This is a genomic window from Plantactinospora sp. B24E8, from assembly GCF_039871735.1.
Lineage (GTDB): Bacteria > Actinomycetota > Actinomycetes > Mycobacteriales > Micromonosporaceae > Plantactinospora.
The window spans coordinates 1-57,671 of record NZ_JBDPMH010000034.1; the positions used below are offsets into that span (position 1 = coordinate 1).

The 57,671-nt window shown below is 71.0% G+C and carries 47 protein-coding genes, 7 tRNA genes and 1 pseudogene (1 of these 55 running past the window's edge); 31 read left to right on the top strand and 24 right to left on the bottom strand.

Features of this window, described 5'->3' with window-relative positions; translation table 11 throughout:
- Positions 1-807: 807 nt before the first annotated feature.
- Positions 808-1,473, bottom strand: a complete 666-nt coding sequence (locus ABGB21_RS30340; protein WP_347680655.1) for a hypothetical protein — start codon at positions 1,471-1,473, stop codon at positions 808-810.
- Positions 1,474-1,926: 453 nt separating this feature from the next.
- Between ABGB21_RS30340 and ABGB21_RS30345 the strand changes: the two genes are divergently transcribed.
- The gene (locus tag ABGB21_RS30345; RefSeq protein WP_347652404.1) at positions 1,927-2,187 is read left to right on the top strand and encodes a hypothetical protein; all 261 of its coding nucleotides are present in this window, start codon (positions 1,927-1,929) and stop codon (positions 2,185-2,187) included.
- Positions 2,188-2,239: 52 nt separating this feature from the next.
- Positions 2,240-3,526, top strand: a complete 1,287-nt coding sequence (locus ABGB21_RS30350; protein ID WP_347680657.1) for a DUF222 domain-containing protein — start codon at positions 2,240-2,242, stop codon at positions 3,524-3,526.
- A 23-nt stretch (positions 3,527-3,549) separates the two neighbouring features.
- Here ABGB21_RS30350 and uvrC read toward each other — a convergent pair whose 3' ends face one another.
- From uvrC to rsgA, 4 genes and pseudogenes are all read right to left on the bottom strand, one after another.
- Entirely contained in the window at positions 3,550-5,475 is a 1,926-nt protein-coding gene (gene uvrC / locus ABGB21_RS30355; protein ID WP_347680659.1) for an excinuclease ABC subunit UvrC, read from the bottom strand.
- Between the two features lie 94 nt (positions 5,476-5,569).
- Complete coding sequence (locus ABGB21_RS30360; RefSeq protein WP_347652407.1) at positions 5,570-6,055, bottom strand: Rieske (2Fe-2S) protein; 486 nt, start codon at positions 6,053-6,055, stop codon at positions 5,570-5,572.
- Positions 6,056-6,306: 251 nt separating this feature from the next.
- Positions 6,307-9,237 (bottom strand): annotated as a pseudogene (gene uvrA, locus ABGB21_RS30365) (excinuclease ABC subunit UvrA); the annotation flags it as partial.
- Positions 9,238-9,344: 107 nt separating this feature from the next.
- Entirely contained in the window at positions 9,345-10,421 is a 1,077-nt protein-coding gene (gene rsgA / locus ABGB21_RS30370) for a ribosome small subunit-dependent GTPase A (protein WP_347652408.1), read from the bottom strand.
- A gap of 328 nt (positions 10,422-10,749) precedes the next feature.
- Here rsgA and ABGB21_RS30375 point away from each other — a divergent pair, with 328 nt between their 5' ends.
- The 13 genes from ABGB21_RS30375 to ABGB21_RS30435 all read left to right on the top strand — a co-directional run bounded on the left by ABGB21_RS30375 (position 10,750) and on the right by ABGB21_RS30435 (position 15,901).
- Positions 10,750-11,406, top strand: coding sequence for an MBL fold metallo-hydrolase (locus ABGB21_RS30375; RefSeq protein ID WP_347652409.1), 657 nt, complete (start codon positions 10,750-10,752; stop codon positions 11,404-11,406).
- A gap of 119 nt (positions 11,407-11,525) precedes the next feature.
- Positions 11,526-11,777 carry a hypothetical protein gene (locus tag ABGB21_RS30380; protein ID WP_347652410.1) on the top strand — a complete coding sequence of 84 codons (252 nt, stop codon included), beginning with the start codon at positions 11,526-11,528 and terminating at the stop codon, positions 11,775-11,777.
- Between the two features lie 120 nt (positions 11,778-11,897).
- On the top strand, positions 11,898-12,446 hold the full coding sequence (locus ABGB21_RS30385; protein WP_347680661.1) for a hypothetical protein: 549 nt from the start codon (positions 11,898-11,900) through the stop codon (positions 12,444-12,446).
- 23 nt (positions 12,447-12,469) lie between these two features.
- A complete protein-coding gene (locus ABGB21_RS30390) occupies positions 12,470-13,276 on the top strand; it encodes an alpha/beta hydrolase (RefSeq protein WP_347652412.1) in 807 nt (268 codons plus the stop codon).
- A gap of 554 nt (positions 13,277-13,830) precedes the next feature.
- Positions 13,831-13,903, top strand: a tRNA-Pro gene (locus ABGB21_RS30395).
- Positions 13,904-13,908: 5 nt separating this feature from the next.
- Positions 13,909-13,981: transfer RNA gene (locus tag ABGB21_RS30400), tRNA-Glu, on the top strand.
- Positions 13,982-13,992: 11 nt separating this feature from the next.
- Positions 13,993-14,065, top strand: a tRNA-Gly gene (locus tag ABGB21_RS30405).
- A gap of 39 nt (positions 14,066-14,104) precedes the next feature.
- Positions 14,105-14,545 carry an HNH endonuclease gene (locus ABGB21_RS30410; RefSeq protein ID WP_347680663.1) on the top strand — a complete coding sequence of 147 codons (441 nt, stop codon included), beginning with the start codon at positions 14,105-14,107 and terminating at the stop codon, positions 14,543-14,545.
- A 36-nt stretch (positions 14,546-14,581) separates the two neighbouring features.
- A tRNA-Gln gene (locus tag ABGB21_RS30415) sits at positions 14,582-14,653 on the top strand.
- Between the two features lie 4 nt (positions 14,654-14,657).
- A tRNA-Leu gene (locus ABGB21_RS30420) sits at positions 14,658-14,730 on the top strand.
- A gap of 78 nt (positions 14,731-14,808) precedes the next feature.
- Positions 14,809-14,881, top strand: a tRNA-Leu gene (locus ABGB21_RS30425).
- 58 nt (positions 14,882-14,939) lie between these two features.
- Positions 14,940-15,012 (top strand) — tRNA-Arg (locus ABGB21_RS30430).
- A 142-nt stretch (positions 15,013-15,154) separates the two neighbouring features.
- On the top strand, positions 15,155-15,901 hold the full coding sequence (locus ABGB21_RS30435) for a hypothetical protein (RefSeq protein ID WP_347652414.1): 747 nt from the start codon (positions 15,155-15,157) through the stop codon (positions 15,899-15,901).
- A gap of 548 nt (positions 15,902-16,449) precedes the next feature.
- Here the strand turns inward: ABGB21_RS30435 and ABGB21_RS30440 are convergent.
- Both ABGB21_RS30440 and ABGB21_RS30445 read right to left on the bottom strand, forming a co-directional pair.
- Positions 16,450-16,725, bottom strand: a complete 276-nt coding sequence (locus ABGB21_RS30440; RefSeq protein WP_347652415.1) for a hypothetical protein — start codon at positions 16,723-16,725, stop codon at positions 16,450-16,452.
- Positions 16,726-16,808: 83 nt separating this feature from the next.
- Positions 16,809-17,420 (bottom strand): VTT domain-containing protein, encoded by a 612-nt coding sequence (locus ABGB21_RS30445; protein ID WP_347652416.1) that lies wholly within the window; start codon positions 17,418-17,420, stop codon positions 16,809-16,811.
- 228 nt (positions 17,421-17,648) lie between these two features.
- Between ABGB21_RS30445 and ABGB21_RS30450 the strand changes: the two genes are divergently transcribed.
- On the top strand, positions 17,649-17,852 hold the full coding sequence (locus tag ABGB21_RS30450; RefSeq protein ID WP_331218561.1) for a cold-shock protein: 204 nt from the start codon (positions 17,649-17,651) through the stop codon (positions 17,850-17,852).
- Between the two features lie 29 nt (positions 17,853-17,881).
- On the opposite strand, the gene ABGB21_RS30455 is transcribed toward ABGB21_RS30450, so the two are convergent.
- Positions 17,882-19,180 (bottom strand): MFS transporter, encoded by a 1,299-nt coding sequence (locus ABGB21_RS30455; protein WP_347680665.1) that lies wholly within the window; start codon positions 19,178-19,180, stop codon positions 17,882-17,884.
- A complete protein-coding gene (locus tag ABGB21_RS30460; protein ID WP_347680667.1) occupies positions 19,177-19,749 on the bottom strand; it encodes a metalloregulator ArsR/SmtB family transcription factor in 573 nt (190 codons plus the stop codon). The genes ABGB21_RS30455 and ABGB21_RS30460 overlap by 4 nt, the downstream gene beginning before the upstream one ends.
- A 166-nt stretch (positions 19,750-19,915) precedes the next feature.
- Between ABGB21_RS30460 and ABGB21_RS30465 the strand changes: the two genes are divergently transcribed.
- Positions 19,916-20,956, top strand: coding sequence for an NAD(P)-dependent oxidoreductase (locus ABGB21_RS30465; protein ID WP_347652419.1), 1,041 nt, complete (start codon positions 19,916-19,918; stop codon positions 20,954-20,956).
- A 133-nt stretch (positions 20,957-21,089) separates the two neighbouring features.
- Here ABGB21_RS30465 and ABGB21_RS30470 read toward each other — a convergent pair whose 3' ends face one another.
- From ABGB21_RS30470 to ABGB21_RS30480, 3 genes are all read right to left on the bottom strand, one after another.
- Complete coding sequence (locus ABGB21_RS30470) at positions 21,090-21,980, bottom strand: N-acetylmuramoyl-L-alanine amidase (protein WP_347680669.1); 891 nt, start codon at positions 21,978-21,980, stop codon at positions 21,090-21,092.
- Positions 21,981-22,131: 151 nt separating this feature from the next.
- A complete protein-coding gene (locus tag ABGB21_RS30475) occupies positions 22,132-22,989 on the bottom strand; it encodes a transglycosylase SLT domain-containing protein (protein ID WP_347680671.1) in 858 nt (285 codons plus the stop codon).
- 63 nt (positions 22,990-23,052) lie between these two features.
- Positions 23,053-24,483 (bottom strand): DedA family protein, encoded by a 1,431-nt coding sequence (locus tag ABGB21_RS30480; RefSeq protein WP_347652422.1) that lies wholly within the window; start codon positions 24,481-24,483, stop codon positions 23,053-23,055.
- 135 nt (positions 24,484-24,618) lie between these two features.
- On the opposite strand from ABGB21_RS30480, the gene typA reads away from it, so the two are divergent.
- Positions 24,619-26,487: a translational GTPase TypA gene (gene typA / locus ABGB21_RS30485; RefSeq protein ID WP_347652423.1), complete on the top strand. Its 1,869-nt coding sequence runs from the start codon at positions 24,619-24,621 to the stop codon at positions 26,485-26,487.
- Between the two features lie 16 nt (positions 26,488-26,503).
- Entirely contained in the window at positions 26,504-27,343 is an 840-nt protein-coding gene (locus tag ABGB21_RS30490; RefSeq protein ID WP_347652424.1) for a serine hydrolase, read from the top strand.
- 55 nt (positions 27,344-27,398) lie between these two features.
- On the opposite strand, the gene ABGB21_RS30495 is transcribed toward ABGB21_RS30490, so the two are convergent.
- Positions 27,399-27,971 (bottom strand): helix-turn-helix domain-containing protein, encoded by a 573-nt coding sequence (locus tag ABGB21_RS30495; protein ID WP_347652425.1) that lies wholly within the window; start codon positions 27,969-27,971, stop codon positions 27,399-27,401.
- A gap of 242 nt (positions 27,972-28,213) precedes the next feature.
- Here ABGB21_RS30495 and ABGB21_RS30500 point away from each other — a divergent pair, with 242 nt between their 5' ends.
- From ABGB21_RS30500 to ABGB21_RS30510, 3 genes are all read left to right on the top strand, one after another.
- The gene (locus tag ABGB21_RS30500) at positions 28,214-30,394 is read left to right on the top strand and encodes an MMPL family transporter (RefSeq protein ID WP_347680673.1); all 2,181 of its coding nucleotides are present in this window, start codon (positions 28,214-28,216) and stop codon (positions 30,392-30,394) included.
- A gap of 75 nt (positions 30,395-30,469) precedes the next feature.
- Positions 30,470-31,561 (top strand): dipeptide epimerase, encoded by a 1,092-nt coding sequence (locus ABGB21_RS30505; protein ID WP_347680675.1) that lies wholly within the window; start codon positions 30,470-30,472, stop codon positions 31,559-31,561.
- 102 nt (positions 31,562-31,663) lie between these two features.
- Positions 31,664-32,584 (top strand): C40 family peptidase, encoded by a 921-nt coding sequence (locus tag ABGB21_RS30510; RefSeq protein WP_347680676.1) that lies wholly within the window; start codon positions 31,664-31,666, stop codon positions 32,582-32,584.
- 73 nt (positions 32,585-32,657) lie between these two features.
- Here the strand turns inward: ABGB21_RS30510 and ABGB21_RS30515 are convergent, their stop codons facing one another.
- A complete protein-coding gene (locus ABGB21_RS30515; RefSeq protein WP_347652429.1) occupies positions 32,658-33,662 on the bottom strand; it encodes a TerC family protein in 1,005 nt (334 codons plus the stop codon).
- A 586-nt stretch (positions 33,663-34,248) separates the two neighbouring features.
- Between ABGB21_RS30515 and ABGB21_RS30520 the strand changes: the two genes are divergently transcribed.
- From ABGB21_RS30520 to ABGB21_RS30535, 4 genes are all read left to right on the top strand, one after another.
- Positions 34,249-36,048, top strand: coding sequence for a stealth family protein (locus tag ABGB21_RS30520; protein WP_347680677.1), 1,800 nt, complete (start codon positions 34,249-34,251; stop codon positions 36,046-36,048).
- Positions 36,045-37,049 (top strand): hypothetical protein, encoded by a 1,005-nt coding sequence (locus ABGB21_RS30525; RefSeq protein ID WP_347680678.1) that lies wholly within the window; start codon positions 36,045-36,047, stop codon positions 37,047-37,049. The genes ABGB21_RS30520 and ABGB21_RS30525 overlap by 4 nt, the downstream gene beginning before the upstream one ends.
- Positions 37,046-39,883 (top strand): stealth conserved region 3 domain-containing protein, encoded by a 2,838-nt coding sequence (locus ABGB21_RS30530; protein WP_347680679.1) that lies wholly within the window; start codon positions 37,046-37,048, stop codon positions 39,881-39,883. Before ABGB21_RS30525 ends, ABGB21_RS30530 begins: the two co-directional genes overlap by 4 nt.
- Positions 39,884-39,950: 67 nt before the next feature.
- Positions 39,951-40,250 carry an antibiotic biosynthesis monooxygenase family protein gene (locus ABGB21_RS30535; protein ID WP_347652433.1) on the top strand — a complete coding sequence of 100 codons (300 nt, stop codon included), beginning with the start codon at positions 39,951-39,953 and terminating at the stop codon, positions 40,248-40,250.
- Here ABGB21_RS30535 and ABGB21_RS30540 read toward each other — a convergent pair whose 3' ends face one another.
- The 5 genes from ABGB21_RS30540 to ABGB21_RS30560 form a co-directional block, all read right to left on the bottom strand.
- Positions 40,251-41,114, bottom strand: a complete 864-nt coding sequence (locus ABGB21_RS30540; RefSeq protein WP_347680680.1) for an STM4011 family radical SAM protein — start codon at positions 41,112-41,114, stop codon at positions 40,251-40,253.
- A complete protein-coding gene (locus ABGB21_RS30545) occupies positions 41,111-42,352 on the bottom strand; it encodes an STM4012 family radical SAM protein (protein WP_347680681.1) in 1,242 nt (413 codons plus the stop codon). Before ABGB21_RS30545 ends, ABGB21_RS30540 begins: the two co-directional genes overlap by 4 nt.
- Before the next feature lie 87 nt (positions 42,353-42,439).
- On the bottom strand, positions 42,440-43,282 hold the full coding sequence (locus ABGB21_RS30550) for an STM4013/SEN3800 family hydrolase (protein ID WP_347652435.1): 843 nt from the start codon (positions 43,280-43,282) through the stop codon (positions 42,440-42,442).
- A 43-nt stretch (positions 43,283-43,325) separates the two neighbouring features.
- A complete protein-coding gene (locus ABGB21_RS30555; protein WP_347680682.1) occupies positions 43,326-44,462 on the bottom strand; it encodes an STM4014 family protein in 1,137 nt (378 codons plus the stop codon).
- 117 nt (positions 44,463-44,579) lie between these two features.
- Entirely contained in the window at positions 44,580-45,506 is a 927-nt protein-coding gene (locus tag ABGB21_RS30560) for an STM4015 family protein (RefSeq protein ID WP_347652437.1), read from the bottom strand.
- 190 nt (positions 45,507-45,696) lie between these two features.
- Between ABGB21_RS30560 and ABGB21_RS30565 the strand changes: the two genes are divergently transcribed.
- Positions 45,697-46,476: an SDR family oxidoreductase gene (locus ABGB21_RS30565; RefSeq protein WP_347680683.1), complete on the top strand. Its 780-nt coding sequence runs from the start codon at positions 45,697-45,699 to the stop codon at positions 46,474-46,476.
- A 22-nt stretch (positions 46,477-46,498) separates the two neighbouring features.
- Here the strand turns inward: ABGB21_RS30565 and uvrB are convergent, their stop codons facing one another.
- The 3 genes from uvrB to rpsA all read right to left on the bottom strand — a co-directional run bounded on the left by uvrB (position 46,499) and on the right by rpsA (position 51,683).
- Entirely contained in the window at positions 46,499-48,610 is a 2,112-nt protein-coding gene (uvrB, locus tag ABGB21_RS30570; RefSeq protein ID WP_347652439.1) for an excinuclease ABC subunit UvrB, read from the bottom strand.
- 280 nt (positions 48,611-48,890) lie between these two features.
- Positions 48,891-50,072, bottom strand: coding sequence for a dephospho-CoA kinase (coaE, locus tag ABGB21_RS30575; protein ID WP_347680684.1), 1,182 nt, complete (start codon positions 50,070-50,072; stop codon positions 48,891-48,893).
- Between the two features lie 117 nt (positions 50,073-50,189).
- On the bottom strand, positions 50,190-51,683 hold the full coding sequence (gene rpsA / locus ABGB21_RS30580) for a 30S ribosomal protein S1 (RefSeq protein ID WP_347652441.1): 1,494 nt from the start codon (positions 51,681-51,683) through the stop codon (positions 50,190-50,192).
- A 374-nt stretch (positions 51,684-52,057) separates the two neighbouring features.
- Between rpsA and ABGB21_RS30585 the strand changes: the two genes are divergently transcribed.
- The 4 genes from ABGB21_RS30585 to ABGB21_RS30600 all read left to right on the top strand — a co-directional run bounded on the left by ABGB21_RS30585 (position 52,058) and on the right by ABGB21_RS30600 (position 54,304).
- Positions 52,058-52,966: a class I SAM-dependent methyltransferase gene (locus ABGB21_RS30585; RefSeq protein ID WP_347652442.1), complete on the top strand. Its 909-nt coding sequence runs from the start codon at positions 52,058-52,060 to the stop codon at positions 52,964-52,966.
- A 29-nt stretch (positions 52,967-52,995) separates the two neighbouring features.
- Positions 52,996-53,598, top strand: a complete 603-nt coding sequence (locus ABGB21_RS30590) for a Uma2 family endonuclease (protein ID WP_347680686.1) — start codon at positions 52,996-52,998, stop codon at positions 53,596-53,598.
- Between the two features lie 75 nt (positions 53,599-53,673).
- Positions 53,674-53,886, top strand: a complete 213-nt coding sequence (locus tag ABGB21_RS30595; RefSeq protein WP_347658590.1) for a DUF2945 domain-containing protein — start codon at positions 53,674-53,676, stop codon at positions 53,884-53,886.
- A complete protein-coding gene (locus ABGB21_RS30600; RefSeq protein WP_347680688.1) occupies positions 53,879-54,304 on the top strand; it encodes a DUF3140 domain-containing protein in 426 nt (141 codons plus the stop codon). Before ABGB21_RS30595 ends, ABGB21_RS30600 begins: the two co-directional genes overlap by 8 nt.
- Before the next feature lie 98 nt (positions 54,305-54,402).
- Here ABGB21_RS30600 and polA read toward each other — a convergent pair whose 3' ends face one another.
- Positions 54,403-57,090: a DNA polymerase I gene (gene polA, locus ABGB21_RS30605; protein WP_347658588.1), complete on the bottom strand. Its 2,688-nt coding sequence runs from the start codon at positions 57,088-57,090 to the stop codon at positions 54,403-54,405.
- Positions 57,091-57,291: 201 nt separating this feature from the next.
- Positions 57,292-57,671, bottom strand: the 3' portion of a protein-coding gene (locus ABGB21_RS30610) for an ABC transporter ATP-binding protein (RefSeq protein ID WP_347658587.1). 331 nt of this gene lie beyond the right edge of the window; 380 of the gene's 711 nt are visible here — the last part of the coding sequence; its start codon lies beyond the right edge, outside the window; its stop codon occupies positions 57,292-57,294.

The window sequence follows — 57,671 nt, forward strand, 5'->3', positions numbered from 1 at the left end:
CCGCCGGACCAGCGACAGCGCCACCAACAAACGCCAGACCAGTCAGACCCAGCGCCGTCCTACGAACCAGAGAAGTCTCAGCGATGGCCGGAATCCACCGACCGAACAGCATCCTGTTCATGATCGTCGTTCCTTCCAATCGGGGATGAACACCCACACACGCAAGGGGGGCGCATGCAAGTGCCAGAGAAAAGAAAGAGAACGGCCCACACCAGAAGAAGCTCTCCCGGGGACCAGAAGCTCGATCGCCACGTACCAAAGAGGGGCTGGTACTCAAGCGAACGCCATATGTAACGACCGGCAACCCCGGATCATTCCCAGACCCGAGCCCATCAGCCCAGCTCACCAGCCGTGCTACTCAGTCGTACGCGTAATGTAACGACCCCCAGCCCGCCAGCATTCCACCGGACCGGGTCGATCATGAACCGCAACCGGACACCGGAACCGCAAACCGACAGGCTGACGCCGCCGCATCGACGGCACCCGCGCGAACCGGACCTGACCGCCCGCAAACCGCACTCAACCCCGTCCCGGGCCCACGCCCCGAGCGAGTACAGCCCGAGGCAGCCGTGCCGTTGATGATCTGAGCACCACGAACCTCACCACGCCCGGATAAGGGCCATGGCGCTCAGATCATCAACGATCCCGACGACCCTGCCGAACCGACAACACCCCAACGCCGCTCCACCCAACAGCGAGCCGTCCCGCGGACGAAACATGCCGACGCCCAAGACGCCGCTGGCCGGGTCCCCACCACGGGGACCCGGCCAACGGTCGGTCCTACGTCTTCAGCTGTTGTTCCAGGCGTCAGCTGTTGTTCCAGGCGTTGGCGACCAGGTCAGCAGCCTGGTTCTCCCACTTCGCGTACGCGTCCGGGTACGCCGACACCTGCACTTTCTGCGCGGCCACGGTCAGCGGCAGATCATGCCAACCATCCACCTGCTTCAACCCGTCCAGGAACGCGGTCGTCGAGTACTGCGGATCAGTGATCTGATCCGGCGAACCCCAACCCGAACTCGGACGCTGCTGGAACAGACCCAACGAGTCATGGTCGTTGCTGGCACCCAGATGACCCAGGTTCTCCAACTTCGACTCCTGAAGGCTGGTGCCCACCGCGATCACCGCGGCCCGCTCGTCCAGACCAGCCTTCTTCGTCGCCTTCACAATCGCCTTCACGTTGTCCGCCTGCTCAGGCGAGATCGGAATCGACGCCTGCTCACCCTGCACACCATGCGGAACCAACTTGTCCCGCGACGGCTTACCGTCATCCTTCTTGTGGTCACCCTTGTCCACAGTCACCGACTGCGCCACCAGGTTCACCCCGTGATGCTCAGGGGCGGCCTGCGCGGCAACCGCCGGACCAGCGACAGCGCCACCAACAAACGCCAGACCAGTCAGACCCAGCGCCGTCCTACGAACCAGAGAAGTCTCAGCGATGGCCGGAATCCACCGACCGAACAGCATCCTGTTCATGATCGTCGTTCCTTCCAATCGGGGATGAACACCCACACACGCAAGGGGGGCGCATGCAAGTGCCAGAGAAAAGAAAGAGAACGGCCCACACCAGAAGAAGCTCTCCCGGGGACCAGAAGCTCGATCGCCACGTACCAAAGAGGGGCTGGTACTCAAGCGAACGCCATATGTAACGACCGGCAACCCCGGATCATTCCCAGACCCGAGCCCATCAGCCCAGCTCACCAGCCGTGCTACTCAGTCGTACGCGTAATGTAACGACCCCCAGCCCGCCAGCATTCCACCGGACCGGGTCGATCATGAACCGGAACCGGACACCGGCAAACAAGAATTGACAAGCGTACGGTCAGCACATCCGACCTTCCTGCCCAAGTCCGCGATCCAGACATCCGGCGACGGTCGACAGAGCCACTACCATCACGGCGTTCGTGCGACCGACATCATGGAGGGGACATGGGCGACCCGCGACACGGTCGCGACAAGCGTCGACTTGACCGGACAAAGATGATCAACTTGGTCACCCGGATCACGGCAGGCAACGGAACCGAGGAGGAGATCCACTCTTGGCTGGACCTGCTGGACAGCCAGATACCGCTGCCGAGTGGTTACACCGCAAGCCTGATCTTCTATCCAAACCGACACGGACTCGACCCCGAACCCGATCCGTCGGAGGTCGTCGACCGGATGTTCGGGTACCGGCCCATCGCGTTGTGAGGGCGGGTCGCGGTCGGAAATTCTGTCGGTGGGTCGCTTTAGCCTCGAACATGTGATCGAACGAGTGATGGTCCCTGAGAACCTGGCGGAGTTGCCGCCCGGTCCGGAGCTGGGTCTACTCCTCGCCACCATCGACCGCGCGAAGCTTAACGGTCACGACGCCGTGACGATGCTGCAGGCCCGTGCCCGCCAGGTGGCGTACGACCAGGCCCAACTCCTTGCCGACCTGGTCGAGGTCGCGCACTGTCCACCCGGTGACGCCGACGCGCCGGCGGCCCGGGTCGAACAGGTGGACGAGTTCGCCGCCGACGAGATCCGGATGGCGCTGCGCCTGACCCGACGCGCGGCGGAGCACACACTCCACCTCGCCGCCGACCTGCTCCGGCGACTTCCCCAGGTGCATGCCGCGTTGGCGGCCGGAGACATCGACCTGCCCCGGGCGCGCGTGTTGAGTGAGGGAACCCTCGCGTTGCACGAGGAAACCGCCCGACGGCTGGTCAGCCAGGTCCTCGAGACGGCCGCCGGCCTGACCCCCCACCAGCTGGCCGCCCGGCTGCGCGCCCTGGTCATCGCCAGCGATCCGGAGGCCGCGCGACGCCGGCAGGCCCGCTCGATCCGGCACCGACGGTTGGTGTCGGAGACGGATTCCGAGGGCACCGCCACCCTGGCCGGCTACCAACTGCCGGTCGAGCGTGCGGCGATCGCCGCGGCCAGGGTGGATGCGCTGGCCCGGGCGGCCAAACGGGCCGGTGACGGTCGGAGCCTGGACCAACTCCGCGCGGACACGTTCCTGGACCTGCTGGAGGGTGTCGGGGCCGCCGCGGCAGGCGTGGCGACGGATGCCCGGCCGCACAGCACAGGCGGCGTCGACCTTCGGGTTCCGCTGACCACCCTGATGGGGCTGACCGACCTGCCGGGTGAGCTGTCCGGCTGGGGCCCGGTGGTGGCCGAGACGGCCCGGCAGATCGCCTCGCGCAGCCGCAAATCCGCGTGGCGGATCAGCGTCTACGACCGCAACGGCCGGCTGATCCACAATGGTCCGGTCCGTCGTCGACCCAAGATCCGGGATGCCGCGTTCGTCAGGTCCCGCGACCAGACCTGCCGGGCCCCCGGTTGTCGGGTCCCGGCCAGCCACGCCGACCTCGACCACGTCCGGCGGTACGTCGACGGTGGCCCCACCACACCCGACAACCTTGCGGTGCTGTGCCGTCACGACCACCGCTTGAAGGACGAGGGCGGCTGGCGGCTACGACAGCTGCAGCCCGGGGTTTTTGTGTGGCACAGCCGCCTCGGCCACCAGTACGTGGTGCCGCCGGAGCCCTCGGCGCCCCCGGGCTGACCGTCGAAGCGTCCGGCGCGGGATCACTCCCCGCTCGGATGCAGCGCTGCCACGATCGCCTCGGCGGTACGTCGACCAATGCCGGACACCTCGGTGATCTCCTCGACCGTCGCCGCCGACAGTCGCTTCATCGAACCGAAGTGCCGCAGCAGCGCCTTGCGACGTACCTCGCCGAGACCAGCGACCTGGTCCAGTCCTGAGGTGGTCATCCGCTTGGAACGCTGCTGCCGGTGGTAGGTGATGGCGAACCGGTGTGCCTCGTCCCGTACCCGCTGCAGCAGGTAGAGCCCTTCGGAGGTGCGGGGCAGGATCACCGGGAACTCGTCGCCGGGCAGCCACACCTCCTCCAGCCGCTTGGCGAGGCCGCAGAGCGCGATGTCGTCGATGCCGAGTTTCGCCAGGACCGCTGCCGCCGCCGCGACCTGGGGTTGGCCACCGTCGACCACCACCAACTGCGGCGGGTAGGCGAACTTCCGGGGCCGGCCGGTGGCCGGGTCGATGCCGGGGCGGTCCGGGTCGGAGGCCATCTCGTCGCCGATCTCCCCGGTTTCGCCCCGGGCCTGGAGATAGCGACTGAACCGTCGACGCAGTACCTCGGAGAGCGCCGACAGGTCGTCGGTGGCGCCCCGGACCGCGAACCGCCGGTATTCGCTCTTGCGGGCCAGGCCGTCCTCGAAGACGACCATGCTCGCCACCACGTCCGTGCCCTGGATCTGGGAAACGTCGTAGCATTCGATGCGCAGCGGCGCCGTCCGCAGGCCCAGCGCCTCGGTGAGTTCGTCCAGTGCCTCGCTGCGGGTGGTCAGGTCGCTGGCCCGACGGAGCTTGTGCTGGGTCAACGCCCCGGCGGCGTTGCGCGCCACCGTCTCCAGCAGCGCCTTCTTGTCACCACGTTGTGGCACCCGCAGGGTCACCCGGCTGCCCCGACGCGTGGACAGCCAGTCGGCCAACGCGTCGACGTCGCCCGGCAACGCCGGCACCAGCAGTTCCCGGGGGACGTCGCTCTCGCCTTCCTCACCGCCGTACACCTGGGTGCAGAAGTGGTGGACCAGGTCGCCGGTGGTCAGGTCCTCGACCTTCTCCACGACCCAGCCACGCTGGCCGCGTACCCGACCGTCGCGGACGTGGAAGACCTGGACGGCGGCCTCGAGGGGATCCTCGGCGAACGCGACCACGTCCGCGTCGGTGCCGTCGCCGAGGACCACGGTCTGCTTCTCCATGGCCCGACGCAGCGCCACGAGGTCGTCGCGAAGTCGGGCCGCCCGCTCGAATTCGAGGTGTTCGCTGGCCTCGCCCATCTCCCGCTCGAGTCGGCGGACCAGTCGGTCGGTGCGGCCCGCCATGAAGTCGCAGAACTCGTTGACGATGCCCCGGTGTTCCTCGGCGGAGGCCCGCCCGACACAGGGTGCCGAACACTTGCCGATGTCGCCGAGCAGGCAGGGTCGGCCGATCTGGGCCTGCCGTTTGAAGACCCCGGAGGAGCAGGTCCGGGCCGGAAAGACCCGCAGCAGCAGGTCCAGGGTCTCCCGGATCGCCCAGGCGTGCGAGTACGGCCCGAAGTAGCGGACCCCCTTGCGCTTGGCGCCCCGCATCACCTGCAGCCTCGGGAACTCCTCGTCGAGGGTGACCGCCAGGTACGGGTACGACTTGTCGTCGCGGTAGCGCACGTTGAAGCGCGGGTCGTACTGCTTGATCCAGGTGTACTCCTGCTGGAGCGCCTCGACCTCGGTGCCCACGATGATCCAGTCGACCGAGGCGGCCGTGGTGACCATCTGCCGGGTGCGGTCGTGCAGTGACCACGGGTCGGCGAAGTACGAGTTGAGCCGGCTCCGCAGGCTCTTCGCCTTGCCGACGTAGATCACCCGGCCGGTCGGGTCGCGGAAGCGGTAGACGCCGGGGGCGTCCGGGATTGTGCCCGGTGCGGGGCGGTAGGTAGCGGGGTCAGGCACGTCGACAAGCCTAATCTGTGATCAACGGGAGCGACCGGCGGCGACGCGGCGATGCGAGCTGGCCGCGTCGCCGCGTCGGTACGCCGACCGGGCCTCAGGCCAGGACGATGTTGTCCCCGTCGACCGTGATGTTCTTCTCGGGCAGCTTCTTGGTCGCCGGGCCGCCCTTGACGGAGCCGTCGGCGATGGAGAACTTGCTGTTGTGGCAGCTGCAGTTGATCGTGCCGCCCTCCACACTGGTGACCGGGCAGCGCTGGTGGGTGCAGATGGAACTGAAGGCCTTGAACTCGCCCTCCGTCGGCTGGGTCACCACGGTCTCCTGATCCGTGAGGATCTTGCCGCCGCCGACCGGGATGTCGGCCGTCTTGGCCAGCGCCGCGCCGCCGCCGGCCGGGGCACTCTCCGAGGCACCGCCGCTGGGCGTACCCGGGTTGTCGCCGCCGGTCGTCCCGTCCAGGGCATCGTCGTCGCCCGTGCCGCACGCGGCCAGCACCACGGAGGCGCCCACCGCGCCCACGCCGGCCAGCAGTGCCCGTCGGGTCTGCGTGCCCGGCCCGGTTACGGTCTGCTCGTCACTCATGCCTAGCCTTCCTTGATCGACGCCGCGCTCCTGGTCGTCCGCGGCCATGCCCGAAGACACGGATATGTCCGGCAACCGGTTCAACCGTCCCATCATCAAGACGATGCGACGCGCCGCCCCCGGGCCGGGCTCTTTCCCTGTCCCGAGCCGCCGGCCCGGGTGGCCGGCTTCGCGGCGGCCGCGTCACCGGCGGCCTTCGCCGTCCCGTTCGCCTTCGCCGCCCCGTTCGCCTTCGCCGCCCCACCGCCGGCCGCCTTCGTGGCGCCTCCGCCGTTGGCCTTCACGCCGTTGGCCTTCGCCGCCCGGGCGGTGGCCGTGGCGGCTCCCGCCGCCGGTCCGGTCAGGCCCAGCACCGGCCGCAGGAACGCCCCGGTGTGGCTCTCCGCCACCTCGGCCAGTTCCTCGGGGGTGCCGGCCGCGAGCACGGTACCGCCCCGGTGGCCACCCTCCGGACCCATGTCGATCAACCAGTCGGCAGTCTTGATCACGTCGAGGTTGTGCTCGATGACGATCACCGTGTTGCCCTTGTCGACCAGGCTCTCCAGCACCCCGAGCAGTTTGCGGATGTCCTCGAAGTGCAGTCCGGTGGTCGGCTCGTCGAGCACGTACACGGTGCGTCCGGTGGACCGCTTCTGCAACTCGGAGGCGAGCTTCACCCGCTGCGCCTCGCCACCGGAGAGGGTCGGCGCCGACTGGCCGAGCCGTACGTAGCCGAGGCCGACGTCGACGAGGGTCTTCAGGTGCCGGTGGATGGCGGGGATCGCCGAGAAGAACTCGGCCGCCTCCTCGATCGGCATCTCCAGGATGTCCGAGACGGTCCGGCCCTTGTAGTGGACCTCCAGGGTCTCCCGGTTGTACCGGGCGCCCTTGCAGACCTCGCACGGCACGTAGACGTCAGGCAGGAAGTTCATCTCGATCTTGATCGTGCCGTCACCACTGCACGCCTCACAGCGGCCGCCCTTGACGTTGAACGAGAACCGCCCGGGACCGTACCCCCGGACCTTCGCCTCGGTGGTCTCGGCGAAGAGCTTGCGGATGTGGTCCCAGACCCCGGTGTACGTCGCCGGGTTGGACCGTGGGGTACGCCCGATCGGTGACTGGTCGACCCCGACCACCTTGTCGACGTGCTCCAGACCGGTGATCCGGGTGTGCCGGCCCGGCACCAGCCGGGCGCCGTTGATCTGGTTGGCCAGTACTGCGTACAGGATGTCGTTGACCAGGGTCGACTTGCCGGAGCCACTGACCCCGGTGACCGCGATGAACTGCCCGAGCGGGAACGGCACGGTCAGGTTGCGCAGGTTGTGCTCGCGGGCCCCGTGCACCACCAGTTCCCGGCCCGGGGTCTGCGGCCGGCGGCTCTTCGGCGTGGGAATCGACCGGCGTCCGGACAGGTACGCCCCGGTCACCGACTCCTCGTTCGCCAGCAGGTCCGGCACCGAGCCGCTGTGCACGATCTTGCCGCCGTGCTCGCCGGCGCCGGGCCCGATGTCGACGATCCAGTCCGCGGTCCGGATGGTGTCCTCGTCGTGCTCGACCACGATCAGGGTGTTGCCGAGGCCCCTGAGCCGGACCAGGGTCTCGATCAGCCGGTGGTTGTCCCGCTGGTGCAGGCCGATCGACGGCTCGTCGAGTACGTAGAGCACGCCGACCAGGCCGGAGCCGATCTGGGTGGCGAGCCGGATCCGCTGCGCCTCCCCTCCGGAGAGGGTGCCGGCCGGCCGGTCCAGCGACAGGTAGTCGAGTCCGACGTCGACCAGGAACCGCAGCCGGGCGTTGATCTCCTTGAGCACCCGCTCGGCGATCATCTTCTGCCGGTCGGTCAGGGTCAGTCCGCCGAGCAGTTCGGCGCACTCGCCGACCGACAGGGCGCAGATCTCGGCGATGTTGCGCCCGCCGAGGGTGACCGCCAGCACCTCCGGCTTGAGCCGGGAGCCACGGCAGACCGGGCAGGGCACGTCCCGCATGTAGCCCTCGTACTTGTCCCGGGACCACTCCGACTCGGTGTCGTTGTGCCGCCGCTCGATCCACTGCACCACACCCTCGAAACCGGTGTAGTAGGAGCGTTCCCGGCCGTACTTGTTGCGGTAGCGGACGTGTACCTGGTCGTTGGAGCCGTGCAGGATGGTCTTCTGGACCCGGGACGGCAATGCCCGCCACGGGGTGTCGAGGTTGAAGTGCTCGGCGTCGCCGAGCGCCTCCAGCAGGCGCAGGAAGTACTCCTGGGTCTGCCCGCCGGCCCACGGCTGGATCGCGCCCTCCCGCAGGCTGCGTTCCGGGTCCGGGACGACCAGTTCGGCGTCGACCTCCTTCTTGGTGCCCAGACCGGTGCACTCCGGGCAGGCACCGTACGGGGCGTTGAAGGAGAAGACCCGGGGTTCGAGGTCCTCGATCGCCAGCGGGTGGTCGTTGGGGCAGGCCAGGTGTTCGGAGTAGCGCCGTTCCCGGTTCGGGTCGTCCTCCGGCAGGTCGACGAAGTCGAGCAGGACCAGCCCGCCGGACAGCCCCAGGGCGGACTCGACCGAGTCGGTGAGCCGCTGCTTCGCGCTCGCCTTCACGGTGAGCCGGTCCACCACCACCTCGATGGTGTGCTTCTCCTGCTTCTTCAGCTTCGGTGGCTCGGTCAGCGGGTGGACGACACCGTCGACCCGGGCCCGGGCGTACCCCTTGGCCTGCAGTTCGGCGAAGAGGTCGACGTACTCGCCCTTGCGGCCCCGGATGACCGGAGCGAGCACCATGAACCGGGTGCCCTCCTCCATCGCCAGCACCCGGTCGACGATCTGCTGCGGGCTCTGCCGGCTGATCCGCTCGCCGCAGATCGGGCAGTGCGGCTCACCGACCCGGGCGTAGAGCAGCCGGAGGTAGTCGTAGACCTCGGTGATCGTGCCGACGGTCGAGCGCGGGTTGCGGGAGGTCGACTTCTGGTCGATCGAGACGGCCGGGCTGAGCCCCTCGATGAAGTCGACGTCCGGCTTGTCCATCTGGCCGAGGAACTGCCGCGCGTACGACGACAGCGACTCGACGTACCGCCGCTGCCCCTCCGCGAAGATCGTGTCGAAGGCGAGGCTGGACTTGCCCGAGCCGGAGAGCCCGGTGAATACGATCATGGCGTCGCGCGGCAGGTCGAGGTTGACGTCGCGCAGGTTGTGCTCCCGCGCACCACGGATGATCAGTCGGTCGGCCACTGTCCGCGCACTCCATACCTTTTGTCCGGCTTCTCGGCGCAGAAAAGCGCCTCGGCAACTCTAGCCCCGGGGTATGACAGTTTTCCGTACCCGACCATTCCCGCAGCTCAGCGGCCTGCTGTCCCCCACCGTGCGCCCCGCTGCTCCTTGCGGATCCGCCGCCACCGGTTGCGCTCCTCGGCGGCCAACCGGGCGTCCCGGCGACGTGACTCGTACGCTACCTCGCGCTGCAGTTTCTGCCAGTTCGCCCACCGGCGCGGCGCCAACTCGCCGGAGTCGAGGGCGGCCCGGACGGCACACCCCGGTTCGTCCCGGTGTCCGCAGTCGGCGAACCGGCACGCCGCGACCAACTCCGCCACGTCGGCGAACGCCTGGTCGAGGCCGGCCGCCGCGTCGAGCAGGCCGACCGCCCGCACCCCCGGCGTGTCCACCACGGCACCACCGCCCGGGATCAGGATCAACTCCCGGTGGGTGGTGGTGTGCCGGCCCTTGCCGTCCACCCCGCGTACCCCCTGGGTGGTCATCACCCTCGCCCCGGCGACCGCGTTGACCAGCGTCGACTTGCCCGCGCCGGAGGGGCCGAGCAGGGCGAGCGTACGGCCGACCGCCAGCCACCGCCGCAGCCGGTCCAGTCCGGTACCCCGGTGGGCGCTGACCGGCAGCACCTCCACCCCCGGCGCCACCTCACGCAGTTGCGCGGCGACCGCCCCCGGGTCGGCGACCAGGTCGCACTTGGTGAGCACCAGCAACGGCTGGGCACCCGACTCCCAGGCCAGCGCGAGCAACCGCTCGATCCGGGCCACGTCCGGCTCCGGATGCAGCGGTTCGATCACCACCGCCACGTCGACGTTGGCGGCCAGGACCTGACCGCTCGAGTCCTTGTCCGCGGTCCGGCGCACCACCGCGGTCCGCCGGGGCAGCACCGCCTCGACGGTGACCCGCCGGTCCGGCCAGTCCCGCAGTACCACCCAGTCGCCCGCGCACGGCAGGTGGACCGCGTCCCGGGCGGCCGAGACCAGCACGGCGCCGCCGAGGCTGGCCCGGACCGTGCCGTCGGCCGCCAGCACCGTGCAGACCCCCCGGTCCGCCCGGAGCACCCGGCCGGGTCGGTGGTCGTCGCCGCGTCCCGGGTACGCGGCGGCCAGCGACGCGTCCCAGCCCAGGAACGCGAGATCAACAGTCATGTCAGTCCTTGCCGTCGAAAGTGCCGGACACGTCGCGAAGGCACCGGACACGTCGCGAAGGCATCGGAACGTGTCGTCGGAAGCCCGGTCCCCAGGGTGCCCGCGTCGGCACCGACGGTAGGCGGTGGCACGACCGCCCGAAACCCAATTCCGCTCCGCCCGCCCGCTATGGTCGTAGACCGTGACCGTCGAACCGCTCGGGTCGCCGCCGGTGGTGGATCGGACGCCGGACCGACCGCGTCCGGTCGTCGACCGCGACGCCTCACCCGATCTCCGGGCCGCCCCCGCCGCCCGACCGGACCCGTGCACCTGACTCGGAGGTACGCCCATGACCGCCTACACCGGGAACGTCTCCCCCGGCGGCCCGCCCGACGTACGGGAACTGGCCGGCCTGACCATCAGCAAGCTCTCGGTAGGCCCGATGGACAACAACGCCTACCTGCTGCGCTGCGCCTCGACCGGGGACCAGGTGCTGATCGACGCCGCCAACGAGGCGCCCCGGCTGCTTGAGCTGATCGGGGACGCCAATCTGTCCGCGGTGGTCACCACGCACCGGCACATGGACCACTGGGTCGCGCTGGAGGAGGTGGTGGCCACCACCGGCGCCCGGTCGCTGGTGCACGGCGACGACGTCGAGGGCCTGCCGATCCCGTCCGAGTCGCTCGCCGACGGCGACCGGATCCGGGTCGGTGACCGGGAACTCGAGGTGATCCACATCGTCGGGCACACGCCCGGTTCTGTGGTGCTGCTCTACGCCGACGACACCGACGGCACCCACCTGTTCACCGGCGACTCCCTCTTTCCGGGTGGGGTGGGGAACACCGACCGGGACCCGGTCCGGTTCCGTTCGCTGATCGACGACGTCGAGAAGAAGATCTTCGGTCGGCTGCCTGACCAGACCTGGTTCTACCCCGGCCACGGCAAAGACTCGACGCTGGGCGCGGAACGGCCGTCGATCCCGGAGTGGCGGTCGCGCGGCTGGTAGCCCCCTGCCATCCCGGCCGACTGAATGCCCTGCTCAGGGCCGTTGTCCTGGCCGGTTGTTCACCTTGTCGTCACCTGCCTGGCGGGGTCGGCGTCAACCGGGGGAGCGACGATCGGGCCATGACATTCCTGCAGCGCCGCAGGTGCGCGACATGTGACCGACCGATCACCGAACTCGCCCGCCTCGTCGCCTACCCCGCCACCGCCGTGTTGGAGCGGTTCACCGTCACGACGCCGGCCGGGGTGCCGGCGGAGGCGGTCGACGTGACCTGGTTGACGTACCCGTGTATGCACGAACTCGCCGAGGTGGATGCCTGGGACATCGCCGTCGGTGCCGGCTGGGCCGCTGTCCCGCACGCCCGGGCGGCCTGAGCGCGCGGTGCCGCGCGACGGCACGGCACCCCGTGCGGGATCGACCGGCCACCGGTGCGGGTCGCCGGAGGTGATCCGTCAGCGCCCGGCCACGGCGGCCGGAGAGCGGAGGCGTACCCGATGACGGACCTGCCATCGGTATGGCTGCTCGACGTGGACGGGGTTGTCAACGCCGCCCGGCCCGGTTGGGGTGGGCCGCCGCGCCGTGACACCGTCTCGTCCGCCAGCGACTCGTGCCACTACCCGATGCGGTGGGCGCCACCGCTGGTCGATCGGATCCGCACCCTGCACCGGTCGGGTCTGGTCGAGGTCCGCTGGTGCTCCACCTGGTGTCCGGACGCGGACGCGTTGGAACGGCTGTGGCTGCTGCCGCCGCTGGAGCGGGCGTTCGTGGATCCGGTGAAGGGCATGGCCGCGTCGATGGCGAAGCTCGCGGCCGCCCGCCGGGTCCTCGCCGGGGTGCGTCGGCTGGTCTGGACCGACGACGCCGAGGTGCCGGAGCCTGGTGATCCGCGGTACGACGAACTGTCGGCCGACGGTCGGGCCCTGCTGGTGCGGCCGTCCCCGCGTCGCGGTCTGCAGCCGGCGGACCTGGACGCGATCGAGGCGTTCGCCCGGGTGGGGGTGAGGGCGGTACCGGGCACCACCGAACCGACTGGCACTCACTAGCTAATGGGTGTAGCTTTAAGGCTATGACTGATGTTCGGTACCTTGCGCGTCCCGCCGGACGGATCGCCTACGACCTCCTCGACGGCGACGGCCCCCTCGTGGTCTGCGTGCCGGGGATGGGCGAGCTGCGGCAGTCCTACCGGCTGCTCGTCCCGCTGCTGGCCGCCGCCGGCCACCGGGTCGCCACCATGGACATCCGCGGGCACGGGGACAGCGACACGACCTTCCCGGCGTACGACGACGTGGCGCTGGCCGGCGACATCCTCGCGCTGATCGAGGAACTGGGCGAGCCGGCGTTCGTGGTCGGCAACTCGATGGGTGCCGGTGCCGGCGTGATCGCCGCGGCCGACAACCCCGCCCGGGTACGCGGCCTGGCTCTGCTCGGGCCGTTCGTCCGGGAGCCCGCTGGCGGCGCGGCGCAGAAGCTGCTGCTCCGGGCGCTCTTCCTCCGCCCCTGGGGGCCGACGTTCTTCAACAGTTACTACCCCCGCTGGCTGCCGGGCACCAAGCCTGAGGGGTACCAGGAGCACCGGGCCCGGGTCCGGGACAACCTGCGCCGCCCGGGACACTGGCGGACGTTCGTCCGGACCACCCGTACCTCGCACGAGCCGGCCCGGCGGCGGCTGGGCGACGTACGGACGGCGAGCGTCGTGGTGATGGGAGCGGACGACGTGGACTGGAGCGATCCGGCCGCCGAGGCCGCGTGGATCGGTGGCCAACTGGGGGCTGAGGTCGTCATGGTCCCCGGCGTCGGCCACTTCCCGCAGGCGCAGGCCCCGGAGGTGGTCGCCGCCGCCGTGTCGCGACTGGTGCACCGGGTCACCGCCTGAACGGACCGGACCGGCCGGGCAGTCGCACCCCGACCGGCCGGGTCCGGCCATGTTGACGGTTCTGTCGGTACGTCCGGAACCGTTGCCGGAAAAGACGTTGCCCGTGCCCGGGCCGCCACCTACCGTGGTCATCACAAGCGATCAACCAGATCGAACAGAACCAAACCGGCGACACCGATCCGACAGGGAGCATCCGATGTTGTGGCAGGCCTCAACCCGACCGCTACGGCAGGCGCCGTGCGGTCCGGCGGGTGCCGCCCGACCCGGCCACCTGCTCACCGATGAGCGCGTCAGCCTGGGCGGCTGGCGGACGTAGCGCGGAGCGCACCGCGTTGACGCCGCCCTCCCCCACCGGGACCGGGCGGCGTTTCTTGTCGGGTCGTGGCGCCATCCGGTAGCGCGGCAACCCTCGGATTCGGATGTCGCCGCTCCGGCTCCTGACACCCCTGCGCATTTTCCCCGACCTCGGCCGGCGGAACTGGTACACCTGACAAGTCCACAATGGATGTCAATAGCCCGGCCGGGGCGGCCGCGCCGTACCGAACGGGCGTTTTCCGGGGCGAGGGAGACGGCTGACCCGCCTGTTTTGGGAACAGGAGAAACCGAGTTCGATTCTCGGGCCCCGGACGCACGGACCGTTGGAGTAGTGGTCATCTCGCCAGGCCCTCGACCTGGAGAAGGCCGGTTCGATCCCGGCACGGTCCACGTACGGCATCGCGGCTGTAGCTCAGTCGGCAGAGCGCGACATCGCCATTGTCGAGGCCCCCGGTTCGAACCCGGGCAGCCGCTCAGGAATCACCCGTCACGACAACGCAGAGGAGGAATCCGGTGGACGTCCTGGTCATCAACGCCGACCTCGGCCCGCTCCACCGGGTCAGTCTCCGGCACGCGGTACGGATGCTGGTCCGCCGGGTCGCCGAGATCCACGAGGCCGAACCGGACCAGCTGATCGGGGTCTACCCGGTGCCGAAGGTGCTCCGCCTGGTCCGGTACATCGTCACCCGCTGGCGGTTCGGCGCCGGGCCGGCCTGGTCACGGGCCGGGGTCCTGGTCTGCGACGGCCGTCGGTGCGCCTACTGCGGCGGCCACGCCAGCACCGTCGACCACGTCCTGCCCCGTTCCCGCGGTGGCCGGAACACCTGGAGCAACACCGTCGCCGCGTGCGGCGGCTGCAATCAGCGCAAGGCGGACCGCACCCCCGGCGAGGCGGGTCTGGTGCTGCGGTTCGAGCCGTCGACCCCGAGCTGGGCCACGCTCACCCGGCGCTGATCGCGGCCGGCGGGCCTCGTACCCGCCGGCCGCCCTTCCCGGATCGTCCAACCGGCAGGACGCCTGACTCTGGTTCAGGAAACCGAGGTTCGAATCCTTGTCCGGGAGCAATGCCCTCGTAGCCCAACGGTAGAGGCAACGGCGTGAGGCGCCGTACGGTGCGCGTTCGAATCGCGCCGAGGGTACGTCGGGGTGGGTGCAGGTGCACAGCGTCGCCTTGCAAGCTACGCGTGCGCGGTTCGATACCGCGTCACTCCACTCGGGCCCGGGTAGCCCAACGGAAGAGGCCGCCGGCTCAGAACCGGTGTGTTGCAGGTTCGACTCCTGTCCCGGGTACGCATCAACACCGGCACGGAGACAGCATCACCGTGAGCGGGCCGAGTCGCCCGCGCACGCCCCTGTAGCTCAGTGGAGAGAGCGCCTGGCTACGAACCAGGAGGTCGGACGTTCGAGTCGTTCCAGGGGTACGCGGCGCACCGGGGCGGGACGCGGTGGCACCGCCGTACCGGAGAGGCCAGGTCCTCGGTGCGCTGCCGGCCGTCCCGGCCAGACAGGGGTCGCCGGCGGCGACGACGGCGGATATCGTCTGCCCGACGAATCGGAAGGATCATGGTGCCCGAGCAGACCGCACTCCACAAGATCAACGCACTCGTGCAGGGTTTCAAACCGCAGGCGAAGCGGGAACTCACCGACGCGCACCGACGTACCCAGAAGGCGCCGCCGCTGTCCGGCATCTCCCGGACGTACCAGCCGTTCGCCGACGACATCCGGGAACAGCTGCCGCCGGAGTCGACCCGGGTCCAGTACACCGTCCGGGAGGTCCTCGACGAGGTCGCGACCACCATGGGGCGGCTGTTCGACCTGCAGTTCCTGCAGGACGTCGGCAACTCGCAGGCAACCGCGGACGTGGTCGTCGACGGGCAACTCCTCGTCCGGGACGCCCCGGTCACCTACCTGCTGTTCCTGGAGAAGCAGCTGGTCGACCTGCGGACCTTCGTGGACGGTCTGGCCGTGCTGGACGCCGCGGAGAAGTGGGAGTTCGACCCGGACCGCGGGTGCTACGCGTCGGCACCGAGTCAGACCCAGAAGATGCGCAAGGTGCACCGCAACCACGTCAAGGCCGAGGCGACCGAGAAACACCCGGCGCAGGTCGAGGTCTACACCGAGGACGTACCGGTGGGCACCTGGACCACCGTCAAGCTCTCCGGCGCTCTGCCGGCGGAGCGGGTCAAGCAGCTGCGCGGCCGGGTCGACTCGCTGCTCGAGGCGGTGAAGGTGGCCCGGGAGGAGGCCAACAGCACCACGGTCGAGGACCGCAAGGTCGGCGACCAGATTTTCGGCTACCTCTTCGGGTAGTCTCCCAGGCGCCCCTCGGAGCGGGGGTGGACGCGCGAGCGCGCGTCAGGTTGAGACTGAGAATTCAGACTCAACGAGGTGACGGTTCCAGCGGAGGTTCGAGTCCTCCTCTCGGCACGGCACGAGCCGAGATAGCCCAACTGGCAGAGGCAGATCGTCACCGGTCAGGCTGAGGCTATCGCTCCAGACTCAGCACCCCCACCCATCGCCAGATCCACCGGCCACGACAACCTCGACGAGATGCTGGTTCGAGTCCAGTCTGCCGCTCCAACCTGCGGCGGTCGCTTAATGGCAAAGCACGTCGACCGGAACCTGATCGTCGGCCTTAAACGTCGCTGGCGTGCGAACGGGTGGAAATCGAGGGGCCCCGGGGCAGGGCATACCCCGGGGCTCCACCATCTCCACGGCGACCGGTGTCGCCCGATCCGGTAGTCCCACGGGGCCCCGGCTCCGCCCCCGGCCCGACGCGGCGCGAACCGGCGCGACACGGACCGGGCGGGATGCGGACCGGGCGGGATGCGGCGCGGACCACGCCGGAACGGAGTGCGTCAGGAGTCCCGCGCCGGCCCGGCCGGCTGTGCGGACCGGCGGGCCACCCACAGTGCGCGTACGCCGAGCAGGCCCACCGTCGTACCGATCGCGAGCGAGGCACCGATCAGCAGCGCGTGCACCCACAGGAAACCGGTCGGGCTGCCCTGACCGATCTCCCCGGTCGACCAGGCCCGGCTGTCGTTCCAGATGGCGACCGCGAACCGGGGCCAGATCACCCAGGTCCAGATCCCGACCAGGATCAGGAACCACGCCCAGCGCCTCGACAACACCATGGCTGGTGAGTATGCCAGCCGGCCTGGTCAGCGCCGCCGGCCCGGGACCGGTGGCAGACCGCCCGGCTGCCGGGCGTCCCCGCTCAGCTGCCGGTCGCGGCGGCACCGAGTCGGCGACGGACGCCGAGCAGGACCAGCCCTCCGAAGAGCAGCCCGATGCCGAGCGTGCCGAGCATGGCGAAGGTCTCGCCGGGCAACAACCCGCCCAGTGACCGTGCCAGGGTGCCGAGGACCACGTACAGGCCGGCCCAGAGCACCGCGCCGACGGTCGCGAACCCGAGGAACCGGCGGTACGACATCCGCAGCCCCCCGGCGGCGAGCGGCAGCAACGCGTTCAGCACCGGAAGGAACGGCGCCACCATCACCATCCGGCCGCCCCCGGTGCCCAGCAGCCGCTCGGCGGCCGACCAGCGCGCCTCCCCGATCCACGCCCCCGCACGACTGCGCCGCAGCCGCCCCCCGAACCGGCGTCCGGCGAGGAAGGTGAGCGACCAGCCACCGAGGCAGCCGACGATCACCACGAGGAATGCACCGGCGCTGGCCGGCCGTCCGACCCCCACCGCGGCGAGCACCGCGACGTCGCCGGGCACGAGTACACCCAGCAGCGGAATCGCGTCGAGCATCATGACCCCCGCGAGCACCGTCAGGAACACACCCGCCGGCAGCTCCCCCACCTGAACCAGCCAATCCGCCACGTGAGGAACGCTACGCGGCACCGGCGGCCCGGACCTCCGGGTCGTTCCCGGACCCCACCCTGACCCCGTCTCGGGGTCGCGTCCCCCGATCGGCGTAGGCCGGAGGAGATCGGATGCCGACGACAACCGGGCGACTCACGACTTCCGGCCGCACCCGGCAGCCGGGACAGCTACTGTCGGTGGCGTACGGGGCGCGCCGCGAACAGACGCGCCGCTAAGGAGACACGCATGGCAACCGGCACCGTGAAGTGGTTCAACTCGGAAAAGGGATTCGGCTTCATCGAGCAGGACGGCGGAGGACCAGACGTCTTCGTCCACTACTCGGCGATCGCCACGTCCGGTTTCCGGGAGCTCAACGAGGGACAGAAGGTCGAGTTCGAGGTGACCCAGGGCGAGAAGGGTCCGCAGGCGGCGAACGTCCAGCCGCACTGAGCCGCTGGCGTGTGGGCCGAGCCCGGCCGTCAGCCCCGGTGCGGGGCCGGACGGTCGGGCAGGTCCCGTCGTCGGGCGAGCGGGCCGACCAGCAGGACCAGCCCGGTCAGCGCGAGGTAGCCGGTGATGCACCACATCGCCGGACGCAGCCCGAGGGTGGTGCCGAGCAGTCCGCCGACCACCGCGCCGAGCGGCATCGGGCCGAGGTTGACGACCTGCATGGTCACCATGACCCGCCCGAGCAGTTCCCGGGGGACGTAGGCCTGCCGGAACGCGCCACGGAGCACGTTGCCCGAGACCGCGCCGGCGCCGATCGCCATTCCGGCGATCACCACCAGGCCCAGTCGGGGACCGGGCCCGGTCAGCGGAATGAGCAGCCCGAACGGCAGGGTGCCGAGGCTGCCGACCAGCAGTGCCCGGGCACTGCCGAACCGGCGGCGCAGCACCCCGGTGAGGGCGGCGCCGAGCACTCCGCCCACGCTCATCCCGGCGGTGACCAGGCCGACCGTGCCGGGGCTGGCCCCGACCTCGCGGACCAGGAAGACCACCAGGATCGCCTGGTAGCTGACGAGTCCCAGGTTGGACAGCGCGCCGAACAGGGCGAACACCCGCAGGTAGGGGTCACGGGCGGTGAACCGTACCCCTTCGGTGATCTCCCGCCACAGGTTGCGGGCCGGACGGACGCCGGTCTCCCGCAGCTCCCGGGTCCGGATGGCCAACAGGCAGATGGCGGATCCGACAAAGCTGGCCACGTCCACGAGCAGCGCGTTCACCACGCCGACAAGCTGGGCGAGCAGCCCGGCGGCACCGGGGCCGGCGACGTGGGCCACCGATTCGGTGCCCTGCAGTTTCGCGTTCGCCTCCGGCAGGTCCGGTCGGGCCAGCAGCGCCGGCAGGTAGACCTGGTAGGCGGTGAAGAAGAAGATGTGTACGACGCCGCCGGCAAACGCGACGACCAGCAACTGGCCGACGGTGAGCACACCCAGCGCCGCCGCGACCGGCACACTGAGGAAGAGCACGGCCGCGAAAAGGTCGCAGGTCACCATCAGGGGCCGGCGCGGCAGCCGGTCCACCCAGGCACCGGCGGGTAGTCCGACGAGCAGCCACGGCAGCCAGGTCGCCGCGGTGAGCAGGGCCACCTGGAAGGTGCTGGCCTCGAGGGTGGCGACCGCGACCAGGGGCAGCGCCACACTGGTCACGCTGCTGCCGAAGCTGCTGGCCGTCTGGCCGATCCAGAACAGCCGGAAGTCCCGCTGCCGCAGCAGTCCGCCCCGGCGGCGCGGCGGGTGGCCGTGGGTGGGCGGCGGGGCGGTGGCGAGGCCGGTCACGGCTGGGCCGGTACGGCGTGGGCGAAGAAGAACACCGGCTCGCGGCGCTCGCCGTCGTCCGGCAGTTCGCGCTCACTCCACCGGTTCATCAGGGCGACCACCTCGCGTTCGAGTTGGTGCAGTTCGGCCGGGGTGAGCCGGAGCCACCGGTCGGCGGAGAACGGCGCCTGGTCCCAGGCCGCGCGTTCCTCGTCGCTGGCGGCGTACCACTCGCGGACGATGCGATCCTGACTGTCGAGGTTGAGTGAGAGGGCGGCCTGGAGGACGGCCTCCGAGGCCGGGTCGCCGACGAAGTCGGCGCTGGCCCAGCGCAGCCCGGGAGAGGCGAGTTTCCACCATCGTTCGCGGCGGTCCCGGGCCAGTTCGGGTGCCTCCCGGACCAGGTCGGAGTTGGCGAGCACCCTCAGGTGGTGGCTGACGTTGGCCACCGCCTGGTCGGTCCGTTCGGCGAGCATGCTGACGGTCGACGGGCCGTCGACCTTGAGCACGTCCATGAGCCGGCGTCGCAGCGGGTGGGCCATCGCCGCGAGCACCCGCGAGTCGGTGATCTGACGGATCTCTCTCTCCATGCCGCCAGCCTGATATGTGCAAGAACTCTTGCGCAACTAGTGTTGCAAAAATCTTGTTGTTTACCTCCGCTGCCGGGCCGGCACGCCGGCCGCCAGATCCCGGCGCCGGTTCGGCTGGCGGCGAAAGCCGGGCGACACCCCGGCCGGGCAGCCCTAACCTGGGCCCATGGAGAAGCTCGCCCTGGTGCTCGGCGCCACCGGACAGATCGGCCGCGCCGCCGTACGGGCACTGGTCGCCGACGGCTGGCGGGTCCGGGCCGCCGCCCGGGGCCTACGGGCCGGCGCACCCTGGCCACCGGCCTGGGACGTCGAACTCGTGCCGCTGGACCGCGAGGACGACGCCGCGCTGGCCACCGCCGTCGGCGACGGCTGCGACGTGCTGGTCGACACCGTCGCGTACGACGGACGGCACGCCGGCCAGCTTCTCGGGCTCGCCGACCGGATCGGCTCGGCGGTGGTCATCTCCAGTGCCGCGGTCTACGTCGACGAGGCCGGCCGGGGCGTCGGCGACGACAACGCCCGCTTCCCCGTCCCGATCACCGAGGACCACTCGACGGTGACGCCGACCGACGGCAGGCCCGACACCGGCTACGCCACCGGCAAGGCAACCCTGGAACGGCAACTGCTCGCCGCCGGGGCGATCCTGCCCACCACCCTGCTCCGGGCCGGCGCCGTCCACGGGCCGCACACCGTGCACCCGCGCGAGTGGCACTTCGTCAAGCGTGCCCTGGACAACCGGCCGGTCCGGATCCTCGCCTACCGGGGCGAGTGCCGCTTCCACCCGGTCTCCACCGCCAACCTCGCCGAACTGGTCCGGCTCGCCGCCGCCGAGCCCGGCGCCCGGGTGCTCAACGCCGCCGACCCGGAGCCGCCGACCGTACGGGAGATCGGCGCGGCCGTACACGAGGTGCTGGACCACCACGCGGAGGAGGTGCTCATCGACGGCCCGTCGCCGGCACCACCGGTCGGCGACACGCCGTGGTCCGTGCCGGAACCCCTGGTGTTGGACATGAGTCTGGCGCAGCGGCAGCTCGGCTACCGCCCGGTGACGAGCTACCTGGACGCGCTGCCGGAGACGGTCACCTGGCTGGTGGACGCGGCGCGCGGCCGGGACTGGCGGACGGTCTTCCCCGACCTGGTCCGCCACTACCGGACCGACTACTTCGACTACCTCGCCGAGGACGCCTGGCTCCGCCGGCGGAGCTGACCCGGGCCGACCCGCCGCCACGCCCCACGCTCCATGCCGACGCGGCCCGAGCCGAACCGACACGATCCGAGCCGACCCACGCCCACGCGATCGGAGCCGGGGCAGCCGGACGCGACACCGGCGCTGCCGCCGGTCAGGACGCCGGGGTACCGGTGGCCGCGGCGAGCCGGGCGGCCAGTTCCGCCGCCCGGTCCCCGAAGGCCGCCCGCAACGCCGCGACCGCGTCGTCCAGGTCCTTCGAGCCGAGCCCGTTGAGGACGCCGTCGACGATCTCCTGCTCGTTGACCCAGTCCTTACCGAGCATCGTCATCTGGTTGGCCTTGATCTCGGTCAGCATTCCCTCGATGTTGTAGAAGTGCTGCCGGATGTCGGTACGGCCGCTGCCGTCCGGCTTCTGCGCACCCTGCCACAGCAGGTAGTTGTTGTCCTTGGCGAACTTGAGCAGCTGCTCCTGCTCCGCATCGGACAGTGCCGGCATGGTGTTCTCCTCTCCGGACAACAGCGCGGCGACGTCGCGCCGAAACCGGTCCATGTTGAAGCTGGGATCCGTCTTGACACTGGCGTGTCCGTAGCCGCCCGGCTGGTGCTCCTTGTGGCCGGCGACGCCCCAGCCGGTACGCCGACGAATCGCCGCCACCCCGCGCACGTACGAGTCGTACTGCCGGTCCGTCCACGGCTCACCGAGCGCGTGCTGCGCCTCGATGCCGAGCAGGCCGGAGTTGCCGACCCCCTTGAACGGCCCGGCCCAGCCGACCCGGACGTGGTTGCACCGTCCGGAGGCGACCACGTGCCAGTGCCCGGTACGGGACAGGTAGAGCTGGGCGATCGGTGGCGGCGCGGTGGCGGACCCGTTCAGCAGGACATAGATCTCACCGGCGTCGGTACTGGTCCGGGAGCCCCGGGTCTCGTGGCAGATGATGCCGTGCGGGTCGAAGGAGGTCGAACCTCGGCTGCGCCACCCACCGACCTCGTGCACGGTGAGCCCGGCGGAGCGCAGTACGTCGGGGAGCCAGAGCAGTCGCAACGGTCGGCCCTCCTGTCTCGGAGGTGATGTTCCACTACCGACCGTATCTGCGGCATCGAACGGCGTCCAGTCGGCGAACCTGCCAATCTGAACAAAAGCAATGGTCAACGTGGGTGAGTTGGCATCCCCGACCGAACCGACCCGCCCCGACTCAGAACGCCAGGCACTCACACTCCGTCATCAACGCTCGGACGTTGCGGACGTACTGCGGATTGGGGATGGTCAGCGGTTCACCCTCGACCGCCACCGCACCGTGCCCGTAGTTGTACGCCGCGATCACCGCGTTCAGCAGGCAGGAGTTCAGTTCACTGGTGCACAGGTCGGCGTCGAGCCGGTAGTCGGCGTCGAAGTACATGTCGCCGATGTACTTGGTGGTCCAGGCCAGATAGGTGGCACCCAGGTAGGCGTTGTCCTGGTAGTCGTCGATGTCGTACGACTTCTCGAAGCGCTGGTTCATCCACGTCGCGGTGTCCGGCATGACCTGCATCAGTCCCCGGCCGCCGTCACACGCGATGATGTTGGACTGCCAGCCGCTCTCCTGCCAGGCGGTTGCCTTGAGCAGGTCGAGCGGGATCCGGATGCTGGGCGCCGAGACCGGCCAGTAGACCCGGCCCGCCGCGTTCGTCAGCGCCTGCCCGACCTCGGCCCGGCTGGCCTGGCTGCCCTCGTAGCGCGGCTTCGTGCACCCCTCGTCCGGCGGCTTCGGTGCGGGCGGCACCTGCGTCTCGGTCGGCGGTTTCGGGGTTCTGCGCGGCGTCGGCCGCTGGCTCGGCTTCCTGGCGGGAGTGGCGGACGGCGTGGGCTTGGCGCCCAGCCCCACCACCGACGGCGGCTCGGGGGTCGCCGGTTCCGTCGTCGTCGCCACGGTCTCCGGCTCCCCCGCCGACGGGACACCGGCCGCCGAGTCGGTCTGCCCGGTACCCCCACGATCGGCGCAGCCGGTCGCCAGCATCGCCACCGCCACCACCGCTGCCAGCACCGAACCGGCCCGGCGTTCCCGCTTGGTCATCCGCGTGCCCCCCGATCTCCCGGCGCACCCTAACAGTTGTGCCCGGACCTCGGGGGTCGCCGTTCAGGGGGCGTCGGACCGGGCGACACCGGCGGGTTCGACGGCCGGGTCGGCGGGCGCGACAGCGGCGGACGGTTCGGCGGCCGTCGCGGCGGCGCCGACGGCCCGGTCCCGGGTCGCCCAGGCGACCATGAAGACCGCGGTCCAGAGCACGCCGAGCAGAATCGAGGTGACCGTCTCGCTCGCCGAACTCCAGCCGACGTAGAGCCGGGCACCGGCGACGGTGACCGCGCCGACCGCCGCCACCGTCCAGGCCGCCACCGCGACCGGCCACCGGCTCTGCCGACCGAGCAGCCAGGCCAGGGTGCAGAGGCTGGCCGCGACGACGGCGTTCTGCGCCGGAAACAGCACCACCGGGCTGTCCCCGGTCGGCCCGGTGACATCGGCGACCAGGCTCAACACCACCAGCGGCACGAACGCGCCGACCGTACCGAGCACACTGAGCAGGTCGGCCCGCCAGGGTCGGGCACGCCAGCCGAGCACCGCGGCGACCACCGCCACCACCAGGATCAACGCCGGGCCCCGCAACGCGGCGATGGCACCGTGCGCCAACTCGGCCACCCCGTCGGTACGCCGGGCCGCGAACCACTCCGCGATCGTGTGGTCGACCACCGCCAGCCCACTCTGCGCCACCACCAGTTCGAGCAGCGAGGCCAGGGCGACCCCGATGCCGAAGAGCAGCGCCAACCCGGCGACCAGGTTGGTCAGCAGCGTCCAGCCCGGCCCGATGTGCACCGACAGCATGAAGAACAGCACCCCGTACCGGCGACGCATCCCGCGCAGCGGCGGGGTCGCCACCGCCCGGGCCAGCAGCGCCCGCACCGGATCCGGGTTGCGGCCGAGCCAGCGACCGACGAACACGATCACCACGACGAAGACGATCAGCAGCAGGACCGCTCCGGTCGCCCGACCGAGGTAGTGGGAGACGGTCTCGTACGACTCCCCGGCCAGATAGCCGGCGAGCACCGACCCACCGACCCAGCTGGCCACCCCGGCGAGGTTCCAGGGCAGGAACCGCCGGTACGGCATCCCGGCGCTGCCGGCCAGCCGGGGCACCAGGGTCCGGGCGAACGCCACCCAGCGGGCCGCGAGCACTCCCCGTCCGCCGAGCCGGCTCAGCATCGCGTCCGCCCGTTGCCAGCGCTGCGGGCCGACCCGGCGGCCCCACCGGCCGGCCCGCAGCCGTGGACCGTGCCGCCGCCCGCTGCGGAACGCCAGTGTGTCACCGACCGCCGCTGCGACAATCATCACCACCAGGGCCGGCCCCAACCGGAGCAGACCGGTGTAGGCGAGGAACCCGACCAGCAGCAGGGTCGCCTCGGCCGGCATCACCAGCCCGACGATCAGCGCGGTCTCGGTGGCCACCAGCAGCGCGGCGGCCAGGTAGACGAGCAACGGGGGCAACTCCTGCACCACCGTCAACACATCCTGCACGTGGACCCCCCGGACACCCGGCCAGCATGCCAGGCCGGCGACGGGACAGCTCCATGATTACGGCTCCTCCACCCGGTCGCCTCAGGGGGAACCCGGACACCGGCCCGGAGAACCCGGCCTGGGAGGATGGGAACCATGCAGACCCGCGCCGACCTCCGTAACGTCGCCATCATCGCCCACGTCGACCACGGCAAGACCACCCTGGTCGACGCCATGCTGCGACAGGCCGGCGCCTTCTCCGCCCGGGCCGAGCCGGCCGACCGGGTGATGGACTCCATGGACCTGGAGCGGGAGAAGGGCATCACCATCCTGGCCAAGAACACCGCCGTGCGTTATCTGCCGCCGGACGGTTCCGACCCGGTCACCATCAACATCATCGACACCCCCGGCCACGCCGACTTCGGCGGCGAGGTGGAACGCGGCCTGACCATGGTCGACGGCGTGGTCCTGCTGGTCGACGCCAGCGAGGGCCCGCTGCCGCAGACCCGGTTCGTGCTGCGCAAGGCGCTCAAGGCCCGACTGCCGATCATCCTGGTGATCAACAAGGTGGACCGGCCGGACGCCCGGATCAAGGAAGTGGTCGACGACACGTACGAGCTCTTCCTCGACCTGGACGCCGACGAGGAGCAGATCGACTTCCCGATCATCTACGCCTGCGCCCGCGACGGCATCGCCTCGCTGACCCAGCCGGCCGACGGGACCGTACCCGAGGACAGCAGCTCGCTGGAGCCGCTGTTCCGGACCCTGCTCGACACCATCTCGCCGCCCGCCTACGACGAGGACCACCCGCTGCAGGCGCACGTCACCAACCTCGACGCCTCGCCGTTCCTCGGCCGGCTGGCGCTCTGCCGGGTCCGCCAGGGCACCATCCGCAAGGGTGAGAGCGTCGCCTGGTGCCGCACCGACGGCACCGTCGAGCGGGTCCGGGTCTCCGAGCTGCTGATGACCGAAGGGCTGGAGCGCACCCCCGCCGAGTCCGCCGGACCGGGCGACATCATCGCGGTCGCCGGCATCCCGGAGATCATGATCGGCGAGACCCTCACCGACCCGGAAGACCCCCGTCCGCTGCCGTTGATCACCGTCGACGAGCCGGCCATCTCGATGACCATCGGCACCAACACCTCGCCGCTGGTCGGCAAGGTCAAGGGCGCCAAGGTCACCGCCCGGATGGTCAAGGACCGGCTGGAGCGGGAACTGATCGGCAACGTCTCGCTTCGGGTCCTGCCCACCGACCGGCCGGACGCCTGGGAGGTCCAGGGCCGGGGCGAGCTGGCGCTGGCCATCCTGGTGGAGCAGATGCGCCGCGAGTCGTACGAGCTGACCGTCGGCAAGCCGCAGGTGGTGACCAAGGAGATCGACGGCAGGACGTGTGAGCCGGTGGAGCGGCTCACCATCGACGCCCCGGAGGAGTACCTCGGCGCCATCACCCAGCTGCTGGCCACCCGCAAGGGTCGGATGGAGCAGCTGGTCAACCACGGCACCGGCTGGATCCGGATGGAGTGGCTGGTCCCGGCCCGCGGCCTGATCGGTTTCCGGACCGAGTTCCTCACCGCCACCCGCGGCACCGGCATCCTGCACCACGTCTTCGAGTCGTACGAGCCGTGGTTCGGCGAGCTGCGGACCCGCAACACCGGTTCGCTGGTCGCCGACCGCAGCGGCGTCGCGACCGCGTTCGCCATGCTGAACCTGCAGGAGCGCGGCACCCTCTTCGTCGAACCGACCACCGAGGTGTACGAGGGCATGCTCGTCGGCGAGAACTCCCGCTCCGACGACATGGACGTCAACATCACCAAGGAGAAGAAGCTCACCAACATGCGCTCCTCCACCAGCGAGGAGACCGAGAAGCTGATCCCGCCACGCAAGCTCTCCCTGGAACAGGCCCTGGAGTTCTGCCGGGAGGACGAGTGTGTCGAGGTCACCCCGGCCGCCATCCGGCTACGCAAGGTCATCCTCGACGCGCAGTCCCGGGCCCGGGCCACCGCCCGGCGCAAGCACGCGAACTGAGCGCCGCCGTACCGGCATGACCTGGGACGAACTCGACAGCGTGTTCGCCGCCGCGCCCGGCACGGTCTCGGTGTACGTCGGCCGGCCGGGCGTCCGGCCGGCGTACACCCGGCGGCCGGACGCGCCGCACTACGCGGCGAGCACGATGAAGGTGGCGGTGCTGGCCGCCCTCCACCGGGCCGCCGAGGCCGGCGCGCTCGACCTCGACGCCCCGGTGCCGGTGCGCAACGACTTCGTCTCGGCGAAGCCGGGGGCGGACCGGTTCTCCTGTCGGCCGGACCACGACAACGACGGTGCCGTCTGGGCCCGGCTCGGCGGCACCGCGTCCCTGCGCTGGCTCGCCGAACGGATGATCGTCCGGTCCAGCAATCTCGCCACCAACCTGGTCCTCGGGCACGTCGGGCTGCCCGCCGTCGCAGCGGTCTGGGCCGACAGCGGCGCCCGGCACAGCCGTACCGGCCGGGGAATCGAGGACCTCGCCGCCCGGGATGCCGGGCTGGACAACCAGGTCACCGCCGCCGACCTGGCCGGACTCTTCGCCGCGATCACCCGGTCCCGGCTCGCCGGACCGGCCGCCTGTACCAGCATGCTGGAGGTGCTGCTCCGCCAGGAACGGGGCGAGGATCTCGCCGCCGGGCTGCCGGCCGGCACCCGGATCGCCCACAAGAACGGCTGGATCCGCGGGGTCCGGCACGGCGCCGGAATGATCTTTCCGGACGACGCCCCGCCGTACGCGGTGGTGGTCTGCACCAGCGCCACACCGGGCGGTGCCGGCGACGACGCGGCGGCCTGCCGGCTGATCGCCCGGGTTTCGGCGACCGCCTGGGCGGCCCGGCACCGGCTCGCCAGCGACTGACCTGACGAACCGGGCAGCCGACCGCCCCGACGGTGGGGGGTTGCCCGACCGTCGGCTACCGGCCCTGATCCGGCGGCGGCAGACCGAGCACCGCCGCGGCCGCCTCCAGCAGGGTGGCGTGGAGCACCGTCTGGTCGACGTCCGGCACCGCGCGGGCCGAGGAGAGGGCCACGCCGAGCACCTCCGCGGCGGCCACCGCCCGGATCTGGTCCACCGTGGTCGGCTCCGGGCCGGCGAGCCAGGCGTGCAGCCGCGCGGCGAGCTGGCTCACCTCCTCCCAGATCGTCTCGATCGAGGCCAACACGGCAGGGGTGTCCCGGAGGAAGATCGCGGCGGCCTGCCGGTGCCGGAGTACGATGTCGAGGAACTCGCCCAGCGTCGCCCGTACGTTTTCCGGGTTGTGCGCGGTGGTGTCCAGCCGCTCCACCGCCCGGCGCCAGTCGTCGACCAGCGGCTGCACCAGAGCCAGTAGCAGCGCCTGCTTGGACGGGTAGTGGTAGTAGAGCGAGGCCTTCGTCAGGCCGACCCGGTCGGCGATCTCCCGCAGACTCGTCTGGTCGTAGCCGTGCGCGGTGAAGAGTTCCACGGCGACCGTCAGGATCCGGGTCTTGGTGTCCTCGTTCCGCACGCCGTACCACCTCCTCCGCCCCGCTGACCGGTGCTGGATCTTAACCAGCAACATCCCTGTTACGCATTCTCAGGCCCACCTCAGCAGGACTGTCCGAAGATGACAGTTGCTGGTCGGGTTCGCCTGGGTGCGGGCCCGTGCTTGACACGGCTGACTACCGTGCGGCAGGTAAGTCTCTACCTGCCGACAGGTAAGTACCGGCGACAGCGGATCCGGGCCGCCGGACGACACGAGGGGGAGTCATGTTCGAACGGTTGGGACGCCTTGTCGTCCACAACCCGTGGAAGGTCATCCTGGCCTGGCTGGTCGCGGCCGTGGTGATCGTGCTGTTCGCTCCCGGTCTGCACGACGTGACCAACCAGGACCAGGCGGACTTCCTACCCGACGACTACGAGTCGTCCCAGGCCATGCGGCTGGCCGAGGAGAAGTTCGCTCAGCCCAACGACGCCAGCGCCACCATCGTGATCAAACGCGCCGACGGCCGGCCGCTGGACGACGCCGACCAGGCCACGGTCGCCGAACTCGCCGGCCGCGTCTCCTCGGCCGGCATCGACCGGGTCACCGGCCTCGCCGGCCCGCCCACGGTCTCCCCCAACAGGCAGGTCCAACTGGTCACCGTCGGGCTGGAGGGCCTCGCCGACGACCAGGCCCTGCTGGACGCCGTCCCGGCCCTACGCGAGGTCGCCGAACAGAGCCTGGACGGGACCGGACTGAGCTACGCGGTCACCGGCGACGTCGCGATGTTCGCCGACAACGCGGACGCCTTCGACACCGCCCTGCTCGTCGTCGGACTCGCCACCATCGTGTTGATCATCGGTCTGCTGCTGCTCATCTACCGCAGCCCGATCGCCGCGCTGTTGCCGATCGTCACCGTCGGCGTGGTCAGCGCGATCTCCCCCGGCCTCATCGCCTGGGTCGCCCAGGCCACCGACCTGCGGGTCGACCCGTCACTCGAGATCATCCTGACCATCGTGCTGTACGGCGTCGGCACCGACTACATCCTGTTCCTGCTCTTCCGCTACCGCGAACGGCTACGCGCCGGCGAAGACCGCAAGCAGGCCCTCGTCACCGCGGTCGCCCGGGTCGGCGAGGTGATCGCCTCCGCCGCCGCGGCGATCGTCATCGCGTTCAGCGCCCTGCTGCTCGCCGTCTTCGGCGCGTTCACCAGCCTCGGCCCCGGCCTGGCGATCGCGGTCGTGGCGATGGCCATCGCCGCGGTCACCCTGGTCCCGGCGATCGTCTCGCTGCTTGGCCCGAAGGTCTTCTGGCCGTCCAGGTCCTGGCAGCGGCAGCCGACCGGCACCACCTTCCAACGGCTTGGCCGACTCACCGGCCGGCGCCCGGCCCTCGTCGCCGCCGTCTCCGGCGCAGTGATGGTGCTGCTCGCCCTCGGTGCCCTCGGCATGCGCTGGGACTACGACCAGAGCGGGCAGTTGCCGTCCGACACCGAGTCGGCGCGCGGCTTCGCCGACCTGCAGGCAGGCTTCCCGGCCGGTGCCCTCAACCCCACCGTGGTGTACGTCCGCGCCGAGGCCGGTCAGCGCCTCGACCCGACAGCCCTGCGCCAGTACGCCGACCAGCTCACCGCGATACCCGGAATCGGCGGGGTGATGCCGGCCGGGCCGGACGGCAGCCCGGTCGGGCTGAGCCAGGACGCCAGCGCCGCCCGGATCAGCCTGCTCCTGGCCGGGAACCCGTACGCCCCGGAGTCCCTCGACCTGGTCGGTGGTGAGCTGCGCGAGATCGCCCACGAGCAGGCACCTGCCGGCAGCACCGCGCTGGTGGGTGGGGTCACCTCGGCGTTCGCTGACATCCGGGACGCCAACACGCGCGACCTGCAGGTGATCTTCCCGGTCGCCGGGCTACTCATCGCGATCGTGCTCGCCCTGCTGCTGCGCAGCCTGGTCGCTCCGATCTACCTGATGGCCGCGGTGTTCCTCGGCTTCCTCAGCACCCTGGGCGCCACCGTGCTGGCCTTCCAGGGCATCGGCGGTCGCCCCGGCCTGTCGTTCATGCTGCCGACGATCCTCTACCTCTTCGTGGTGGCGATCGGCACCGACTACAACATCCTGATGATCGCCCGACTACGTGAGGAGGCGCGGCTCGGCAACGACCCGCGTACCGCCGCCGACCTGGCGGTGGAACACGGCGGCCCCTCGGTCGGCGCGGCCGGGCTCATCCTCGCCGGTACGTTCGCCTCGATGATGCTCGCCGGTGTCGCGTTCCTGACCGAGATGGGTTTCGCGGTCGCGATCGGCATCGCGATCTCCGCCTTCGTGATGTCGATGTTCCTGGTACCCGCGTTGACCGCGCTACTCGGCCATCGCGCCTGGTGGCCCGGGCACGGTAACGCCACGGCTGGTGGTACCGGACCAGCTGGTTTGGTACCGGACCGCGAGCCGGTCGGAGCCGCCCAGCGGTAGCGGTGACCACCGGCGGAGGGGACCCTTCCGCGCTGGGGTCCCGACGGGGCACCGGTGCGGATAGGGTCCCTTCCCATGTCGATCGCCGCCGTCCGCACCCACCGGGTCTCCGCTCCGCTGCACACCCCGTTCGTCACCGCGCTGCGGCGGACCACCACGGTGGAGACGCTGGTGGTCGAGGTCGTGGACACCGACGGACGGTCGGGGTACGGCGAGGCGCCGCAGGTGTGGCAGGTCACCGGCGCCTCGGTCGGCGGGGCCCGGGCCTGTGTCGAGGAGATGCTCGCGCCGTTGCTGACCGGCCGCAGCGCCGACGACCTGGTGGCCCGCTGCGCCGAGGTACGGCGGGCGGTGGTCGGCAACGAGACCGCCAAGGCCGCGGTCGACGTGGCCCTGCACGACCTGGCGGCCCGCCGGCTCGACATACCGCTGGTCCGGCTGCTCGGCGGTACGTCCCGACGGGTCCCCACCGACGTGACCCTCTCCGCCGGGGACGCGGTCGAGTTGGCGGCGGCGGCGAAACAGCGGGTCGCCGACGGTTTCTCCGTACTGAAGGTCAAGGTCGGCACCGATCCGGCCGGTGACCTGGCCCGGGTCCGTGCGGTCCGGGCCGCCGCCGGTCCACAGACCCGGATCCGGCTGGACGCGAACCAGGGCTGGACCCCCCGGGAGGCGGTTCGGGTGATCCGGGGCATCGAGGACGCCGGTCTGGACGTCGAACTGGTCGAGCAGCCGGTACGGGGGCCCGACATCGCCGGTCTGGCCTGGGTCAGTGACCGGGTCGACGTGCCGATCCTGGCCGACGAGGCGGTGTACGGGGTGCGCGACCTGGTCGAGGTGATCCAACGGCGGGCGGCGGATCTGGTCAACGTGAAGTTGGCGAAGTGTGGCGGGCTGGGTCCGGCCCGGACACTGTTGGAGTTGGCCGAGGCGCACGGGGTGGGCACCGTGGTCGGTTCGATGATGGAGAGCCAGATCGGGCTCGGCGGGGCCGCCAGCCTGGTCGCCGCGTACGGCACCAGTGCCGTCTCCGACCTGGACGCCGCCTGGTGGCTTGCCTGGTCGCCGGTGCGGGACGGCATCCGGTACGAGGCACCGCACGTGTTGCTCCCCGACGCACCCGGGCTCGGGGTGACCGGTCTGCATGTCTCCCCCACCCCACACTGACCCGAATCCGGGCGGCGACGATGAAGGCAATATTCAGCCACGCGTTGCCAGACGGCGCTAATTTTCATATCGTCGGGCGTGGTCCGAGGACGGAGGGGTGAGATGGCACTGCTCCCAGGTCGCGAAGCTGTCGTCCGGGTCGCGGTCGCCACCCTGTGGAGCCGCCCCGAGGCGGTACGCCCGGTCGACGCACCCGCACTGGCCCGCCGCACCGACATCCCGGGCTGGATCTCCGGGCTCACCGCCGAGCAGCGGGTCGGGGACTGCGTGCTCAGCCAGCTACTGCTCGGCGAGCGTGTCCTGGTCGAGGAGGTCCGGCCGGACGGCTGGGCCCGTCTGATCGCGGTCGAACAGCCGGCGGCCCGACTCGACCCCCGCGGCTATCCCGGCTGGCTGCCGGTCGACCAGCTGGTCGAACCGCCGGACGCCGGGGCACCGGCCCCCGCCCTGGTCGTCTCCGCCACGGCGACCACGCTGCACGCCACCCCGGCCGGGCCCGTGGTGCTGCCCGGCGTGATCCTCGGCACCCGGCTGGCGGGGGCGGGACCGGTCGACGCCGGCTGGCGCCCGGTCCGGGTCGCCGGCCACCACCGACCGCTCTGGGTGGCCGACGCCGAGGTGACGCCCGCGCCGCACGGGCCGCCCCGGCCGGCCGAGGTGCTCGCGGTGGCGAGTCGGCTGCGCGACGTCGTCTACCTCTGGGGCGGCGTCTCGGCGTACGGCATCGACTGCTCCGGTCTGGTGCACCTGGCCTGGCGGCGGTTCGGCGTACGGCTGCCCCGCGACGCCGGTGACCAGGCAGCGGCGACGCGTCCGGTCCGACTGGGCGACGAACGTCCCGGGGACCTCTACTTCTTCGCCCGCCCCGGCCGACCCGTACACCACATCGGCATCGTCACCACCCGGCCCGGCGGCGACCGACGGATGCTGCACGCCTGTTACACCCAGCGACGGGTGCTGGAGGAGGTGTTGCCGGCCGAGCGGGCCGCGACCCTGGTCGGCGTACACCGCGTCCCGCGCTGAGCCCGAGTCCCGCACCGAGCCCGCCCGTGGGTGCCCGACCCCGACGACCAGGCCGGGTACCGGCGGTCCCGGGTCAGGCCTGCCCGACCGGCACCCGCTCCGCCGCCCGGCGGTCCCGACTCGATTTGATCAGGCTGGCCACCGTGGCGATGGCCAGGGTGCCCAGGATGATCACCAGGGAGAGCCAGATCGGCACGTGCGGGGCCCAGCTGATGTGCTCGCCACCGTTGAGGAACGGCAGGTTGTTGCCGGCGAGCGCCTCCAGGACAAGCTTCACGCCGATGAAGCCGAGCACCACGGCGAGCCCGATGTTGAGGTAGACCAGCCGGTCGAGCAGTCCGCCGAGCAGGAAGTAAAGCTGCCGCAGTCCCATCAGCGCGAAGACGTTGGCGGTGAAGACCAGGTACGGCTCCTTGGTGATGCCGAAGATGGCCGGGATCGAGTCCAACGCGAAGACCAGGTCGGTGGTGCCGATCGCGATCAGCACGATCAGCATCGGGGTGAAGAGCCGGCGGCCGTTCTCCACGATGGTCAGGTGCGTGCCGGCGAAGTCGCGGGAGACCGGCAGGGCGCGGCGGCTCCACCGGATCAGCACGTTCTCCTTGAACTCCTCCTCGGTCGGCTCACCCTGCCGGAAGAAGTTGATCGCCGTGTAGATCAGGAAGGCGCCGAAGATGTAGAAGACCCAGGAGAACTGGGAGAGCAGGGCCGCGCCGGCCGCGATGAAGCCGCCGCGCAGGACCAGGGCGAACACGATGCCGATGAGCAGCACCTTCTGCTGGTACTGCCGGGGCACGCCGAACCTGGCCATGATGATCACGAAGACGAAGAGGTTGTCCACCGAGAGGCTGTACTCGGTGAGCCAGCCGGTGTAGAACTCCCCGGCCACGGTGAAGCCGCTGGTCACCGCCAGACCGGCGCCGAAGATCAGGGCGAGGCCGACGTACAGGGCGACCCAGAGGCCGGACTCCCGGAGGCTGGGCTCGTGGGGTCGACGCCCGATGATCAGCAGATCGATCAGCAGGATCGCGGTCAGGACGACCAGCGAGATGACCCATACCCAGACGGACACGTTCAAAGCTCTCCTCCGGCAGACACACGAGCCACCGCCGACACGGCCGTGCGTCAGCGGTGTGGACGGTGGTGACTGTCAGAGGTCTCTTCCGCCACCGCCACCCGGCTCGGCACCGGACGGCGACAACCTGCGGTGCCGGGTCTCGTGCCGGAATGGGCCGGCCGAGGACCGTGTTGACGACACCACCGCGAAGGAATACTCCCCTCCTACCGTGCCATTGTTCATCATCCCCGGTCCGTTCCGCATCTCCCCCGTACCCGGTGTGCGGACAACCACCCCACGTAGGGCATCCTAGGAGGCTAGGTGTCAAGCTGTCGCAGGCCACTTGGTGCCATGTCCGTCATCACCCGTCCCGATAGACCTTGAGCGTTTACTGCAGCACCAGGGACAGTGTCCAAAACATGAATGGTGCTGGTACCTTTCGCTGCGCGCGGCTGACACCGTGCGTGACTCACGGGCGCGGCGATACCTGCCCGATTAGTGCTACTGATTCGGATTCGTACGGTCTGTTGGTGGAGACGAGGCGAAACGTGGAAAGCACGGTGGCTGCTACCGGTCTGCGGTCAGCGGGGGAGACGGGGGTGCGACGGTGATAGCGCTGAAGGTCTATCGCGCCCTCCCCAAGTCGTACCGGCTCAAGTTCATCCAGCTGCTCCCCCCGCAGCGGCAGCTCTGGCTGGTGCGGCGGCTGACCCGGATGGCACCCCGCCGGTCCCGGGTCCCGGTCGGCCAACTGCGTCGGGTCAAGGACCACGGCATCCCGGTCCGGGCCCTCGTCGCCGCCGAAGCCTCCCCGGCCGCCCTGTGGCGCCGCAACCTGGACGTGGTCACCCAGGCGCTGAACAGCGCCGGGATCGACAACTTCTACGTACGCCACCTCGACAACCTGCGCAGCTCGGTCGCCGTACCGCTCAGCCGGAAGGCCGAGGTGCTCCGGGTGCTCGGTCAGCTCGCCCGGGGCCAGGGCGTCGTGCTGCGCCACGTCAACAAGGCCGGCAGCCCGATCAACCCCAAGCGCGCCAAGATCGTGCAGCTCTTCCACGCGGTGACCGACCCCGGCGGCGGTACCGTCTACGGCCGCCAGTTCGCCTGTGAGGTCGAGTTCTGGCGCGCCGTGCCGGCCCAGGAGTCGACGCCGGTTCCGCAGATCATCGCGCCGCGCAACAACCAGGTCGCCCCGGCGCTGCCGGCCGCCGGCCAGACCGAGGCGGTTCCGGCCGCCGACCTCAACCACTTCGTGCCCTACCGCGACGTCAGCTACCGGACCCGCAGCGAGTACACGCCGGCCAGCTACGAGCAGGTGACGTTCCCGATCGACCTGGTCTACACCTGGGTCGACGGCAACGACACCGACTGGCAGCGACGCAAGAACCAGGCGCTGGGACACGGCGAAGGCGAGATCAACGAGATCGCGGCCAACATGTCCCGCTACATCAGCCGGGACGAGCTGCGCTACTCGCTGCGCTCGGTGCACGCGTACGCCCCCTGGGTTCGGCAGGTCTACCTGGTCACCGACGACCAGGTCCCGCCGTGGCTCGACACCGAGCACCCGATGGTCCGGGTGGTCCGGCACCGGGAGATCTTCGGCGACACCGGCCGGCTGCCGACCTTCAACTCGCACGCCATCGAGTCCCGGCTGCACCGCATCCCCGGGCTGAGCGAGCACTTCATCTACGTCAACGACGACATGTTCTTCGGCCGTCCGCTGCAGCCGGACACCTTCTTCCACGCCAACGGCATCTCGAAGTTCTTCCCCTCCCCCGCCCAGCTCGACGTCGGCCCGGCGACCATCCACGACGCCCCGGTCACCGCCGCCGGCAAGAACAACCGGCGACACATCCAGGAGCACTTCGGCCGGACCATCACGCAGAAGATGCGGCACGTGCCGTACCCGCTGCGCAAGAGCGTGCTGGAGGAGATCGAGCGCAACCTGACGGCGGAGGTGGCCGGCACCGCCACCCACCAGTTCCGGCACCCCGAGGACCTGTCGATCCCGTCGTCGCTGCAGCACTACTGGTCGTACTTCTCCGGCCGGGCGGTACCCGGACCGATCGAGTACACGTACGCCGACCTGGCGCACCCGTCCACCCCGGTGAAGCTGGCCCTGCTACTGGCCAACCGGCACAGCGACGTCTTCTGCCTCAACGACACCGAGTCGAGCGAGGTGCTCCTCTCCGAGCAGCACGCGATGCTGACCGACTTCCTGACCGCGTACTTCCCGTTCCCGGCGCCGTGCGAGCTGCCGGCCACGGCCGAGGCGCAGCGGGCCGGCATGACGTCGACCGCACGGGCGGAGGCGTTCCTGCCCCCGGCTCCCGCCGTCCCGGCGCCCCGGGGTGCCGAGGTGAACACGGACGCGCCGACCGGCCAACCCGAGCGGGTCGGATGAGTCAGCAGAACCGTCAGGCCTGGTCACCGCCCCGACTGCTCCAGCTCGCCTCCGGCGCCCGCCGGCGGGCCGACCAGGCCACCGACCAGCTCGTCCGGCGGATCAGCCGGCTGCGCTACGACCCGGTGGTCAACCTGCCGCGGGCGAGCGGGGACTTCCTCGGCGTACTCGACGGGCGGACCCTGCAGGTGCACGCGCTGCTGCCGGCCGGTACCGACCCGGCCGCCCGGGCCGAGCTGTTGCTCGTCCGGGGCCGGCACGTCCGCCGGTGCCCGGCGACGCCGCGGCCCCAGCCGGACGGCCGGCTCTCCGTGGAGGTGCTGGCCCGGCTCGGCGACGGGCCTGGTGAGATCTCGCTCGGCAAGGGCACCTGGTCACTCGCGGTCGCGGTCGTCGACCCAGACCAGTCCGAGCGCCGGTACGGCCTGCGGATCGCCGAACCGGCGGACCGGCCCGGGCCGACCGTGGCGGTACCGCCGCACCCGGTCAGCGGCTGGACGTACTGGCCGGGTCGGGGGGTGAAGGGCGTGGCCCAGCTGACCGTCACCGGACCGGCGGCCCAGGCCGAGGTCGTGGCGCTCGACCACAGCGGCGCCCAGGCACGGATCCGGGCCCGGCTGATCGGCGTACGGCGGCTGGAGGACCCGGCGATGGTCTTCTCGCCGCGCCGCGGCGGTGCGGACCACGTCGTGCCGATCGCACCGGTCGACGGCCGGTTCGAGGTGACCGTTCCGGTGGCCGACCTCGTCACCGCCGCCCCCGCACGTCCCGATGAGGAAGTCATCTGGGACGTCCGGGTCCGGGTGGCCCCAGCCCGGCTGGTCCGGATCGGACGTTTCCTGCACGACCTTCGGGAACCACGCTCAGTGCTGTTGACCAGTCGGGTCATCCTGCCCCTGGGCGGCGACGACTTCGCCAGCTACCGCCCCTATTACACGGCGAGCGGCGGTCTGGCGGTCGCCGTCCTCCGCTTCACGCGCTTCACCGGGATGCAGAGTTGAAGATCACATTCTTGTTGTTGACCGCCGACGCCATGGGCGGCACCGAACGCGCCATCCTCAGCCAGGCCGACCACCTCGCCCAGCGGCACACGGTGGAGGTGCTCAGCGTCTACCGCACCAGCAAGGAGTCGTTCTACCGGGCGGACGACCGGGTACGGGTCAGTTACCTGATCGACCAGACCGGGCCGACGCCCCGGCCGACCCGACCCTCGACGGTCTCCGACGCCGACTTCGACCGGCTCTTCCGCAGCGCCCCCCGGCTGATGCCGGCCTCCTGGGACGAGCACGCCAACCGGCTCTTCGAACTGGAACTCGAGCGTGCCCTGCGGGCGATCGACACCGACGTGCTGGTCACCTGCTCCCCGGCCCTGATGGCCCTGGCGACCAGCTACGCCCCGCCGTCCGTGATCACCGTGCACCAGGAGCACCGGCCGTCCCAGTTCCGGGGCCCGACCGGCCAGCCGCTCTTCGAGTACGTGCCCCGGCTCGACGCCCTGGTCCTGCTCACCGACCGGACCCGGGACTGGTTCGCCGACACCTTCGCCGCCGCCGTGCCACGGCTCGAGGTCATCCCGAACGGCATGGCGGAGGGCTTCCGGCCCCGGTCGACGCTGCAGAACCCGGTTGTCATGATGGCCGCCCGGATGCACCGGGAGAAGCAGGTCGACCACGCGATCCGGGCGTTCAGCAAGGTCGTCGCCACCCATCCGGAGTGGACGCTGCGGATCTTCGGTGACGGACCGTTGATCACCCCACACCGGCGACTCGCCGCCGACCTCGGCCTACACGACCAGGTCCAGTTCATGGGCCCCACGCCACGGATCGTCGAGGAGTGGTCGAAGGCGAGCATCGCCCTGCTCACCTCCCGGGACGGCGAGGCGCTGCCGCTGGTGCTACTGGAGGCGTTCGCCGCCGGTGTGCCCGCGGTGGCGTACGACATCGAGACCGGGCCGGGCGAGATCATCACCCACGGCCAGAACGGCTTTCTGGTCCCGGCCGAGGACGAGGACGGCGTCGCCGAGGCGCTGAGCACCCTGATCGCCGACGAGAAGCTGCGCCAGTCGTTCGGCGCCAACGCGTTGCAGGCCATCGAGGCGTACCGGCTCGAACCGGTCATGGAGCGCTGGGAGCGGCTCTACGCCGAACTGGTCGCCGGCCGCGACGGTCACGAGCAGAGCCGCGCCGACCGGGTCGCCATCTGGCTGAACCGCACCGGGGGCTCCGGCTTCGCGCCGGCGGCACCCCGCCCCGGCCAGGTCACCAGCGGCGCCGACGTGCCGACCATCGAGTCGCGGATCCAGCAGGCGATGCCGGGTCTGGTCAGGTCCGGTGGCCGGCTGGCGGTGGTCCGCGACGACGTGATGCCGGCCGACGCCGCGTACGCCAACTTCGTGGCCGTGGCCGACGTGCTCGAACGGCACGGCATCCCGTACTGGGCGGTGCCCGACCCGATCATCCGGCACCGGATCGCGGTCGCCGACGAGCACCGCCCGGCCGTCCTGGAGGCGCTCGCCGGGGCCTTCGCCAACACCCCGGTCTACGCCGAGACCCTGGCGCCGGGGGCGAAGGTGACCAGCGTGACCCTGGCCGCCTGCCTGACCTCGGAGCTGCGCGCCGGCACCGCCGCCGGGCTCCGGGTCTTCACGCCGACGGTCTCGACGTCGCGTACCCTGCGCTACGGTCCCGGGTACGGCTGCGACCTGGAGTTCTGGACCGAGTCGGCGGACGGCAAGGGGGTCGACCCGATCCGTCGTACCGTGCTCGGGCTGACCATCCCGAAGGGGGCGACGAACCCGGCGAGGCTGCGGATCCGGGACCGGGAGTACCCGACCATCGAGGGCTTCGCCCAGAACTTCGTCACCACGGTCGACTTCCCCATCGACGTCGTCTACACCTGGGTGGACGGCAACGACCCGAACTGGCTCGCCAAGAAGAACCAGCTGCTCGCCTCGCTCGGCCGTCCGCCGACCGAGGCGGCCAGCGGGCAGGCCCGGTTCCGCGACCGGGAGGAGCTGCGGTACTCGCTGCGCTCCATCGAGATGTACGCCCCCTGGGTCCGGAACATCTACCTGGTCACCGCCGACCAAACCCCGGCCTGGCTGGACACCGGCCACCCGCGGATCCACATCGTCGACCACCGGGACCTCTTCGGCGCCCGGGGGCTGCTGCCGACGTTCAACTCGCACGCGATCGAGTCGCAGCTGCACCACATCGACGGGCTGGCCGAACACTTCCTCTACTTCAACGACGACTTCTTCCTCGGTCGGCCGGTCGACCCGACGCTGTTCTTCCACGCCAACGGGGTGGCGCAGTTCTTCCTCTCGCCGACCCCGATCCCGATGGTCGACATCCAGCCGGACGACGACTTCAACTTCAGCGCGGCGAAGAACAACCGGCGGCTGATCCGCCAGCTGTCCGGCCGTACCCTGACCCAGGGGCTGCTGCACGCGCCGTACCCGATGCGGCGCAGTGTCGGCTACGACCTCGACCGGGAGTTCACCGACGAGGTCACCCGGACCGCCGCCAGCCAGCTCCGGTCGCACGCCGACGTCTCGATCGCCTCCTCGTTGCACCACTACTACGGCTACCTGACCGGCCGTTCGGTGCCGGGCCTGATCAAGGTGAGCTACGTCAACACCGGCGATCCGGTCGAGCACCCGAACCTCACCAAGATCCTGGTGACCCGGGAGAACGACGCGTTCTGCCTGAACGACACCCACCACGGCGCGCTCGACGCCGACACCCAGGGTCGGGTCGTCTCCGCCTTCCTGGAGAGCTACTTCCCGGTGGCGAGCCAGTTCGAGCGGGGCAGTACGCGCAACCTGACCCGCTGACCGCGGAATTCTGGGACGGGCCGTCCCCGCTGATCGTGGCGGGGGCGGCCCGTGTCACGCTCAGTGCATGATTCTGGAAGTTGCGTTGATCGACGTGGTCGCCGGCCAGGAGGAGGCGTTCGCCAAGGCGTACGCGGAGGGCCACCAGCTGCTGGCCACCACCCCCGGCTGCCGCTCGGTGCGGATGACCCGGGGTGTCGAGTCCCCGTCCCGGTTCGTGCTGCTGGTGGAGTGGGACTCGGTGGAGGCCCACCTGGAGAACTTCCGGGACAGTGACCGGTACCCGGCCTGGCGGGATCTGATCGGGCCGTACTTCGCGGCGGCGCCGGTGGTGGAGCACTTCACGGACGTGCCGGCACCGGCCTGATCAGCGGGCGGAACGGGTCCCCTGGGCCGGGATCCGTTCCAGCACCCCGCCGGCGAAGATCTCGTACAGCGGCAGGGTCTCCAGGTGGACATAGCCGATGTGGCAGTCACAGGCGGCGAGCGGACACGGCCGGGGCCGCAGCCCGGACCGGTACGAACCGTCGTAGAGGTTGCCGAGCACGGTCGGCACGAAGTGGCAGCGGCGTACCGTGCCGTCGCCCCGCACCGAGATTGCCGTGTCGCCGGTCCGGCAGTACGCCCCGGCCGAGGGGTGCGGCCGGACGCTGTAGCCGAAGTGCGGGTCGAGGGCGGTCCAGTCGGCCTCCTGCCCGGCGGTGTAGCGGTGTCCCTCGGCCGCGTTGACCCAGAGGTAGACCTCGGCGGGCAGCGCGGCCCGGACCGCCCGCGCCTCGGCCAGGTGCTCCGGCAGCCCGACGATCCCGACCGAGAACCGTACGCCGAGGTCGGCCAGCCGGTCACAGCGGCGCAGGAACGTCTCCCGGCGCACCTGGCCGGGGTGGTACGTGGCCCAGAGCGCCACCGTCCGTCGGTCGGCCTCGGCGAGCCAGTCGAGTCGGCAGGCCAGGTTGGTCTGGATCGCGACCCGGTCGAGGTGTGGCAGTCGGGAGAGCCGGACGAGCGCGTCCCGGTACCAGGAGCGGCTCAGTCCCTCGCCCCAGGGCGTGAACAGCACCGACAGCCGGTCGTTGTCGGGGTTGCGGGTCGCCCAGTCGACGAACCGGTCCAGGGCGGCCCGGTCGGCCCGCAGTTCGGCCCGGCTGTCCCGGCGCTTCGCGAACGGGCAGTACGGGCAGTCGTAGTTGCAGCTGGCCAGCGGTCCCCGGTAGAGCACGGAGAGGTTCATCGCCGCCTGTACTCTGTCATCGCCCGGCGGACCGGGGCGGAGACCAGCCACGGCCCGATCGCGTCGGAGCGTTCCAGGCCGGCGTCGGTGAGCACGATCCGGTCCGGGTCGAGACGCGCCCAGCCCCGGTCGGCCAGCGACCGCAGTTGCGGGAAGTCGTCGACGACCGGGGTACCGAACCGGTCGGCGTACGCCGCCGGGTCGATCCCGTCGGCCCGCAGCAGCGTCTGGAGCAGCCAGCGTCGGCGCTGCTCGGTCGGGTCGAGCCGGAAGCCGACCTCGGCGACGTCGAAGTCGTCGGCGGGGCGGCGCAGGTAGTCGTCGATGATGGTACGGACGTGCCGGATCCCGACCGCGTAGTCGAACGAGTAGTGCAGATCGGTGGTGTAGGAGCGGGCACCACAGCCGAGTCCGACCATGCCGTCGTCCTGGCAGTCGTAGTCCGGCCCGTCCTCCGACGCGCCGGCACGGCGGAAGTGCCGCAGCGACAGCTGGCGGTAGCCGGCGGCCCGCAGCGTGTCCCGGCCCTGCCGGTACAGCGCCAACCGCTGCGCGTCCCACTCCGGGTCCGCCGCCCCGGCACCGTCCACGGTGGACAGTCGCCGGTCGAGGCCGGTGAGCGGGCGGACGTAGAGCGGATAGAGGAAGATCTCCTCGGGCCGCCAGCGCAGCGCCGCGTCCAGGGATTCGGCCCAGGTCCGGGCCGTCTGCCCGGGTAAACCGTAGATCAGGTCGAGGTTCAGTTCGGGAATCCCGGCGGCCCGGATCGTCGCCAGGGCGGCTTCGACGTCGGTACGACGCTGCGGGCGGCCCGCCGCCCGGGCCTCGGTGTCGAGGAAGCTCTGCACGCCGATGCTGACCCGGGTGGTGCCCCGCTCGGCGAGCACGCCGATCCGGTCGGCGGTGGCGGTCGCCGGTGAGGTCTCCACCGAGGTCGGCACCGTGCCGGTCCGACCACCGAACCCGGCGAGCAGGTCGAATATCCCGGCGAGTTCCGCCGGCTCCAGGTAGGTCGGGGTGCCGCCGCCGACCGCGATCCGGGCGTAGTCGGCGGTGCCGATCGCGTCGCGGACCCGGTCGGCCTGCCGGGCCACCTGGCCGAGGTAGCCGCGGACCTGCGCGGCGGGCGGATGCGACCGGGTGAAGAGGTTGCAGAAGCCGCAGCGCAGCTCGCAGAACGGCACGTGCAGGTAGAGGAAGAGCGCGTCGCGGCGCTGCCCGGCCCAGACGTCACGCAACGCCGGACGCGGCCGCAGCCCGCCGGTACGCCGTCTTGTGCGGGTACGCGTACAGGTAGCCCTGGTACGGCGACCCGTCGAGCGGGTTCACCCGGGCTGCTCCGAGGAGGGCCAGTCGCCGGGCTTGCCCCAGTCACCGGGCTCCAGCACGAACTGCCCGTACGGGACCGTCCACACCACCTCGTGGCCGAGCCGGTGCCCGCTGTGCCCCTCCTCGCCGTACGCCGTCCCGTGGTCGGAGCAGATCAGCGTCAGACAGGGCCGCCCCCGGGAGCTGGCGAGGGCGAACAGCCGGCCGAGATGCCGGTCGACGTACTCCAGGGCCGCCGCGTGGCTCTCCCGGCTGTCCCGGTCGGCGCCGGCCAGGTAGTGCCGGTTCGGCTGGTGGATCGCGGCCACGTTGACGAACAGGAACAGCGGCTTCCCGTCGGGGACGGTCGGCAGCACGGCGCCGATCCGGTCGAGCTGCGCCTCGAGGCAGTGCGGTGCGGAGACCCCGAACTCCGGCTCCCAGTGGGCCTCGTCGAACAGCGCCGGCAGCACCCCGCCGAGCGGCGACCGCTGGTTGAAGAAGCCGACCCCGCCGACGCAGACCGTGTGGTAGCCGGCGGCGGCCAGGCCCCGGACCACGTCCGGCGCGTCGAAGGTCCAGGTCTGCTCCCCGGTCGTCTCGCTGCCCGGGAACGCCGCGGCGAAGAGCCGGGGGTGTGGGCCGGGCCCGGTCGGGGTGGGCAGGAAACCGGCGAAGAACGCCTGGTGGGCGGCGTAGGTGAAGCTGGCCGGGCTGTGCCGCCGCTCCCAGGTGCCGCCCGGCAACGCCCGCACCAGGTTCGGGGTACGTCCGGCGGCGGCCAGTTCGGCGGCCACGTCGTAGCGGAGCGTGTCGAGGGTGACGAACAGCAGGTCGTGGCTGCCGATCAGGTCCTTCACGCCGTCCTCCCCAAGGTCATACCGTCTCCTCGGTAGGTGTCGCTCATGCCGCTCGGGCCTCCCGTTCCGGCCCCGGGCGGGGCCGTTCGGGCCGCCCGTCGGCGGATGCCCGGCCGCCGGTCCGCAGCGCGTGCAGTTCGGCCGCGTAGCTGTCCCGCCCCGACTCGTCCAGCACCCCGGGTAGCAGGTCACCGAAGGCGTTCACCTCGGCGACCACGTGCCGTCGCCAGTCGGTGCCGACCAGCAGGTCGACCCCCGCGTGCTGGCTGCCGGGGAAGCAGGCGGCGGCCCGTACGCAGCTGTCCAGCGCCGCCTCGAACGCCGGCCGGCCCATCGCCGCCCGGACCGCGTCGAGGTCACCCCGGGCGTTGCCCAGGTGCAGGTTGGTCAACGGACCACGGCTCGCCCGGATAACGATGTGCCCGGGCTGCCCGGCGATCACGAGCACCCGCAGGTCGATGGTCCGGTCGACCAGTCCCGCCTTGGGGAACCACCGTTCGACGTGCAACCCGTCCGGGGCCAGTCGGTCCACGATGGACGCCACGTCCCGTTCGTCGGTGTAGTGGCGGATCCGCAGCGAGTTGAACAGCCGGCCGTCCGGCGCCAGCTCGACCGAGGTGGTGGCCAGGATCCGGCCCGGCGCGGTCTGCAGCGCCAGGACCCCGGAGGCGGACGAGCCGTGTGCCGGCTTCACGAAGACCCGCCTCCAGCCGGCGGCACGCATCATCGTCCGCAGCTGCGGGTAGTCGACCGGCGACCCGGGCAGGGCCGGCGGCACCGGCACCCCGGCGGCGTCGAGCCGGGCGTGACAGGCCCGCTTGTCGAACATGACGAGTATCTCGTCCGGCGGGTTGAGCAGGGTCGCCCCGGCGGTGTCGACCGCGTCGGCGAGTCGGCGCAGGGCGTCGCGGAAGCCGACGTACCACCGGTGCAGGCCGAGGATCTCGCCGTGTTCGCCCGTCCGGTCGGCGCCCCGCAGCAGCCGGTCGACCTCGCTGTCCTCGCCCGGCGAGTCGACCCGTACGGTGGCACCGGCGGGTACCCGTACCGGGCCGCTGGCGAGCTCTCGCCAGGGCAGCACCGAGACCGGCACCCCAGCGCGGTCCGCCGCGGTCCGGAACATGGTGACCCGTCGGTTCTCCGGGTTGCCGACGACCACCAGCGGCGCACGGCCAGTCATTCGACGATCATGCCAGCCACTCGCCGACCGCTACGTACCGGTCGTCCTCCGGCGCGTAGGAGAGCGGGAACACCGGCAGCCCGGCGAACTCGGTGACGTGTCGGGAGACCTCGGTGCTCACTCGGAGACCGCCACATACCGCGCACCCGGCCGGCTTTCGCGCTGCCGGTCGGCCAGATTGATCTCGACGTCGGGCAGCGCGGCGGTCAGCCGCCCCCGTGCCTCCGGCGACAGGTAGTGGTGGTGCAGGTCGAGTCGGCGCAGCCGGGTCAGCGGCTGACCGGCCAGCAGGGCGTCCGCCCCCGCGTCGCTCAGGGTGCCCAGCGACAGGTCGAGACTCTCGAGTTGACCCACCAGCGGCGCCTGCGCCACCGCCGCCGCCACCTGGTCGGCGTGCTCGGCGTCGCGCAGCCCCAGGTGCCGCAACGCCGGCAGCCGGTCGCCGGACAGGATCGGCGCCAGGTCCGCCACGCTGGTGTCGCCACCGTATTCGTCGGTGCCGAGCCACAGTTCCAGGTGGGTCAGCGCCGGCAGGTCGCACTCCGCCACCGCTCGGGCGACGGACCCGGGCAGGCCGCCGGTCTCGATCGCGAGTTCGCGAAGTGCCGAGTGCCGGACCGGGGTCAGCCGCTCGGTCGCGCCCCGGATCCGGAGGACCTCCAGATCCGGGTACGCGGTCAGCAGCGGCGCCGGGTCGGCCTGGACGATCCAGGAGATCTCGCACTGCTCGTAGGTCATCTCGCCGACGAAGAGCGCGCGTAATCCGCGGAGCCGGGGGGCGAGCCCGACCAGCAGGTCGACCGGGGCCGGCCGTACGGCGCTGTCGCCCCAGTCCCCGATCAGCAGTACCCGGACCTGCACCGGAGTGACGGTGTCCAGGAACGCCTCGGTCAGCGCGACAAACCGGTCCTCGGCCAGCCCCGGCCCCTGAAGGTCGAGCCGCCAGGCCACCGTCCCGGTCGCTTCCTCCGGCACCCACTCCTGCGGGTCGAAGGTGACCACCGGCAGACCCGCCAACTCGGTGAGGTGGGTATTGATCGTCATCGTCTCGGCTCCTGAACGAGGGGCGGCAGAACGTTAGCAAGCCGTACCGACATTCGGTCGGGCAGGCCCATATCGACCGATGTGGACGGACACCACCGACGGGCCGGGCCGGCCTGGTCGGCCGGTGAACGCCACGCCGGTGTCCGGGAATGTGTTGGCGCGGGGCGGCCTGATCGAGTTCACTTCCGGAATGACGGAACGGGTCGCCCTGATCACCGGGGTCAGCCGACGGATCGGCATCGGTGCCGCGGTCGCCCGGCGGTTCGCCGCCGCCGGCTACCGACTCCAGCTCAGCGGGTTACCGGGGTACGACGACGCCCAGCCGTACGGCGGCGACCCGGACGGTGTCCCGGCGCTGCTCGCCGAACTCACCGCCTGCACCGGCGACCCCGACCGGGTCCGCTACCAGGCCGTCGACCTGGGTCTGCCCGACGCGCCGGCCGAACTGGTCGCCGCGGCGGTACGCGGGCACGGCCGGCTCGACGTGGTCGTCGCGGTGCACGCGTACTCGACCCGCACCCCGCTCGGCGGGCTGGACGCGGCCGAGATCGACCGGCACCTGGTGGTCAACGTCCGGGCCACCCTGCTGCTGGCCGAGGCGTTCGCGGCGGCGTTCCGGGCCGACTCCGGCGGTCGGCTGGTGCTCTTCTCCAGCGGCCAACGGCTCGGTCCGATGCCCGGTGAGCTGGCGTACGCGGCCAGCAAGGCCGGGGTGGAGAACCTCACCCGCCAGTTGAGCCCGCTGCTGATGCCGAGGGGCATCACGGTGAACTGCGTCAACCCGGGACCGACCGACACCGGCTATCTGACGGCACCGGACCGGGACGTGGTGGCCCGGTTGTTCCCGGGCGGCGAGTGGGGCCGACCGGACGACGCCGCCCGACTGGTGGAATGGCTCTGCTCGCCGGACGGCGGGTGGATCAGCGGCCAGGTGATCGACTCCGAGGGCGGTTTCAACCGGTACGTCTGACCCGCCCTCGGCGCCCTGCCCGCTACTTCACCCCGGCGGCGTCCATGCCGCGCAGTTCCTTCTTCAGCTCGGCGACCTCGTCGCGGATCCGGGCCGCCAGTTCGAACTGCAGCTCCCGGGCTGCGGCAAGCATCTGGTCGCTCAACTCCTGGATCAGTTGGGCCAGCTCGGCGCGGGCCATCCCCTCCCGGGCCGGCCCGGTCGTGGCCCGGCCCCGGCTGCGGGTCTCCGGCACCGGCGCCTTGCCCCGGGACATCTGCCGGACCGCACCGCCGACCCGGGTGGTGGCCCCCTCGGTGTCCTCCGCCTCGCGGTAGATGTCGTCCAGAATGTCGTGGATCTTCTTCCGGAGCGGTTCGGGCCTGATCCCGTTCGCCTCGTTGTGCGCCACCTGCTTGGCCCGCCGGCGGTTGGTCTCCTCGATCGCCTCCGCCATCGACGGGGTCATCTTGTCGGCGTACATGTGGACCTGGCCGGAGACGTTCCGGGCGGCCCGGCCGATGGTCTGGATCAGGGAGCGGCCGCTGCGCAGGAAACCCTCCTTGTCGGCGTCGAGGATCGCGACCAGGGACACCTCGGGCAGGTCCAGGCCCTCCCGGAGCAGGTTGATCCCGACCAGGACGTCGTAGTCGCCCTTGCGCAGCTCGCGCAGCAGCTCGACCCGGCGCAGGGTGTCGACCTCGGAGTGCAGGTAGCGGACCCGGATGCCGTGCTCGAGCAGGTAGTCGGAGAGGTCCTCGGCCATCTTCTTGGTCAGCGTGGTGACCAGGATCCGCTCGTCCCGTTCGGTACGCAGCTTGATCTCGTGCATCAGGTCGTCGATCTGGCCTTTGGTCGGCTTGACCACCACCTCGGGGTCGACCAGGCCGGTCGGCCGGATCACCTGCTCGACCACCTCACCCTGGGCCTGCTCCAGCTCCCAGGGGCCGGGGGTGGCGGAGAGGTAGACCATCTGCCCGACCCGCTCCAGGAACTCGTCGAAGCGCAGCGGCCGGTTGTCGGCCGCGCTGGGCAGCCGGAAGCCGTGCTCGATCAGCATCCGCTTACGGGAGGCGTCACCCTCGTACATGCCGCCGATCTGCGGGATCGTCACGTGCGACTCGTCGATGACGGTGAGGAAGTCGTCGGGAAAGTAGTCCAGCAGACAGTGCGGCGGGCTGCCCGGCAGCCGGCCGTCGATGTGCATCGAGTAGTTCTCGATGCCGGAACAGAAGCCGACCTGGCGCATCATCTCCACGTCGTACGTGGTCCGCATCCGCAGCCGCTGCGCCTCCAGGAGCTTGTTCTGCCGCTCCAGCTCGGCGAGCCGCTCGGTCAGCTCGGCCTCGATGCCGGCGATCGCCCGTTCCATCCGCTCCGGACCGGCGGCGTAGTGCGTGGCCGGAAAGATCAGGAAGTGGTCGACCTCCCGGACCACGTCCCCGGTCAGCGGGTGCAGGTAGTAGAGCTTCTCGACCTCGTCACCGAAGAACTCGATCCGGAGCGCGAGTTCCTCGTACGCCGGGATGATCTCCAGGGTGTCGCCGCGGACCCGGAAGGTGCCCCGGTTGAAGGCCATGTCGTTGCGGGTGTACTGGATGTCGACGAGCCGGCGGAGCAGCTTGTCCCGCTCGACCTCCTGGCCGACGGTGATCCGGACCGCCCGGTCGAGGTACTCGTCCGGGGTGCCCAGGCCGTAGATCGCCGAGACGGTGGCGACCACCACCACGTCCCGCCGGGTCAGCAGCGACATCGTCGCCGAGTGCCGCAGCCGCTCGACCTCCTCGTTGATCGAGGAGTCCTTCTCGATGTAGGTGTCGGTCTGCGGGATGTACGCCTCGGGCTGGTAGTAGTCGTAGTAGGAGACGAAGTACTCGACCGCGTTGTGCGGCATCAGCTCGCTGAACTCCTTGGCGAGCTGGGCGGCGAGGGTCTTGTTGGGGGCCAGCACCAGGGTGGGCCGCTGCAGCCGCTCGATCAGCCAGGCGGAGGTGGCACTCTTACCGGTGCCGGTCGCGCCGAGCAGCACGGAGTGCCGTTCACCGCGCCGGACCCGCCGCTCGAGCTCGGCGATCGCCGTCGGCTGGTCACCGGAGGGTTGGAACTCGCTGACCACCTCGAAGCGGCCGTCAAGTCGGGGAATGTCGAGCGCCATGGCCTCAACCGTACGCCGCCGGTCCGACAAACCGCCGGGGCAACGGTCGGTACACGATCGGCTTCGATATGGTCATTGTGTGTCATAGGGCACCGCGCTACCGTTCTAGGGTAGGCCGCTCGCGGCGGCCGACCGGGTCTGCGACAGCCGCCACACCGGCCGTCGCACCCGGGAGAGCGGTTGCAGCCCCGGCGCGAGCCGGCGAGCGCACCAGCCCGGCCGCCGCGAGCGCCCCTTCGCCACAGTCCTCGGCAGCGGTGACCTGACGTCAACAGCCTGGTCAGGGCCGCCAGCCTGTCGCCGCAGCCCACGCCTCGGCCTCCCGATGTTCCCGGTCGAACCACGGCTGCCTGCCGACCGCGTACGCCTCGGAGTCCCGGCCGGCCGCCGCCAGCCGCCGCTTGACCGCCAGGTAGTCGTCCCGGCGTGCCGGATCCGCCCGCAGGTGGTCCCGGACCAGCAGGGCGTACCGCCAGGCGGGCGAGCCGACCACCCGGACGTGCAGATCGACCGGCCGGCCCGGGTCGGCGCTGCCGTGCAGCCGCTTCTCCCACCGCTCGGCGTCGGTCGGGAAACGCGGGTTGTCCCACCACTGACCGGGACAGCGCGGAAAGCCGGCGTCGGCGAGCCGGTCCGCCAGTCCGTCCGCCTCGGCGAGCGAGTCGACCCCCAGCTGTACGTCGATGACGTCCCTCGCCGCCAGTCCGGGAACCGCGGTCGACCCGACGTGGTCGACCCGTACCTCGGCCGGCCGTAGTGCGTGCCGGATCCGGGCGGCCAGCCGCTCGTACCCGGCCGCCCAGCCGGGATCGGGCTCGACGATCCGGAGCTGGTCGGACCGGACCACCTGACGCTCCCGGACGTTGCGCTCGTACGGCAGCAGCCGCTCCCGCCACAGCGTGTCGATCGCGGCGTGCAGGGCGTCCAGGTCACCGTTGTTGTCCAGCAGCACGTCGGCGGCGGCCTCCCGCCGGGCGTCCCCGGCCTGGGCACGGATCCGCTGCTCCGCCTGCTCGACGGTCATGCCCCGGTGGCGGACCAGTCGGTCGATCCGGGTCCGTTCCGCCGCCCGGACCACCAGCACCAGGTGGTACGTCGGCGCCAGGCCCACCTCGACCAGCAGCGGTACGTCGTTGACCACGATCGCGTCCGGTGCCGCCCCGGCGGCCAGTTGCGCGGTCCGGGCCCGGACCCGGGGGTGGATGATCTGCTCCAGCCGGGCCCGGGCCGAGGCGTCACCGAAGACGATCTGGCCGAGTGCCGGCCGGTCCAGGCTGCCGTCGGGCCGGCACACCTCCGGCCCGAACGCGGCGACGACGGCGCGGAGCCCGTCGGTGCCGGGTGCGACGACCTCGCGGGCGAGCCGGTCCGAGTCGATCACCACGGCGCCGAGGGCGGCCAGTCGGGTCGCGACGACGCTCTTTCCGGCTCCGATGCCACCGGTGAGTCCGATCATCAGCACCGGTCCAGTCAACCAAACGGCGTCAGGCCCGCCCCCACGGCACCCGGTCGGAACCGGGTGCCGGGAAGCGGGCCTGACGCGCGGACTGCTGTCCGGGCCGTTACCTGGCCGACAGGGTCACTTGCCGCCGGCGAGCTTCTCCCGCAGCGCGGCGAGCGCCTCGTCGGTGGCCAGGGTGCCGGCCGGCTCCTCGGCCTGCCGGCTCGGGGCCGGGCTGGTCGAGGTGGCGCCGCCGCCACCCGTGGTGGCCGGCGCCGGGTTGGCCGCCGCCTCGGCGTCCGCGGCCCGGGAGTTCTGCACCTGCTTGGTGTGCGCCTCCCAGCGCTGACGGGCCTCGGCGTACTGCGTCTCCCAGGCTTCCCGCTGCTTGTCGAAGCCCTCGAGCCACTCCCCGGTCTCCGGGTCGAAGCCCTCGGGGTAGATGTAGTTGCCCTCGTTGTCGTAGGTGGCGGTCATGCCGTAGAGGGTCGGGTCGAAGTGCTCCTCGCCCTCGACGAAGCCCTCGTTCGCCTGCTTGAGCGAGAGCGAGATCCGCCGCCGCTCCAGGTCGATGTCGATGACCTTGACCATGACGTCCGAGCCCACCTGGACGACCTGCTCCGGGATCTCCACGTGGCGCTCGGCCAGCTCGGAGATGTGGACCAGGCCCTCGATGCCGTCGTCGACCCGGACGAACGCACCGAACGGCACCAGCTTGGTGACCTTACCCGGCACGATCTGCTGGATCGCGTGGGTGCGGGCGAACTGACGCCACGGGTCCTCCTGGGTCGCCTTCAGCGACAGCGAGACCCGCTCGCGGTCGAGGTCGACGTCGAGGACCTCGACCTCCACCTCCTGGCCGACCTCGACAACCTCGGACGGGTGGTCGATGTGCTTCCAGGAGAGTTCGGAGACGTGCACCAGACCGTCCACGCCGCCGAGGTCGACGAAGGCGCCGAAGTTGACGATCGAGGAGACGACGCCCTTGCGGACCTGGCCCTTCTGCAGCTTGTTGAGGAACTCGGTACGCACCTCGGACTGCGTCTGCTCGAGCCAGGCACGGCGGGACAGCACCACGTTGTTGCGGTTCTTGTCCAGCTCGATGATCTTGGCCTCGAGCTCACGCCCGACGTACGGCTGGAGGTCCCGCACCCGGCGCATCTCGACCAGGGAGGCGGGCAGGAAGCCGCGCAGACCGATGTCGAGGATGAGGCCACCCTTGACCACCTCGATGACCGAGCCGCGGACGACACCGTCCTCGTCCTTGATCTTCTCGATCGTGCCCCAGGCCCGCTCGTACTGGGCCCGCTTCTTCGAGAGGATCAGGCGACCCTCCTTGTCCTCCTTCTGGAGCACAAGGGCCTCGATGTGATCACCGACCGACACCACCTCGGCGGGGTCAACGTCGTGCTTGATCGACAACTCACGCGAGGGGATGACACCCTCGGTCTTGTAGCCGATGTCGAGCAGGACCTCGTCCCGATCGACCTTGACGACGGTGCCTTCGACAATGTCGCCGTCGTTGAAGTACTTGATGGTCTCGTCGATCGCGGCGAGGAACGCTTCCTCGGAACCGAGGTCGTCGACGGTGACCTTGGTGGCGCTCGAGGGGGCCTCGATGCTGCTCGTCATGTGGGCGGTTGCTCCGGTCGGATGGATGTCACAGCAGGCTTGTGTCGCGGTGACCCGTTTGCGCCTGCGGACCCGTCGTCAGGAACCCCTCATGACCGCTGCCCGATCATGTGAGGAACCCGGCGACCGCGGGCCTGCTCCCTGCCGAGGCACACGATCCGCGAGCGCATCGAACAGCTTACCGTGCGCATTACCACAGCATGCAAGCCCTCCCCACACGTGATGAGATCCGCTGTCCACTGCTCGGGAAGCGCTGCCGCCGAAGGGCGGAAACCACCCCGGACCGGACGCCGGGCCTCACCCCCGCAGGGTGGCCGGAACGTCGCCGGCAGGGCGGGCCGGGTGGCCGGCGGATCGGGCACTAGCGTGACGGGATGCACGACAACACCCTGCCGGACGATCCTCGCCTGACCATCCCTTCCTGGGACGATCCGGCCGGGCAGGAAACGACGGGGGACGATCCGGCCGGGGAGGGGCCGGTCGGGGTGCTCCGGCGTCCGGTCACCGACGCCGAGAGCCGGTGGGCCAACCGACGCTGGTGGGACGGCGACGCCGACGACTACCAGGCCGAACACGGCGCCTTCCTGGGCGAGGTCGACTTCGTGTGGTGCCCTGAAGGGCTGCGCGAGTCCGACGCGCGGCTGCTCGGCGACCTGCGCGGTCGGCGCGTACTCGAACTCGGCTGCGGTGCCGCGGCGGCCGCGCGGTGGCTGGCCAGCCAGGGTGCCCGACCGGTCGGGCTGGACCTCTCCGCCGGTATGCTGCGGCACGCCGCGCACGCCGCCGCCCGTTCCGGGGTACGCGTGCCGCTGGTCCAGGCCGACGCCCTGGCCCTGCCGTTCGGCGCCGGCACGTTCGACATCGTCTGCACGGCGTTCGGCGCGATCCCGTTCGTGGCCGACTCGGCGGCGGCGATGCGGGAGGTGTTCCGGGTGCTCCGCCCCGGTGGCCGTTGGGTCTTCTCGGTCACCCACCCGATGCGCTGGATCTTCCTGGACGACCCGGGCGAGGAGGGGCTGAAGGCGGTCCACTCCTATTTCGACCGTCGCCCGTACGTGGAACAGGACGCCGCCGGGGTGCCGACCTACGTCGAGCAGCACCGCACCCTCGGCGACCGGATCCGCGAACTCGTCGGCGCCGGTTTTGTGCTGCGGGACCTGGTCGAGCCGGAGTGGCCGGCCGGGCACGAGCAGGTCTGGGGGCAGTGGAGCCCGCTGCGCGGCCGGCTCTTCCCCGGCACCGCCATCTTCGTCTGCGACAAGCCGGATGGCGTGTCCCCCTGACGACGGCCGGACGCCGTTAGGCTGGACGGGTGAGGGCCGAGCCGAGCTCCCAGCCGCCCGGACCGTGGCAGCCGGACCCGGTCCGGCAGCGTCAGGCCGGCTACACCCTGGAAGACCTCCTGGACCTGCCGCCGGACGCCCCCCGGGTCGAACTCGTCGACGGAGTCGTCCACGTGGTCTCCTCCCCCACCCTGGGCCATCAGCACATCGCCGGTCTGCTCTGGAACTGGTTACGCGCGCACGCGCCGGCGCACCTGCGGGCCGCCCAGGCGGTCGGGGTGGCGCTGGCCGCCAACTTCACCCGGGAACCGGACGTCCTGGTCCACCTGGCCGGCATCCCGGCGAACCGGCACTTCCTGCTCCCGCACGAGGTGCTGCTCGCGGTGGAGGTCGTCTCGCCCGGCACCCGGCGCACCGACCGGTTCAGCAAGCCCGCCGAGTACGCCGCCGCCGGCATCCCGGCCTACTGGCGGGTCGAGCAGGATCCGGTCCGGGTGCACGCGGCCCGGCTGGCCGACCAGCCGGGCCGCAGCGGCAACCGGGAGTACGAACTGCTCGCCGAAACCGCCGACCTGCTGGAACTGGGCGAGCCGTTTCCGGTGAAGCTGCCGATCACCGAGATCACCCCGTAGTCGGCGGGTGTCGGGCCGGGGTCGCCGGCCGTGGCCGGCACGGTTTCGCCCCGGGCGCCACGGGTAGGCCGAGGTATGCCGGAGCGGAGAAAGCTGCACAAGGGCGACCGGGTCAGCTGGCGCAGCCACGGCTCACGGGCGCACGGCACCGTGCAGGAGGAGATCACCCAACGGACGTACGCCGCGAAGCGTACGGTCGCCGCGTCGAAGGACGACCCGCAGTACCGGGTCCGGACCGACGAGGGGCGGGACGCGGTACACAAACCGGAAGCGCTCCACGATGAGTAGCCGCCGGGACGACGGCCACGACACCGTCCGGGAGTTCCGGGACGCGGTCAACATGAACCCGGGCGAGCTGGACCGCTGGCTGGCCACCGACGACTCGAAGGCGGCCGGGTGGCGCCGGGGCCGCGCCGAGTCCGTCGGACACGAATCCGGTCGACGGATCATCGACCTGCTGCGCAAGCGGACGAACCAGTTCACCGACCGCGACTTCGCGCACATGCGCAAGGTGGTCGGGTACGTCCGCCGGCACATGGCCCAGCGGCCGTCCGGCGACGTCCGAAACACCCGGTGGCGCTACTCGTTGATGAACTGGGGACACGATCCGTTGAAGGAACCGCTGCCGCCGCCCGGCGGGCCGTCCAGGAAGGCGTTGCAGCGCCGCCAGGCCGCCCGTTCGGAACGGAACCAGCGACGGTCGTGAGCCACTGCGGGGACGGTCGTGAGCCGCCACGGGTCGCCTCGCGGCGCCCACCACCCGGACCCCGGGCCCGACCGACCGGGCGGGCTCGGGGTGAACGGTCAGTGGTCGGCGCTGTTCCAGTCGGAGCCGACCCCGACCGAGACCTCCAGGGGCACGGCCAGCGGATAGGCCCCGCCCATCTGGCGGCGAACCAACTCCTCCAGGGCCGGCCGCTCGCCGGGCGCCACCTCGAAGACCAGTTCGTCGTGGACCTGGAGCAGCATCCGGGAGCGGAGACCGGAGTCGCGCAGCGCGGCGTCGACGTGCAGCATCGCCATCTTGATGATGTCGGCGGCGGAGCCCTGGATCGGTGCGTTCAGCGCCATCCGCTCGGCCATCTCCCGCCGCTGACGGTTGTCGCTGACCAGGTCGGGCAGGTAGCGGCGCCGGCCGAGGATGGTCTCGGTGTAGCCGTCCAGCACCGCCTTCTTCACCACCGACTGGAGGTAGTCGCGGACTCCGCCGAACCGGCTGAAGTACTCCTCCATCAGGGCCCGCGCCTCGTCGGCGGCGATGCCGAGCTGCTGGCCCAGGCCGAACGCGCTGAGCCCGTACGCCAGGCCGTAGTTCATCGCCTTGATCTTGCGCCGCTGGTCGCCGGTCACCTCGGCGACCGGGACGGCGAAGACCGACGACGCGGTCGCGGCGTGGAAGTCGGCTCCCGAGTTGAACGCGTCGATCAGCGCGGTGTCGCCGGAGAGATGCGCCATGATCCGCATCTCGATCTGGCTGTAGTCGGCGGTGAGCAGGCAGTCGTAGTCGTTCCCCACCACGAACGCCCGCCGGATCCGCCGCCCCTCCTCGGTACGGATCGGGATGTTCTGCAGGTTGGGATCGGTCGAGGAGAGCCGGCCGGTCGCCGCCACCGTCTGGTGGAAGGTGGTGTGGATCCGGCCGTCGTCGGAGACGGACTTGAGCAGTCCGTCGACCGTCGACTTCAGCCGGGCCACGTCCCGGTGCCGGAGCAGGTGCTCCAGCAGCGGATGCGGCTGCTGGGCATAGAGCCACTGCAGGGCGTCGGCGTCGGTGGTGTAGCCGGTCTTGATCTTCTTGGTCTTGGGCAGGCCGAGCTCGGTGAAGAGGATCTCCTGCAGCTGCTTCGGCGAGCCGAGGTTGAACTCCCGGCCGATCACCCCGTACGCGGCCTGGGCGACCGCCTTCACCTCGCCGGCGAAGTGCGCCTCCAGCTCGGACAGGTAGTCGTTGTCGGCGGCGATGCCGGTCCGCTCCATCCCGGCGAGGACGTCGACCAGCGGCAGCTCCACCTCGGCGAGCAACTCGATCGACTGTCCGCCGTCCCGGGACAGCTCGGTGGCGATGGCGTCGGCCAGGTCCAGGGTGGCCCGGGCCCGGAGCATCAGGTTCTGCTCGACCTCGCCGTCGTTGCCGAACCCGTCGAGGGTCAACTGGCCGGTCTCCGGGGCGTCGACCTTCAGCTCCCGGTGCAGGTAGCGCAGCGCCAGGTCGGTCAGGTCGTAGGAGCGCTGGTCGGGGCGGGCCAGGTAGGCGGCGAGCGCGGTGTCCCGGACGACGCCACGCAGGGTCCAGCCGTGCGCGGCGAACGCGAGCAGTGCCGGCTTGCTGTCGTGCAGCACCTTGGGCCGTGCCGGGTCGGCCAGCCAGCCGGCGACGGCCGCCTCGTCGGCGGCGTCCAGGGCGGTCGGGTCGAACCAGCCGGCGACGCCGGTGGCGGTGGCCAGCGCGACCCCGGTCAGCGCGCCGGTGCCCCGGCCGAAACTGCCGGCGACGGCGACGCCGGCGGGGGTGCCGGCCGGGGCGTGCTCGGCCAGCCAGTCGGCCACCTCACCGGTGCCCAGCACCCGGGTGGCCAGTTCGAAGCCGGCCTCCGCCTCCGGCTCGACCGACTCGAGGTACTGGTAGAGGCGGTTGCGCAGGATGCTGAACTCGAGCGCGTCGAAGACCTGGTGCACCGCCTCGCGGTCCCAGCCCTGCCAACGGGCGTCCTCAGGGCGCAGCGGCAGCTCCAGGTCGGAGACCAGACAGTTGAGCTCGTAGTTCCGGATCACGTCGGCGAGCCGCTCCCGCAGGCTCTCCCCGGCCTTGCCCTTGATCTCGTCGGCCCGGGCCACCACGCCCTCGACGCCGCCGTACTGGTTGATCCACTTGGCGGCCGTCTTCGGGCCGACCCCGGGCACCCCCGGCAGGTTGTCGCTGGTCTCGCCGACCAGGGCGGCCAGGTCGCGGTAACGGTCCGGGCCCACGCCGTACTTGTCGGTCACCGCCGCCGGGTCCATCCGGGCCAGGTCGGAGACGCCCTTGCGCGGGTAGAGCACCGTGACCCGGTCACCGACGAGCTGGTAGGCATCCCGGTCGCCGGTGCAGATCAGCACCTCCATGCCGGCGTCCCGGGCCTGGCAGGCGAGGGTGGCGATGACGTCGTCGGCCTCGTAGTTCTCCTTCTCGACCACCGGGATCCGCAGCGCGGCGAGGATCTCCTTGACCAGGCTGACCTGGCCCTTAAAGTCGGTCGGGGTCTCGCTGCGGCCGGCCTTGTACTCGGTGTAGCGCTCCGTCCGGAAGGAGCGGCGGGAGACGTCGAACGCCACCACGATGTGGGTCGGCCGCTCGTCGCGGAGCACGTTGATCAGCATCGAGGTGAAGCCGAAGACCGCGTTGGTCGGCTGGCCGGTCGTGGTGGCGAAGTTTTCCACCGGAAGGGCGAAGAACGCCCGGTAGGCCAGAGAGTGACCGTCGAGCAGGAGCAGGCGCGGCGTGGAGGCTGTCACGATAGGCGACTCTAGTCGGCGCCACCGACAGACCGGACATCCACCGGGTGTCCGGCGACGCCGCGATCGCCCATCGCGTCGGTCGGGACCACTCGAAGCCGGCCCGGATCCGTCGGGAGTCACCTACGCGGCAGCCGCGGTCCGGGCGGACCGCGGCTGCCGGTGCGGAACTGACCGGGAGCCACCCCGGGACACGTGGAGTCACGCCACCCCGAGGTACGCCTCCTTCACGGACGGATCGTGCAGGAGCTCCTGCCCGGTGCCTTCCTTGACGATCCGACCGGTTTCCAGGACGTACGCCCGGTGTGCCCGGGACAGCGCCTGTTGAGCGTTCTGTTCCACCACCAGGACGGTGGTGCCCTGCTGGTTGATCTCCGTGATGATGTCGAAAATCTGCCGGATGACCAGGGGCGCCAATCCCATCGACGGCTCGTCCAGCAGCAGCAGCTTGGGTCGACTCATCAGTGCCCGGCCGACCGCGAGCATCTGCTGCTCACCGCCGGAAAGCGTGCCGCCGGCCTGCTTGCGCCGCTCGGCCAGTCGGGGGAAGAGCCCGAAGACCCGCTCCAGGTCGGCCGCGA

Coding starts and splice junctions, on each gene's coding strand:
- ABGB21_RS30390 (WP_347652412.1), top strand. CDS start 12,470: ATGACTGATGTTCGGTACCTTGCGCGTCCCGCCGGACGGATCGCCTAC.
- ABGB21_RS30525 (WP_347680678.1), top strand. CDS start 36,045: ATGAGTCAGCAGAACCGTCAGGCCTGGTCACCGCCCCGACTGCTCCAG.
- ABGB21_RS30345 (WP_347652404.1), top strand. CDS start 1,927: ATGGGCGACCCGCGACACGGTCGCGACAAGCGTCGACTTGACCGGACA.
- ABGB21_RS30440 (WP_347652415.1), bottom strand. CDS start 16,725: ATGGTGTTGTCGAGGCGCTGGGCGTGGTTCCTGATCCTGGTCGGGATC.
- ABGB21_RS30340 (WP_347680655.1), bottom strand. CDS start 1,473: ATGAACAGGATGCTGTTCGGTCGGTGGATTCCGGCCATCGCTGAGACT.
- ABGB21_RS30490 (WP_347652424.1), top strand. CDS start 26,504: ATGACCTGGGACGAACTCGACAGCGTGTTCGCCGCCGCGCCCGGCACG.
- ABGB21_RS30560 (WP_347652437.1), bottom strand. CDS start 45,506: ATGACGATCAATACCCACCTCACCGAGTTGGCGGGTCTGCCGGTGGTC.
- ABGB21_RS30600 (WP_347680688.1), top strand. CDS start 53,879: ATGAGTAGCCGCCGGGACGACGGCCACGACACCGTCCGGGAGTTCCGG.
- ABGB21_RS30535 (WP_347652433.1), top strand. CDS start 39,951: ATGATTCTGGAAGTTGCGTTGATCGACGTGGTCGCCGGCCAGGAGGAG.
- ABGB21_RS30360 (WP_347652407.1), bottom strand. CDS start 6,055: ATGAGTGACGAGCAGACCGTAACCGGGCCGGGCACGCAGACCCGACGG.
- ABGB21_RS30450 (WP_331218561.1), top strand. CDS start 17,649: ATGGCAACCGGCACCGTGAAGTGGTTCAACTCGGAAAAGGGATTCGGC.
- rsgA (WP_347652408.1), bottom strand. CDS start 10,421: ATGACTGTTGATCTCGCGTTCCTGGGCTGGGACGCGTCGCTGGCCGCC.
- ABGB21_RS30460 (WP_347680667.1), bottom strand. CDS start 19,749: ATGGAGAGAGAGATCCGTCAGATCACCGACTCGCGGGTGCTCGCGGCG.
- ABGB21_RS30380 (WP_347652410.1), top strand. CDS start 11,526: ATGACATTCCTGCAGCGCCGCAGGTGCGCGACATGTGACCGACCGATC.
- ABGB21_RS30385 (WP_347680661.1), top strand. CDS start 11,898: ATGACGGACCTGCCATCGGTATGGCTGCTCGACGTGGACGGGGTTGTC.
- ABGB21_RS30540 (WP_347680680.1), bottom strand. CDS start 41,114: ATGAACCTCTCCGTGCTCTACCGGGGACCGCTGGCCAGCTGCAACTAC.
- ABGB21_RS30505 (WP_347680675.1), top strand. CDS start 30,470: ATGTCGATCGCCGCCGTCCGCACCCACCGGGTCTCCGCTCCGCTGCAC.
- ABGB21_RS30595 (WP_347658590.1), top strand. CDS start 53,674: ATGCCGGAGCGGAGAAAGCTGCACAAGGGCGACCGGGTCAGCTGGCGC.
- ABGB21_RS30555 (WP_347680682.1), bottom strand. CDS start 44,462: ATGACTGGCCGTGCGCCGCTGGTGGTCGTCGGCAACCCGGAGAACCGA.
- rpsA (WP_347652441.1), bottom strand. CDS start 51,683: ATGACGAGCAGCATCGAGGCCCCCTCGAGCGCCACCAAGGTCACCGTC.
- ABGB21_RS30585 (WP_347652442.1), top strand. CDS start 52,058: ATGCACGACAACACCCTGCCGGACGATCCTCGCCTGACCATCCCTTCC.
- ABGB21_RS30465 (WP_347652419.1), top strand. CDS start 19,916: ATGGAGAAGCTCGCCCTGGTGCTCGGCGCCACCGGACAGATCGGCCGC.
- typA (WP_347652423.1), top strand. CDS start 24,619: ATGCAGACCCGCGCCGACCTCCGTAACGTCGCCATCATCGCCCACGTC.
- ABGB21_RS30510 (WP_347680676.1), top strand. CDS start 31,664: ATGGCACTGCTCCCAGGTCGCGAAGCTGTCGTCCGGGTCGCGGTCGCC.
- ABGB21_RS30435 (WP_347652414.1), top strand. CDS start 15,155: ATGGTGCCCGAGCAGACCGCACTCCACAAGATCAACGCACTCGTGCAG.
- ABGB21_RS30475 (WP_347680671.1), bottom strand. CDS start 22,989: ATGACCAAGCGGGAACGCCGGGCCGGTTCGGTGCTGGCAGCGGTGGTG.
- ABGB21_RS30375 (WP_347652409.1), top strand. CDS start 10,750: ATGACCGCCTACACCGGGAACGTCTCCCCCGGCGGCCCGCCCGACGTA.
- ABGB21_RS30565 (WP_347680683.1), top strand. CDS start 45,697: ATGACGGAACGGGTCGCCCTGATCACCGGGGTCAGCCGACGGATCGGC.
- ABGB21_RS30500 (WP_347680673.1), top strand. CDS start 28,214: ATGTTCGAACGGTTGGGACGCCTTGTCGTCCACAACCCGTGGAAGGTC.
- uvrB (WP_347652439.1), bottom strand. CDS start 48,610: ATGGCGCTCGACATTCCCCGACTTGACGGCCGCTTCGAGGTGGTCAGC.